The 57,671-nt window shown below is 46.6% G+C and carries 50 protein-coding genes (2 of these 50 cut by a window edge); 19 read left to right on the plus strand and 31 right to left on the minus strand.

Annotated elements, in window-relative coordinates; genetic code table 11:
- The 3 genes from N179_RS10335 to N179_RS10345 all read left to right on the plus strand — a co-directional run.
- On the plus strand, nucleotides 1-27 hold the end of the coding sequence (locus N179_RS10335; protein ID WP_047393127.1) for an ABC transporter ATP-binding protein. 867 nt of this gene lie to the left of the window's left edge; 27 of the gene's 894 nt are visible here — the last part of the coding sequence; its start codon lies beyond the left edge, outside the window; it ends in the stop codon at nucleotides 25-27.
- Complete coding sequence (locus N179_RS10340; protein ID WP_023469317.1) at nucleotides 17-1,216, plus strand: ABC transporter permease; 1,200 nt, start codon at nucleotides 17-19, stop codon at nucleotides 1,214-1,216. Before N179_RS10335 ends, N179_RS10340 begins: the two co-directional genes overlap by 11 nt.
- A gap of 66 nt (nucleotides 1,217-1,282) precedes the next feature.
- The gene (locus N179_RS10345; RefSeq protein ID WP_035396170.1) at nucleotides 1,283-1,720 is read left to right on the plus strand and encodes a hypothetical protein; all 438 of its coding nucleotides are present in this window, start codon (nucleotides 1,283-1,285) and stop codon (nucleotides 1,718-1,720) included.
- A gap of 45 nt (nucleotides 1,721-1,765) precedes the next feature.
- On the opposite strand, the gene N179_RS10350 is transcribed toward N179_RS10345, so the two are convergent.
- The 8 genes from N179_RS10350 to N179_RS10385 all read right to left on the minus strand — a co-directional run bounded on the left by N179_RS10350 (nucleotide 1,766) and on the right by N179_RS10385 (nucleotide 10,177).
- Nucleotides 1,766-2,395: a helix-turn-helix domain-containing protein gene (locus N179_RS10350; RefSeq protein WP_023469319.1), complete on the minus strand. Its 630-nt coding sequence runs from the start codon at nucleotides 2,393-2,395 to the stop codon at nucleotides 1,766-1,768.
- Between the two features lie 30 nt (nucleotides 2,396-2,425).
- A complete protein-coding gene (locus N179_RS10355; protein WP_055969051.1) occupies nucleotides 2,426-4,357 on the minus strand; it encodes an ABC transporter permease in 1,932 nt (643 codons plus the stop codon).
- On the minus strand, nucleotides 4,323-5,087 hold the full coding sequence (locus N179_RS10360) for an ABC transporter ATP-binding protein (RefSeq protein ID WP_023469321.1): 765 nt from the start codon (nucleotides 5,085-5,087) through the stop codon (nucleotides 4,323-4,325). Before N179_RS10360 ends, N179_RS10355 begins: the two co-directional genes overlap by 35 nt.
- The gene (locus N179_RS10365) at nucleotides 5,080-6,072 is read right to left on the minus strand and encodes a sensor histidine kinase (protein ID WP_023469322.1); all 993 of its coding nucleotides are present in this window, start codon (nucleotides 6,070-6,072) and stop codon (nucleotides 5,080-5,082) included. The genes N179_RS10360 and N179_RS10365 overlap by 8 nt, the downstream gene beginning before the upstream one ends.
- Complete coding sequence (locus tag N179_RS10370; protein ID WP_023469323.1) at nucleotides 6,069-6,755, minus strand: response regulator transcription factor; 687 nt, start codon at nucleotides 6,753-6,755, stop codon at nucleotides 6,069-6,071. The genes N179_RS10365 and N179_RS10370 overlap by 4 nt, the downstream gene beginning before the upstream one ends.
- A 96-nt stretch (nucleotides 6,756-6,851) precedes the next feature.
- The gene (locus N179_RS10375) at nucleotides 6,852-8,768 is read right to left on the minus strand and encodes an ABC transporter permease (RefSeq protein WP_075642835.1); all 1,917 of its coding nucleotides are present in this window, start codon (nucleotides 8,766-8,768) and stop codon (nucleotides 6,852-6,854) included.
- Nucleotides 8,755-9,516, minus strand: a complete 762-nt coding sequence (locus N179_RS10380; RefSeq protein WP_035396163.1) for an ABC transporter ATP-binding protein — start codon at nucleotides 9,514-9,516, stop codon at nucleotides 8,755-8,757. Before N179_RS10380 ends, N179_RS10375 begins: the two co-directional genes overlap by 14 nt.
- A 157-nt stretch (nucleotides 9,517-9,673) precedes the next feature.
- Entirely contained in the window at nucleotides 9,674-10,177 is a 504-nt protein-coding gene (locus N179_RS10385; protein ID WP_035396161.1) for a PTS sugar transporter subunit IIA, read from the minus strand.
- 175 nt (nucleotides 10,178-10,352) lie between these two features.
- Here N179_RS10385 and N179_RS10390 point away from each other — a divergent pair, with 175 nt between their 5' ends.
- The gene (locus N179_RS10390) at nucleotides 10,353-12,059 is read left to right on the plus strand and encodes a M3 family oligoendopeptidase (RefSeq protein ID WP_035396159.1); all 1,707 of its coding nucleotides are present in this window, start codon (nucleotides 10,353-10,355) and stop codon (nucleotides 12,057-12,059) included.
- 104 nt (nucleotides 12,060-12,163) lie between these two features.
- Here the strand turns inward: N179_RS10390 and N179_RS10395 are convergent, their stop codons facing one another.
- Nucleotides 12,164-14,950, minus strand: a complete 2,787-nt coding sequence (locus tag N179_RS10395) for a putative bifunctional diguanylate cyclase/phosphodiesterase (protein ID WP_075642836.1) — start codon at nucleotides 14,948-14,950, stop codon at nucleotides 12,164-12,166.
- Between the two features lie 136 nt (nucleotides 14,951-15,086).
- Complete coding sequence (locus N179_RS10400) at nucleotides 15,087-15,509, minus strand: CBS domain-containing protein (RefSeq protein WP_023469329.1); 423 nt, start codon at nucleotides 15,507-15,509, stop codon at nucleotides 15,087-15,089.
- Between the two features lie 173 nt (nucleotides 15,510-15,682).
- On the opposite strand from N179_RS10400, the gene N179_RS10405 reads away from it, so the two are divergent.
- The 3 genes from N179_RS10405 to N179_RS10415 all read left to right on the plus strand — a co-directional run bounded on the left by N179_RS10405 (nucleotide 15,683) and on the right by N179_RS10415 (nucleotide 21,478).
- Complete coding sequence (locus N179_RS10405; protein WP_023469330.1) at nucleotides 15,683-17,956, plus strand: methyl-accepting chemotaxis protein; 2,274 nt, start codon at nucleotides 15,683-15,685, stop codon at nucleotides 17,954-17,956.
- A 118-nt stretch (nucleotides 17,957-18,074) separates the two neighbouring features.
- Entirely contained in the window at nucleotides 18,075-19,235 is a 1,161-nt protein-coding gene (locus N179_RS10410; protein WP_023469331.1) for a helix-turn-helix domain-containing protein, read from the plus strand.
- 101 nt (nucleotides 19,236-19,336) lie between these two features.
- On the plus strand, nucleotides 19,337-21,478 hold the full coding sequence (locus N179_RS10415) for a bifunctional glycosyltransferase/CDP-glycerol:glycerophosphate glycerophosphotransferase (RefSeq protein WP_075642837.1): 2,142 nt from the start codon (nucleotides 19,337-19,339) through the stop codon (nucleotides 21,476-21,478).
- 48 nt (nucleotides 21,479-21,526) lie between these two features.
- Here N179_RS10415 and rlmD read toward each other — a convergent pair whose 3' ends face one another.
- The 9 genes from rlmD to N179_RS10460 all read right to left on the minus strand — a co-directional run bounded on the left by rlmD (nucleotide 21,527) and on the right by N179_RS10460 (nucleotide 32,326).
- Nucleotides 21,527-22,885 carry a 23S rRNA (uracil(1939)-C(5))-methyltransferase RlmD gene (gene rlmD, locus N179_RS10420; protein WP_035396153.1) on the minus strand — a complete coding sequence of 453 codons (1,359 nt, stop codon included), beginning with the start codon at nucleotides 22,883-22,885 and terminating at the stop codon, nucleotides 21,527-21,529.
- 25 nt (nucleotides 22,886-22,910) lie between these two features.
- Nucleotides 22,911-23,873 (minus strand): diacylglycerol kinase, encoded by a 963-nt coding sequence (locus tag N179_RS10425; protein WP_023469333.1) that lies wholly within the window; start codon nucleotides 23,871-23,873, stop codon nucleotides 22,911-22,913.
- Between the two features lie 147 nt (nucleotides 23,874-24,020).
- Nucleotides 24,021-25,454 (minus strand): Asp-tRNA(Asn)/Glu-tRNA(Gln) amidotransferase subunit GatB, encoded by a 1,434-nt coding sequence (gene gatB, locus N179_RS10430; RefSeq protein ID WP_035396151.1) that lies wholly within the window; start codon nucleotides 25,452-25,454, stop codon nucleotides 24,021-24,023.
- 14 nt (nucleotides 25,455-25,468) lie between these two features.
- Nucleotides 25,469-26,911, minus strand: coding sequence for an Asp-tRNA(Asn)/Glu-tRNA(Gln) amidotransferase subunit GatA (gatA, locus tag N179_RS10435; RefSeq protein ID WP_023469335.1), 1,443 nt, complete (start codon nucleotides 26,909-26,911; stop codon nucleotides 25,469-25,471).
- 15 nt (nucleotides 26,912-26,926) lie between these two features.
- Nucleotides 26,927-27,217 (minus strand): Asp-tRNA(Asn)/Glu-tRNA(Gln) amidotransferase subunit GatC, encoded by a 291-nt coding sequence (gene gatC, locus N179_RS10440; protein WP_023469336.1) that lies wholly within the window; start codon nucleotides 27,215-27,217, stop codon nucleotides 26,927-26,929.
- 199 nt (nucleotides 27,218-27,416) lie between these two features.
- Nucleotides 27,417-28,643, minus strand: a complete 1,227-nt coding sequence (locus N179_RS10445; protein ID WP_276327337.1) for an Nramp family divalent metal transporter — start codon at nucleotides 28,641-28,643, stop codon at nucleotides 27,417-27,419.
- Between the two features lie 129 nt (nucleotides 28,644-28,772).
- Nucleotides 28,773-30,284, minus strand: a complete 1,512-nt coding sequence (putP, locus tag N179_RS10450) for a sodium/proline symporter PutP (protein ID WP_075642839.1) — start codon at nucleotides 30,282-30,284, stop codon at nucleotides 28,773-28,775.
- Nucleotides 30,285-30,363: 79 nt separating this feature from the next.
- The gene (pruA, locus tag N179_RS10455; RefSeq protein WP_029342578.1) at nucleotides 30,364-31,908 is read right to left on the minus strand and encodes an L-glutamate gamma-semialdehyde dehydrogenase; all 1,545 of its coding nucleotides are present in this window, start codon (nucleotides 31,906-31,908) and stop codon (nucleotides 30,364-30,366) included.
- Between the two features lie 130 nt (nucleotides 31,909-32,038).
- Entirely contained in the window at nucleotides 32,039-32,326 is a 288-nt protein-coding gene (locus tag N179_RS10460; RefSeq protein ID WP_023469340.1) for a HesB/YadR/YfhF family protein, read from the minus strand.
- Nucleotides 32,327-32,448: 122 nt separating this feature from the next.
- On the opposite strand from N179_RS10460, the gene N179_RS10465 reads away from it, so the two are divergent.
- The 4 genes from N179_RS10465 to N179_RS10480 all read left to right on the plus strand — a co-directional run bounded on the left by N179_RS10465 (nucleotide 32,449) and on the right by N179_RS10480 (nucleotide 36,648).
- A complete protein-coding gene (locus N179_RS10465; protein ID WP_058264631.1) occupies nucleotides 32,449-33,288 on the plus strand; it encodes a hypothetical protein in 840 nt (279 codons plus the stop codon).
- A gap of 12 nt (nucleotides 33,289-33,300) precedes the next feature.
- The gene (gene bcp, locus N179_RS10470) at nucleotides 33,301-33,750 is read left to right on the plus strand and encodes a thioredoxin-dependent thiol peroxidase (RefSeq protein WP_023469342.1); all 450 of its coding nucleotides are present in this window, start codon (nucleotides 33,301-33,303) and stop codon (nucleotides 33,748-33,750) included.
- 329 nt (nucleotides 33,751-34,079) lie between these two features.
- Nucleotides 34,080-35,729: a peptide ABC transporter substrate-binding protein gene (locus N179_RS10475; protein WP_023469343.1), complete on the plus strand. Its 1,650-nt coding sequence runs from the start codon at nucleotides 34,080-34,082 to the stop codon at nucleotides 35,727-35,729.
- Nucleotides 35,730-35,997: 268 nt separating this feature from the next.
- A complete protein-coding gene (locus N179_RS10480; RefSeq protein ID WP_023469344.1) occupies nucleotides 35,998-36,648 on the plus strand; it encodes a homing endonuclease associated repeat-containing protein in 651 nt (216 codons plus the stop codon).
- Nucleotides 36,649-36,747: 99 nt separating this feature from the next.
- Here the strand turns inward: N179_RS10480 and N179_RS10485 are convergent, their stop codons facing one another.
- Nucleotides 36,748-38,445: a GGDEF domain-containing protein gene (locus N179_RS10485; RefSeq protein WP_055969073.1), complete on the minus strand. Its 1,698-nt coding sequence runs from the start codon at nucleotides 38,443-38,445 to the stop codon at nucleotides 36,748-36,750.
- A gap of 133 nt (nucleotides 38,446-38,578) precedes the next feature.
- Between N179_RS10485 and N179_RS10490 the strand changes: the two genes are divergently transcribed.
- Nucleotides 38,579-39,187: a YktB family protein gene (locus N179_RS10490; protein ID WP_058714075.1), complete on the plus strand. Its 609-nt coding sequence runs from the start codon at nucleotides 38,579-38,581 to the stop codon at nucleotides 39,185-39,187.
- A gap of 30 nt (nucleotides 39,188-39,217) precedes the next feature.
- Here the strand turns inward: N179_RS10490 and N179_RS10495 are convergent, their stop codons facing one another.
- The 6 genes from N179_RS10495 to N179_RS10520 all read right to left on the minus strand — a co-directional run bounded on the left by N179_RS10495 (nucleotide 39,218) and on the right by N179_RS10520 (nucleotide 44,226).
- On the minus strand, nucleotides 39,218-39,727 hold the full coding sequence (locus N179_RS10495) for a hypothetical protein (protein ID WP_023469347.1): 510 nt from the start codon (nucleotides 39,725-39,727) through the stop codon (nucleotides 39,218-39,220).
- Between the two features lie 162 nt (nucleotides 39,728-39,889).
- Nucleotides 39,890-40,963, minus strand: a complete 1,074-nt coding sequence (locus N179_RS10500; protein WP_023469348.1) for an ABC transporter substrate-binding protein — start codon at nucleotides 40,961-40,963, stop codon at nucleotides 39,890-39,892.
- A gap of 3 nt (nucleotides 40,964-40,966) precedes the next feature.
- Nucleotides 40,967-41,767 carry an ABC transporter permease gene (locus N179_RS10505; protein WP_029342587.1) on the minus strand — a complete coding sequence of 267 codons (801 nt, stop codon included), beginning with the start codon at nucleotides 41,765-41,767 and terminating at the stop codon, nucleotides 40,967-40,969.
- Nucleotides 41,767-42,576: an ABC transporter permease gene (locus N179_RS10510; protein ID WP_058714076.1), complete on the minus strand. Its 810-nt coding sequence runs from the start codon at nucleotides 42,574-42,576 to the stop codon at nucleotides 41,767-41,769. Before N179_RS10510 ends, N179_RS10505 begins: the two co-directional genes overlap by 1 nt.
- Nucleotides 42,573-43,667 (minus strand): ABC transporter ATP-binding protein, encoded by a 1,095-nt coding sequence (locus tag N179_RS10515; RefSeq protein WP_023469351.1) that lies wholly within the window; start codon nucleotides 43,665-43,667, stop codon nucleotides 42,573-42,575. Before N179_RS10515 ends, N179_RS10510 begins: the two co-directional genes overlap by 4 nt.
- A gap of 13 nt (nucleotides 43,668-43,680) precedes the next feature.
- A complete protein-coding gene (locus N179_RS10520; RefSeq protein WP_023469352.1) occupies nucleotides 43,681-44,226 on the minus strand; it encodes a helix-turn-helix domain-containing protein in 546 nt (181 codons plus the stop codon).
- A gap of 187 nt (nucleotides 44,227-44,413) precedes the next feature.
- On the opposite strand from N179_RS10520, the gene N179_RS10525 reads away from it, so the two are divergent.
- The 3 genes from N179_RS10525 to N179_RS10535 are packed head-to-tail and all read left to right on the plus strand — an operon-like array spanning nucleotide 44,414 to nucleotide 46,449.
- Nucleotides 44,414-45,259, plus strand: a complete 846-nt coding sequence (locus N179_RS10525; RefSeq protein WP_058714077.1) for a DegV family protein — start codon at nucleotides 44,414-44,416, stop codon at nucleotides 45,257-45,259.
- A 59-nt stretch (nucleotides 45,260-45,318) separates the two neighbouring features.
- The gene (locus N179_RS10530) at nucleotides 45,319-46,050 is read left to right on the plus strand and encodes a tryptophan-rich sensory protein (RefSeq protein ID WP_023469354.1); all 732 of its coding nucleotides are present in this window, start codon (nucleotides 45,319-45,321) and stop codon (nucleotides 46,048-46,050) included.
- 51 nt (nucleotides 46,051-46,101) lie between these two features.
- The gene (locus N179_RS10535) at nucleotides 46,102-46,449 is read left to right on the plus strand and encodes an iron-sulfur cluster biosynthesis family protein (protein ID WP_058714078.1); all 348 of its coding nucleotides are present in this window, start codon (nucleotides 46,102-46,104) and stop codon (nucleotides 46,447-46,449) included.
- A gap of 230 nt (nucleotides 46,450-46,679) precedes the next feature.
- On the opposite strand, the gene N179_RS10540 is transcribed toward N179_RS10535, so the two are convergent.
- The 3 genes from N179_RS10540 to N179_RS10550 form a co-directional block, all read right to left on the minus strand.
- The gene (locus tag N179_RS10540) at nucleotides 46,680-48,722 is read right to left on the minus strand and encodes a putative bifunctional diguanylate cyclase/phosphodiesterase (protein ID WP_023469356.1); all 2,043 of its coding nucleotides are present in this window, start codon (nucleotides 48,720-48,722) and stop codon (nucleotides 46,680-46,682) included.
- 188 nt (nucleotides 48,723-48,910) lie between these two features.
- On the minus strand, nucleotides 48,911-49,648 hold the full coding sequence (locus N179_RS10545; RefSeq protein ID WP_058714079.1) for an anti-sigma factor: 738 nt from the start codon (nucleotides 49,646-49,648) through the stop codon (nucleotides 48,911-48,913).
- The gene (locus N179_RS10550) at nucleotides 49,629-50,192 is read right to left on the minus strand and encodes an RNA polymerase sigma factor (RefSeq protein WP_023469358.1); all 564 of its coding nucleotides are present in this window, start codon (nucleotides 50,190-50,192) and stop codon (nucleotides 49,629-49,631) included. The genes N179_RS10545 and N179_RS10550 overlap by 20 nt, the downstream gene beginning before the upstream one ends.
- 227 nt (nucleotides 50,193-50,419) lie before the next feature.
- Here N179_RS10550 and N179_RS10555 point away from each other — a divergent pair, with 227 nt between their 5' ends.
- Nucleotides 50,420-50,683: a metal-sensitive transcriptional regulator gene (locus N179_RS10555; protein ID WP_058714080.1), complete on the plus strand. Its 264-nt coding sequence runs from the start codon at nucleotides 50,420-50,422 to the stop codon at nucleotides 50,681-50,683.
- 92 nt (nucleotides 50,684-50,775) lie between these two features.
- On the opposite strand, the gene N179_RS10560 is transcribed toward N179_RS10555, so the two are convergent.
- Nucleotides 50,776-52,983: a phosphodiester glycosidase family protein gene (locus N179_RS10560; protein WP_075642840.1), complete on the minus strand. Its 2,208-nt coding sequence runs from the start codon at nucleotides 52,981-52,983 to the stop codon at nucleotides 50,776-50,778.
- A 175-nt stretch (nucleotides 52,984-53,158) separates the two neighbouring features.
- On the opposite strand from N179_RS10560, the gene N179_RS10565 reads away from it, so the two are divergent.
- Together N179_RS10565 and N179_RS10570 are read left to right on the plus strand one after the other, a co-directional pair.
- Nucleotides 53,159-53,965 (plus strand): SMP-30/gluconolactonase/LRE family protein, encoded by an 807-nt coding sequence (locus tag N179_RS10565; RefSeq protein ID WP_023469361.1) that lies wholly within the window; start codon nucleotides 53,159-53,161, stop codon nucleotides 53,963-53,965.
- A 127-nt stretch (nucleotides 53,966-54,092) separates the two neighbouring features.
- Nucleotides 54,093-54,821 carry an MBL fold metallo-hydrolase gene (locus tag N179_RS10570; RefSeq protein WP_023469362.1) on the plus strand — a complete coding sequence of 243 codons (729 nt, stop codon included), beginning with the start codon at nucleotides 54,093-54,095 and terminating at the stop codon, nucleotides 54,819-54,821.
- A 74-nt stretch (nucleotides 54,822-54,895) separates the two neighbouring features.
- On the opposite strand, the gene N179_RS10575 is transcribed toward N179_RS10570, so the two are convergent.
- Nucleotides 54,896-56,506 carry an alpha-glucosidase gene (locus N179_RS10575; protein WP_075642841.1) on the minus strand — a complete coding sequence of 537 codons (1,611 nt, stop codon included), beginning with the start codon at nucleotides 56,504-56,506 and terminating at the stop codon, nucleotides 54,896-54,898.
- A 148-nt stretch (nucleotides 56,507-56,654) separates the two neighbouring features.
- On the opposite strand from N179_RS10575, the gene N179_RS10580 reads away from it, so the two are divergent.
- Nucleotides 56,655-57,671, plus strand: the 5' portion of a protein-coding gene (locus N179_RS10580; protein WP_058264623.1) for an aminotransferase class I/II-fold pyridoxal phosphate-dependent enzyme. It continues 171 nt past the right edge of the window; the window shows 1,017 of its 1,188 coding nt (coding positions 1-1,017); the start codon lies at nucleotides 56,655-56,657; the stop codon falls past the right edge of the window.

A 57,671-nucleotide genomic window follows, 5' to 3' on the forward strand; every position in this document is an offset into this window, starting at 1 on the left:
GAGGTCGGCAAACGTTATGAACCGTAAATTCCTGACTTTATATCGCTTCAATCTACTACAAAAATTACGTGCTAAAAGCTTTTTGATTTCGACGGTCCTAATGGTCCTGTTCCTCGTCGGCTTTGGCAATATCGAACGGATTCTCGACTGGTTTTCTGGTGACGATCCGAAAGTTGCTCTCGTCAGTGAATTGTCGACCGATCTTCGTCCGGCCTTGAAGAAGGCTGGTGTCACTTCAGACATCACGACGAAGGAATATACAGTCGCACAAGCACGAAAGGCAGTCGACCGCGGTACATTCGATGCCGTGGCAATCGTTCAGGATTCGTATGACGTGACACTCGTCAGTGCTAGTCCTGAGTCTGAATTACAGACACAGGTCGCAACGGTCGTCAAACAAGTCCGTGACCAAGCCGTCATCACGGATGCTGAAATCGATCCGAACGTCCTTGCTTCGCTCGCTGAACCTGTTCCTGTCAAACAGGAGTTGACGTCGACGGGTGGGAAAAGTGAGGATGAACTCTTTGCTGCCTCGGCGCTCGTCTATGTGTTGCTATTCTTGATGTACTTCACGATTGCGATTTACGGTGGGATGATCGTCACAGAAATCGCGAACGAAAAGTCATCCCGTGTCATGGAATTGCTGATTTCAGCCGCGAGTCCGATTCAACATATGCTGGCGAAGATCCTCTCGATCGCTACGGTCAGTCTCGTACAATTATCGATTCTCGTCGGTGTCGGCTACTACAGTGCTCAAAACAGCAGTTTATTCGATCAGTTATCACTCGATTCCTTGAGTGCTCGGACGATCATTTATCTGTTCGTCTTCTTCCTGCTCGGATACTTCCTGTATGCGACGCTTCTCGCGGCACTCGGTTCGCTCGTCAGTCGGGTCGAGGATGCGCAGCAAGTGACATTACCAGTCATCTTGCTGATCGTCGCAGCTTTCATGATTTCGATGTTTAGTCTGAATGCACCGACGAACCAAGCTGTCGTCGTCCTGTCGTTCGTGCCGTTCTTTACACCGATGGTCATGTTCCTGCGCGTCATGTTGACCGATGTACCGCTATGGCAAGTGTCGATTTCGCTCATCTTGATGCTGATCAGCATCTCGCTTGCCTTATTCGTCGGAACGAAATTCTACCGGGGTGGTGTTCTGTTCTATGGATCGAATCCACTCAAACAGTTGCGCCGGATCTTAAGCGGTCGCCGGTAACAGTTTACAAGACGAATCGTTTCCGCTATCGTTAGGTGAGAAAAAGCCTTTAGGAGGAACTACGTTATGCGGTCTCGTTTTTGGGCAGCGATTCTTTTCACAGCTGCTGCCATGGTCTCGTCACTTGTCATGTTCACGAAATTTCCGCAGGCGAGTGCGACATGGGAACTCGTCCTTGCTTACGGTGGGATGACGTTCGTCGCCAGTCTATTTTGCTGGTCCTTCGTCGCGGTGCGCCGTCAATCTTCTCGCTTATACGGAAGTTGGGTTGGTGTCTTCATCGCTGGATTGACGGTTTTACTTGTCTGTATCGCACGCTTCGTCTTGCGTGGTGATATGATGATGATTTTCAAATGGCAAGCGATGCTCGGTAGCTTAACCCTCAATTTCGGCTATGTCGGTTGGGTACTCGTCATCGCGAATGCAATCATTGGATTCATCATCGGTCGGACACGTATTAAGAATCCACGTTTACGTCAGATGTCACAAAACAATACACGTTAAAAAAAGTCGCTGTCTTCTGAACGTCAATCAGAAGACAGCGACTTTTTATTTGCGATGATAACGTGAACGGCTTTTCCGGTCACTATAATCCGTGTAATATGTCGAACGAGCTAACGATACACCTTCTGTCATTCGGTCGAGATATTCGTCGAGTTGCATCATGGCTGGAAGTTTATCCTCAAACAGTTCAAACGTCTCTTCTGCTTGATCCCGTTGTAACTCTCCTGCTTCCATCACAGCATCGACCAGTTCATGAAAGATGCGTTGCTCGGTTGCGCTCATCGTCTGCTCGATCCGTTTGACATCTTCGTCGTACATCAGGTCAAACAGGCGCATTCGCTCTTCAAGCTGCTCTTCGACCCATGTCCCGTCTTGTCCGAGCGTCTGCTCATAAGCAAGTTTCATCTCTTCAAGTGGCGTCTTCTGTTGCATGATGAACTTCAATGATTCTCCTGTCCAGATGTGACGAGCCAAGTAACTCGCATCGATGTTCAAAGCTTCAGCCAGTGCCTCGATGTACGCTTTTGTTGGATAGACTTCGCTGAGTTCCGTTCGACGAATGAAGTACGGCGCGACACCGAGTCGTTCTGCCAGCTGCTCGATCGTAACCCCGGCACGCTCTCGTAAAATACGAATTCGGTCACCGTAGCCTCGATATGGTGAATGGTCTAGCATACGTTTCCCTCCCTTATTCCTATGGTATCATCATACCCTTGAATTCGGTGTTGGATACATCGAACTTTCGGATGATTTCCGGAACAGATGGCGCGGGTACCGTAGCCAAATCGGTAAGACACTTAAGAAGTATCCAACGGTGACGATACTGATCCAAAACATAGCGAGATTAAGAAAAGGTTTCATTTCAAGTCCAGCCTGTGTCACGACGACTTGGAACAACAAAAAGGCATGAAAAACAGAAATCAGATAGGGAATGAGTAAGACCGCACCATACTTCATGAGCAAGTAACGACGAATGTTTCCGGATCCAAATCCGAGCGCAAACAATGTCTTCATCCGTTTTTGTTCCTGTTCCGCCGTCATCTGCATCCATACATGCAGGAAACTCGCATTGATGACGAACAACCAGATCGTCAGAAGGATGACGACGAACGTGACGAGTCGTACGATCCGGATCCCGTCGATCTCATCTTCCGTCTCATTGATCAACTGATAGGGAACCGGCTGCTTCTCATCCAGCTTGGCTGCGGATTGAATATTGCGAACGATCTTCATCCACTGCTTCCAGTCCCTCGTTCCATAATCATGGTAGGCTGGCGTATCGAAGACGACGATTTGCCGAACAGGTTGTTTAAGTGTCGGGAAGACCGCGTCGCTGACGACGAATATCGTTTCGATCTGATAGTTATAGCCGAACACTAAATCATGGGAAGACGGCGAGAGCAGCTTAAACCCTTCTCGTTTCATCGCCTGTTCCGCCTTTTTCATCGTTGGTGTATTCTCTTCGAGTTGCACCGGTCGCGCGGGTACGAAGAAACTCTGTCGACCGGTCGCCTTCCGCTCCTCAAGGTGCAATTGACGCATCATCTTGTTGTAGGCAGAAATCGGTAAAAAGATACGCTTCCCTTCTGCCTTCACTTCAATATCTTGCTGATAGCGATCCGGAAATGCGTCCGTCATCGTCTGTTTAATATCCTTCAATCGCTTCGTCGGCTGAGCGGATTCTTCATAATAGACGAGACCAAATTGATTTTGGGACGAGAGATCGAGTCCGATCAATTGAAACAAGAAGACAAGTCCGACTGCCGTCAGCGCACATGACGTCAAGATTGTCCCGAGGGCAATCAGCGTACTATTCGTTCGTAACTGATTGGCGATCTCCGAAACGATCAGTTTCCGAAGAGACAACCGACATGGACGATATAGCTGGATCAACCACGGTAAGATATAGCGGCAAATGAAAAAGGAACCGATGAAGATGACAAGCGGGAATAACATATAAAATCCATACATTCGAACGAACGCGAGGACATATCCGTAAATCAAGAGCAATAGAGCGAGGACTTGTGTCAGAATCCAAACTCTTCTTCGAAAAAGTGAACGGGAACGGACCGGTCGATCCGGACGAAAACGGTAAATCGCCAGAACGGTCGCGATCAGTAAAACAAGGAAGGCGCCACCAATCAAGGCAAGAATCGCATAAAACGACAGCTCAAACTCGATCGGTGGCAAGAACATGATTTTGACGACAGAAAGTAACAGCATCTTCGTCAAGACATTTCCAAGTATCATCCCCGCCGTGATCGCTAATCCGCCGACGATCAGAACCTCAATCAAAAAATACTTCAAGAAGTGCGATAATCCACTACCGAGCGTCCGCATCGTTCGGAGATCGTTCTTCCGGTGCTCAAGCATCGTATAGGTCGTCGAATAGATGAACAGGATACTAAAAAATAAGATGATCAGTTCTGCGATGAAGACGAACAAGATCGTCATCTCGATGACTTGGTTCAATTGGCTGAGTATCTTGGCGACGTTTTGAAACGATCCGTTCGTCAGCAAGTTCCAGTAACTCGTCACGATCGTCATCGCGATGATGATCGTCAAGGCATACCCATAGTACAACCGCTGGTAGCGCCGGATATTACGTAGGGCGTATTGCAGATAATTGATGCTCATCCCCTCCTAACAACGATAACGACTCAATGACACGTTGAAAGAAGATCCGTCGTGGCTCATCACGGAATAACTCGGTTTGCACGCTACCGTCCTTTAAAAACAAGACATGATTACAATACGAAGCGACTTGCGGATCATGCGTCACGATGACCATCGTCATCCCCGTCGCGTTCAGTTCTGCTAATACATCCATGACATGTTTTGTCGCTTGAAAATCAAGCGCTCCGGTCGGTTCGTCCGCAAGTATCAGACGCGGCGTATGAATCAAGGCGCGACCGATCGCTGTTCGCTGCCGTTGTCCACCACTTACTTCGTCCACCTGCTTATCGAGCAAATCATCAATCTGAAGGCGACGAGCCAACTGCTCCATCTCTTCACGCGCCAGTTTTGCTTTTTTCCCAGACAACATCAATGGAACGAGCATGTTCTCACCGAGCGTCAAGGAGTCGAGTAAGTTGAATTCCTGAAAGATGATCCCAAGTGTCTCGCGTCGGAAGCGTGTCATCTCTTTTCGCTTAAACGTCGCTGTATCGACGCCATCAATCAGAATCGATCCCCAACTTGGCTCGTCGAGTGTCGCAAGCAAGTTGATCAGTGTCGATTTGCCACTACCGGACGGTCCCATGACTGCGACCATCTCGCCTTCTTCAACTCGGAAGTTCACATCCGTCAACGGCTGTTCCGTCACCTTTCCGGGATAGACCTTTCCTAGTTGTTTCACCTCAATCATGTGCGCGACCTCCTACTAAACGAATCCGACATGTCGTCCCGATGCCTTCCTCACTCTCAAGTTCAATCTCGTGTCCGAGTTTCATCGAGACCTGCTGGACGAAATACAGTCCCATTCCGGTCGATTCCCCGTAACGTCGTCCATTCTCACCGGTAAAGAACGCATTAAAGACGCGTGGGACATCTCGTCTTGGAATCCCGACGCCGTCGTCTCGAATCGACAAAACGACCTGCCCATTTATCTCCTCCGCCTTCAAGACGACTTCTCTACCATGCCCTGTCGTATATTTAATCGCATTCGTCACAAGCTGTAAGACGAGGAATCGAAACCACTTCGCATCCGTATAGACGTACATATCCTCCGCGATATCGAGTTTCGGAAAAACCTGATTTTTGACGAATAGTCGTTTTTCCTGATTAATGATGCCGGTAATAAGTGGCTTTAAGGATAACTGCTCTGCCTTCAGATCCGTCTCGATCGCTTCTAGACGTGACGAATAGAGCATCTGGTCGAGTCCACTGCGCAGCCGATCGACCTCTTGTCGCAAATCAGCTTGATAGTGCTCCCCCGGATGTTCGAGAATCAGTTCGATGACGGATAACGGTGTCTTCATCTGATGAATCCACTGGTCGACATACCGATGCCGCTCTTTTTCCTTCCGTCGCTCAGCAAACAGACTGTTCCGGAACAAGGTCTGTTGCCGTTCTAAAAATTGTTCGACAGCGACGGAAATCGGTTCTTCACTATCACTGCGAATCGGTTCTGCGACCGATTGGACCGGCTGTTGCATCCGTCGCAACAACGGAAGCATGCTGAAGAAACGATAACTGAGATAAATCAAGAGACCGATACTGTTCAAGAGCACGATATAAAAGAAGGCTGCTGGGCGATAAAGATCGTAGAGCCATAAGACGGCATATAAAATCAGCATTTGTCCAGTAAAGAAGATGATACCTGGTATCGCGTGTCGTAAAAAGAGCTTCATGGTTCAAGAACCAGTTTATAACCGACGCCTCGCACCGTCTCAAGTCCAGCGACACCGATCTCGGCAAGCCGTTTGCGGACACGCGTGATATTGACGTTCAACGTATTCTCATCGACGAATGCTTCGTCATCCCAAATCCGTTCAAGTAGATCGCCCCGACTGACGATTCGTGGACTTGCCGTCAGCAACATCTCAAGGATCAGTCCCTCTTTTTTTGACAGCTCGATCGACTGTTCCCCGTACTCGACGATATAACGGTCCAAGTACAGCGTGACACCTTCTTTCGTCACCGTCCGCTCATCCGTCTCGTTTGAAAGCGTGCCATAGGCCCGGCGAATCTGACTTTTAATCTTCGCGATGACGACCGCTCCTTGGAACGGCTTGACGATGTAATCATCCGCTCCGTATTCAAGCGCCATGACTTGATCCATCTCCCCGACCCGTGCTGAGATGAACAGGATGGGTGCCCGTGTCTTCATCCGCAATTGTCGACACCAATAGAAACCGTCAAACTTCGGTAAATTGACATCTAATAGAATGACGTCCGGATTCGTCTCTTCAAAGACCGCAACGACATCTCCTCGCCCATCTTCAACGACGACTCTAAAATCATAGCGTTCAAGTAGTTCTTTCAATAATGTAGCAATCTTCATGTCATCTTCGACTAATAAAATCGTATGCATCGTTCCTATCAACTCCTTCTCCCTTTATCATAACGAACTCAAAAAGGACTGGAAACGATTATTCCGTTTCCAGTTTGGTGTACCCTATTTAGTTCATCACGTGACGATGCGGCGATACGCACGAACCGTGACGATATAGTAGATCAGATAGACGATCGTATAACAAACAATCGCAAGTAATGTCGGACGAACGATGTTGTAGTTCAACAGTTTCTGCAAGACTTGCATCGCAACTAAACTATGAACGAGTCCGAGCACATACGGTAAGGAGAAGACGAATCCGACAAGACGACGGATGATGCCCGTCTGTTCCTTCTCATCGACACCGATCTTCTGGATGATGGCAAACCGTTGTTTCGATTCTTCTGCTTCCGCGAGCATCTTGAAGTAGATGATTGAACCCGTCGCAAGCAAGAAGACGAGTCCGAGGAAGCCGGCAGCAAACGCGAGTAAGCCTGTCGTTGCTGTCGTCATCGTATAGACAGGATAATACGCTGCCATCTCCGTGTCCGCTTGTTTTCCATATAGTTGTGTCAACTGTTTCATCAATCCATCGTCATGACGTTCATCTGAGAACTGATAATTCGTCAGTGTGAAACCTTTTTCCGGCATCTTCGCGAACGTATCATCGTTTACGACGAAGGCAAGCCGCTGTTTCTCATAAAGTTGAGCGATTGGTAGATTCGTCGCAGCGGTGATGCGAAAGGACTCATGAACGTCCTTGATTTCAACACCTACCGGCGATTTGATTTTCATCTTCAACAAATCGTTTCCTTTGAATGTCTCAAGGACGATCGCTTCGCCTTGTTTTGGTTCTTTGATGACCGTTTTCCCGTTCGCTTTCGCGAGCTTGACGTAGTCCGAATAGTTGACGTAGCTGAATTGTCCCGGCTGGTCTTCATACGCATACGTCGCGTAGTAACGTGTGAACGTCAGCGGGTTCGGCAGATCGGTCATCTGATGGTCGACGTTCTTGACGTTGACCATCGTCCGGCTGTCGATCTTTTGGTCAGACTTTGCAATCAGTTGTTCCGCTTCAGATTGTTTACTCGCAATCGATAGACTGTACGGAACTTGCTCCTCGACGGTCTGATCGATGAAATAATAAATCGATGTCGCTGTACCGACTGTCGTCAATGTGACGGCAGTGATGACTGTGATTGTCGACAGCATGACGGCATTCGATTTGATTCGTGACAACAATTGCCCGTGCAGAATCAAATTTGTTCCTTTGAAGTGTCGCGCTTGATTACTTAAGACGCGCAATAAGAAGATCGTGAAGTAACTCATCGTTCCGAACGTTCCGAGAATGACGCAGAGCATCAAAAGTGGGGCAACGATCGTAAAGTGATCCATCAACGGTTGTCCGGTCAAATAGTACCCAACACCGATCAAGACGACCGAAAGCACGGCTAGGATCGGATGGACTTTCGGAAGCGATTCCGCTTGTTGTTCTGCCTTGAACAGTTCGATTAATGTAAAACGATAAATCGTCCGAGCCGAACGTAAAGCGATGATCAGAAAGATTAAAAGGAAAACACCGATCGTCTGCAGGACGGAAGCTCCGCTGATCGTAAAGGTCGCATCGACTTGCATCGCCATGACGGAAGCGAGCAACTGCACGAAGTATTTCGAAGCGACGGTACCGATCGCAATTCCGAGAATCAGACCAATCACTCCGTACCCCATCGTCTCAAGGAAAATCAGGCGAGCAATCTGCCCTCGTTCTAAACCGAGTAATGCATAAAGCCCGATTTCCTTCTTACGACGACGTAAGAAGAAGTCACTTGAATACCAGATGAAGATAGCAGAGAAAAGCGCTAGAATGACACTTGCTCCGGTAAAGACCGTTCCCAGTTTGCCGTACAATTCGTTCGCCTGAAGCATTGCTTCATTCGATCGAATCGCGAGGAACGTGTAGTAAATGAGAATCGCAAACGTGACCGCACCGAGGTACATCACGTTTTGACGGATGTTCTTCAAATTTTGAAACGCCAGTTTAGACAAGCTCACGGACGGCACCTCCGAGTTCACGCTGGACTTCCATGATCTGTTCGAAGAATTCCTTCTGCGAACCAAAGCGATGGACTTCCTTGAACAGCTCTCCGTCCTTGACGAACAAAATTCGTTCCGCATAAGACGCTGTCATCGGATCATGCGTTACCATTAAAATCGTCGCGCCTTCGTTGTTGAGCGACTGCATCGCTTCGAGTAACCCGGTCGCTGACTTCGAATCCAGCGCACCGGTCGGCTCGTCGGCTAAAATGAGCGACGGATCATGAATGATCGCACGCGCGGCAGCTGTCCGTTGTTTTTGGCCGCCCGATAGTTCAACGGGACGTTTATCGAGTAAGTCATAGATACCGAGTTGACGTGCCACACGATCGACACGTTCTAAGATCATCTTTTTATCGACGTTCGCGAGTGATAGCGGTAAGGCGATGTTTTCCCGGACCGTCATCGTATCGAGGAGATTGAAATCCTGGAAGATGAAGCCGAGTTGTTCCCGGCGGAAACGTGCTAATTGTTTTTCCTTCATCGCCGTCACGTCTGCTCCGTTGATTAAAATCGAGCCGTCCGTCGGCTGATCGATCGTCGATAATAAATTGAGTAACGTCGATTTCCCGGCACCGGATGGTCCCATGATACTGACGAACTCTCCTTCGTGGACACGGAGCGTCGTCGGACGCAGTGCTTCGTGGCGCGCTGTTTTCGTTTGATACGTTTTTGAAATCTGTTCTGCTTGTAAGATTGCTTTCATCTGTAATGCCTCCTGTGTTTGATTCGTTACACTTAGTCTAGCCCTTCCCTGCTTTTCTCAAAATGGACTTTGCTTTCACTTCTCTTACAAAACGGTAAGGCAAGGGAGGAGACGACAAAAAAGCCCCCATCCGCAAGGAATGGAGGCGTATCGTATCTTATTTATGTGTTGCTTTAAAGAGCTCTGTGTCGCCTGCGACAACAGAAGTTCCTTCCGCTGGTACAGCTGAAAGCGTGAATTGATCGTGGTTCGTCACGATGATCGGTGTGATCGTCGATGGTGCGTTCGCACGGATGTAGTCAAGGTCGAACTCGACGAGGACGTCTCCTGCTTTGACTTTGTCACCTGACTGGACGTGAGCCGTGAAACCTTCACCTTTAAGGTTAACTGTATCCAGACCAACGTGGATCAACAGTTCAAGACCATCTTCACCTTTTAGACCGATTGCGTGTTTTGTTGGGAAGATCGTTTCAACCGTTGCGTTGATCGGCGAGACGACTTTACCTTCAGTTGGTTCGATCGCGACACCGTCGCCCATCATTTTTTGAGAGAAAACTTGATCGGGTACGTTCTCGATGTTGACGATTTTACCTGTAAGTGCAGAAGCGATTTTCGCGTTTCCTGCGTCGTTACCACCAAACAATTTTTTTAAGAATCCCATGATACTATCCCTCTACTTTCTCGATCGTTTTTCTTCCGAATGGAAGTTTCGATTTTTTATAGGAGTAAGCTGTCAGACAGCTCGCTCACGTTCTCACAAAAAGCATACGTTTGTCCCTCTGGTTTTGCAAGTATTTTTGTGTGATAATAGTTAGAAATCATAAGGAGGCGCTTACATGTTACCATTTTCAGAAATTACATATGTCCGTCCTGACCTTGCCTTGCTTGAAACATCCATGAATCAAGCGATCGCTCGACTGACGGAAGCCACACAGGTAGATGAAGCAAACGCAGCCATCACTGAGATTAATACCCTCAGAAATCAATTTGAAACGGCAAGCCAGCTCGTCGAGATCCGCCACACGATCGATACACGCGATACGTTCTATGAGACGGAACAAGGATTCTTTGATGAAGCGAGTGCGATCTATCAAGGATATGTCTCAAGCTATTATCAAGCGTTGACGACGCATCCACTCCGCAGTGAACTCGAACAGACGCAAGGCAAACAGTTATTCCTGATTGCTGAAGCGAGCCTGAAGACGTTCTCGGAAGAGATCATTCCAAAACTCCAAGAAGAGAACCGTCTCTCGAGTGAATATACGAAACTGATGTCTTCTGCTCAAATCGAGTTCGATGGCAAGACGCTCAACTTATCACAGTTCGGCCCCTATCTTCAATCACCTGATCGTGATGTCCGTAAAGCAGCTTCTGAAGCACGCTACGGCTATTTAAAAGAACAAGGCGAAGCAATCGATACGATCTACGACAAACTCGTTCGCATCCGGACCGAGATCGCGAAGACACTCGGTTTCCCATCGTTCGTCGAGCTCGGATACGCACGGATGCTCCGCGTCGATTATAACCAATCGATGGTCGAACAGTACCGCGAACAAATCCGTGAGACGATCGTTCCGCTCGCGACACAACTTAAAGAACGCCAGCAACGACGGATCGGCGTCGATCAGTTGTATTACTACGATGAAGGATTTGCCTTCAAGTCTGGTAATGCGACACCGAAAGGCGAAGAGTCGTTCATCATCGAAGGCGGCAAAAAGATGTATGCAGAGATGTCACCGGAGACGAACGAGTTCTTCAACTACATGCTCGACCGGGAAGCACTCGATTTAACGGCGAAACCTGGGAAAGCCGGCGGTGGGTATTGTACCTACATCGCAGACGAAAAACTCCCGTTCATCTTCTCGAACTTCAATGGAACGGCAGGCGACATCGATGTCCTGACGCACGAAGTCGGACACGCCTTCCAAGTCTATGAGAGCCGTCACCTGACAGCTCCAGAGAGTGCTTTCCCAACGTATGAAGCGTGTGAGATTCACTCGATGTCGATGGAATTCTTCGCTTATCCTTGGATGGAAGAGTTCTTCGGTGAAGAGACAGCAAAATACAAATTCAATCACCTCGCAGGAAGCGTCACATTCCTTCCGTACGGCGTTGCGATTGACGAGTTCCAACACGTCATCTACAACCAACCGGAATTGACACCAGCTGAGCGTCGCGAAGCATGGCGGACAATCGAGAAGAAATACTTGCCGCATCGTGATTACGAAGCGAACGATTATCTCGATTCAGGTGCATGGTGGCATCAGCAAGGACACGTCTTCGGCAGTCCGTTCTACTATATCGATTACACGCTCGCTCAAGTCTGTGCCTTCCAGTTCTATGCTTGGATGGAACAAGACCGGGAAGCGGCTTGGAAGTCATATCTCGATCTCTGTCGTGCCGGCGGCTCGGAAAGCTTCCTTACGCTCGTCGAACGTGCTGGATTGAAGTCTCCGTTCGCACCAGGTACGGTCGAGGCAGCAGTCGCACCGGTCAAAGCGTATCTCGAACAAGCAGACGACCTCGTACTCGATCGCGTCTAATTATTCGTTTTCCTCAATTTATCCAATGAAAAAGGTGAGTTTCCGGACGGAAACTCACCTTTTCTATTTTAAGAGACCTCAATCTTTAGACTGTAACTAGTGATTCATTCAGATAAAAGCGTTTCATGATACTTTCCGTACCAGACGCGGAACTCGTCTGCCGGGATTGGTCTTGAATAATAAAAACCTTGTGCATACTCGCAATCCAGCTGTTGCAGATGATTCGCCTGCTCCAGTTCCTCGATGCCTTCGGCGACAACATCATATTTCAATGTATGCGCCAGTTTAATGATCGTCTCGATGAGCGGTGCGTTCGAACAGGCATCCGGACCGCTGATGAACGAGCGATCGATTTTCAGTCGCTGAATAGGCAATCGACTCAAGTAGGACAAAGACGAATAACCAGTACCAAAGTCATCGATCGCCAGACGATAACCCATTTGGTGTAACGTCTGAAGCGCCTCGAAGACACGTCCGTCCGAAAAGACACCGAAAGATTCCGTGATTTCGAGTTCCATCCGGTCTTCAATTCCAGGATGAATTTCTCGGACGCCCGTCAGGTAATCCACAATCCGACCAGAGACGAGCTCTTTTACGGATAAGTTCGCTGAGACGCGAAGCGATCCGAGCTCCGTTTCTTTCCACGCCTCTACTTGGCGAACCGTTTCAGCAACGACCCACATCCCAATCTCTTCGATGAGCATCGATCGCTCGGCAATTGGAATGAAGACTGCCGGACTGATCATGCCACGTTCTGGATGGAACCAGCGCAAGAGCGCCTCACAACCGTCCACCTGCCGTGTCGCAAGGTTGATTTGCGGTTGGTAGAACAATTGTAACTCGTTCTTTTCAATCGCATCCCGTAACTCCCCTTCCAATACGACCGATTCCAGATATTCCGCACTCATCCAAGGTTCGAACCAGACCGGTCCACCTTCTGTCTGTTGTTTCGCATGTTGCATCGCGATATCGACAGAGGATAATAACGAAGTGACAGCTACTGCATCGTCCGGATAGCGGACCATACTCATACTGATGCTGACGTTCACGAATTCTCCGTTAATTTCATAAACATGTTCGATGACTTGCTTTAATTTCTCGTAATCAACGATATCCTGTTGCGCGACTAATACAGCGAATTCATCTCCACCAATACGTGCTGCTTGTCCCGTTCCGATGAAATGATGCTTCAGTCGATTCGCGAGATCCTTTAAAATCTGATCTCCTGCCCCATGACCGTAAATATCATTGATTCGGCGGAATTGACGAATGCTGATAGTGACGAGCTCGCCTGTTTGTGGTGCTCTCAGTGCATCCTGCATCTTTTGTTCAAATCCATTTCGATTCAGTAACCCCGTCAACATATCAAAAAGCGCAAGTTGTGTAATGCGTTCTTCTCGCCGAAACTGATCTGTCTCATCATGACAAGAGAGATATAAGGCAACACCTGTTTCATCCTCTTTGTTCGGAACGTGAATGATGTTGACGAACATATTTAAAATATCTTCGTCAAATAACATTTTACAGCGAATCGTCTGACTGTTCCCTTCGATGGCTTGTTGAAGTGCTCGTCGCATTCGATTCAAATCAGCTGGATGCACCAATTCTTCAATCGTCCAACCCGAAGTGGCATGCGTTAACTGTCGAAAACGATCATTTCCATTTAAAATCGTATAGTCCGACGATAAAGCAAGAATTGGATCTGTATTTTGAGAAAAGAGAGATTCGATTTCGGCTTTCTTCTGCTTAATCTCTTTTGTATTCGCATCACTATGATCGAGTAATCCAGCTATGATTGCTGTCATCGTCCGGAAGGCTTGAACGACTGGCTTGAAGTCATTTCTTTCGTGTACATGATACCCAGATTGCCGTCGATCCTCAGCAAACGTATTCGCTTCGTTTTGTAGTAAGGAAATATCTTTTCGAAAAGCACGTAATAATAACCAATTCAATATTAATAATGCCGCAATGACAAGAATGATTGTTGCAAATAGCAGCCAAGCATTTTGAATGATCTGCGATCCTCGGTGCTGCATTTCTTGTTGTACCTGTTTTAACTTTTGATCATATATCTGGTACATGCTTGTTTCATATTGTTTAGACTGATTAGCTAGTTTCGCATAGTTTTGATCGTTTGATGTACTCAACAGTTCATCCAACGTTTCTGTGTAATTTCGCATCTGACTTCTCATGTTTGCAATTTCTTGGCGCCCTGTATCGTCTTGTAACGAAACTACCTCGTACAAGGCATTCATGAGCGATTGTTGTCGAATGGGCAAGTCGATCCGCATTTGTTGGATGCGTAATCGATCAATCGAACTAATTTCGTTGTCCCGACGTGCTTCTCGTAGAATCTGTGCCGATTTTCCAAGTTGCTCTTCCATCATGATAAGATGCGAGAACACATCGTAGTATGAACCAGTCTCTTTACTTAAGACGAGTTGATTAAAAATCACTTCACTTTTAAAATTCGTAGAGGCTGTGAAAAAGCGATGATTGGACTCGTATCCTTGACGCTCTAATTTCGTGAGTTCCTCCAACAACTCTTTACGTGCTGGGCCAATCGCTTGCTCTTCCTTTAGCTGTTCATATAAGTGGAAGAGAGAGTTTTCTGCTTGTTTTGTTACTTGTGGTTCCTCAACCTGTTTCTCTAAGGAAGCAAGATAATAAGATGTTAAATCTTGAGTCGCATGATTTGCTGGGATCACGATGTCAATCGCTTTTGCCGCCTCTTCGAAACGTTTTCCTTCTTCGAGTGTTTTGTTCAATTGGTGTAACGCAACGATAATCGCAAGTAGACCGATGACTGCAATCATCCACGAGAACGTTTTATAGTAGGATCGTCTTCGAAAAGCTTCTTCGATGAAGACTGGTGATAAACGTCGCAACACATCGTCCTCCCTAAAATGTCATTATGCTTCTATATCGTCTCTTTTTGCTGTATGTTGAAGTCGATTTAAGTCAATAAAAAGCACTTCTTCTCACATTTCGTGAAAATAAGTGCTTTCTTTACTAGTTTTATATTTTTTAGTAACTGACATTTTCGCGCGCTACTTTTTTCGCGAAATAATCGATGATATCCCGACGACGAATGATTCCGATAAAGTGCTTTCCATCATCGATGACAGGAACGAAGTTTTGGTCCGTGATGACCTCAATCATCTCTTCCATTTGCGCAGTAATCGAGACTGGTTTATAACGAACACGTTGTTTAATATCCGTTAACCGTGTTTGCAAGACGTGATCGTAGTCTGCATGCTCTAGATTAGCCTCGAGCGCCCACAAGACATCCCCTTCCGTTAATGTCCCTGCGTATTTACCTTTATTATCGACGAGCGGAACGGACGTAAATCGATGATGTTTCATCTTTTCTAATGCCTGTCTGACCGTCGATTCAGGATCTAAATATTTCACCTCATCTTTTGGTAGTAAGAAAAAAGCAATGTTCATTTCTGTTCCTCCCTAGCCACTCTGTGACACCTTCTTCATTTTATCACGAAGCCTCACTGGATTCATTTCTCAAATGATGAAAATCTCTACATAATTCCTTCATATTTATCCGTACCCTTCCGATAGTCAGAATAGACAGATTTTAAAGACTATTTAGGATAGGAGAATTCATCATGCGCCTCCCGATCACCCGTCGTTTGTTCATCGGGCTTATTTTGTTGCCTGCTCTTACTCTCGGTGTTTCCACTTGGTTTTCGTATGACCAAACAAGCCGAACTGTCGATCAACTGGTCGACTCGACATCCCAAACTGCTTTAAAGCAACTAGAACAATCGTTTTCCCGCATCATCGATGATACTAAAAAAGATACAACACTCCTTGCCGGACTCCCTTCCAACCGTGAAGACGGTACTCTACCGAACTACATAGATACAACCAAACAACCCGATGCTTCGGAGGCTCCTTCTCAAAAAGCAACAGATATCTATAATGTCCTTGAGAAATATGGCTCCTCAAAAATCGAAAATTCATTTATCCAATACGCTGATACGAAAGGCGGCTATCTTAACTGGCCAAAACAAGACGTCGCACCTGGATACGATCCTCGAAAAGAGATTTGGTATAAACAAGCGCTGGAGAATTCAAGCACTGTCGCCATGAGCGAGCCTTACTATGATAGCGCGACGAAATTATCCATCATCGGTTTCTCTAAGGCGACACTAGATGCTCAAGCGAACATCAAAGGTGTATTGTCTGTTTATAAAAGCATCAATCGTCTTGCTGAAGATATGAAACGGATTGAAATCGGACAAAAAGGATTTGTTTTCAGCTACACACAAGACGGTAAGGTCGTCACGCACCCGAACCGAAATTATTTCTTCAAAAAAATCAATCAACTACGTGAAGACGGAAAAGCATATTTCTCTGCTCCAAAGTCCATGTTAGAGCAAGAATCCGGTACGAAGATCATGGACGTCGCCGGAAAAAAATCGGTCGTCATTTGGCAAACTTCTTCGAAAACAGGATTCAAACTAGCCGTCGTACTGGATTACGCTTCCTTGTATGCGCCTAAAGAAGCCATGCTCAATCAGTCATTGATCAATTTCGTCGTTGCGATCGCCCTCGCGACATTGATCGCTTGGTTGATCGGGCGTTCGATCAATCGCCCGCTGTCGATGCTCCGTCGTGAAGCATTAGCAATCGCATCAGGTGATTTGCGAACACAGCATCGTCCTAAACGATTCATCCGGGATGAATTAACAGACCTCAGTGCAAACTTCGACGCGATGCGCGCGCGCCTGCGACAAACGATTCTAGCGATGACTACATCCGCTACGACCGTTCGCGATGCGTCAGAAGAGCTCTCAAACAATGCGACTCATGTACAAAAGGCTTCACGTCATATCGGACAGACAATGGAAGAAATCGCTGCTGCTGGTGAAACTCAAACGAAACAAGCCGAACGTTCTTCCCATGCTGTATACGGTGTCAAGGAACGTTCTACAGCAATGCAACAGGTCGCGTCCACGACACTTTCTGAAGTCGCTTCCGTCGCTTCCGCTGCGACACGAGGAAGTGACGTGACGAAACAGACGATTTCTGATCTATTGAGCCATTCGGACTCATTGGAAAAAGAAATCGAGAACACTTCTGATTTCTTAGGCAAACGTTCTGATGAGATCGGAAAGATTCTTGGAACGCTGCAAGCCATCTCGAGTCAGACGAATTTACTCGCCCTCAACGCAGCAATCGAAGCCGCACGTGTTGGTGAACAAGGACGTGGATTTGCTGTCGTCGCGAGTGAGGTAAGAAAACTGGCCGAGGAGAGCGACGAATCCGCTAAACAAATCAAACAGCTCCTCGATAATATTCAACAAGAAACACATACTGCCATGAGTGCGATGCACCATGTCATGAGTGATTTGAAGCTGTCTCTTGAGTCTGTCAAAACGACAGGCGATGACTTCGAGCGCATCGCAGGATCCGTACATCATGTCTCGAATCGAACAGAAGTATTGACTGGTGACATCGAGGCGCTGACGCTTGCTACGGAAGAAGTATCCGATGCCATGGGAACCATTCTTGCTTTAACGGAAGAGAATGCAGCAGGTCTTGAGACAAGTGCTGCAAGTATTCAAGAAACGAATGCAACACTTGAATCCGTGACGACGGCAGCGGCTCACCTCGCTCACATCGCAGGTGATCTCCATGCGCTCACATTGGAATTCCAGTTAGACGAAACCGTATCTGACGAACATTCGGTCGAAGAACAAGAAGACGTCCTTTCATCAGAACCCGACACAAGCCATTCTGCTGACGATGCCTACGCGGAAGTCGCAAGCACAGAATTGACGGAGCACGATATCGAAACGAATGATCCTGAAGTCGAGACAGGGCACGAGGAGGATCCAACACCTGAGTCCTCTCCATCTCCTACGAATCCATAAGCCTATCGATCCGGAGTCTTGAAGAAAGACTTCGGATTTTTTTATTCCCTACTCGACTATCGATTGCCGAGCACATACACTAGATACAATCGATGCATCATTCGAAAGGAGTCGCTTCATGAATCCCTTAAGCCCCTCAGACTTGACACAAATCGCGGAACATTTGTTTGGGATGACTGGTTTTTTTATTTCCTATCAAGATCAAGAGCATGTCTCAATCGAGTTACGTCCTTCCGCACCCAAGCATCCGGCTAATCTATTGATTGAAGATACGTGGCCTACTTTAAAAAATCATCGCCCTCTACTTCATACCTTAAAAGACGGAACGGCTTATCTGTTCGTAGACGTTCCTGACCAAGGCATGTACCGGATCGGTCCCGTTCTCTTACAGTCAGCACTTTTTCGGGCTCATATTCAAGATGAGACCTATCATCAATTTTATAAAGTTCTACCCCGAACGACGGAAAATCGTCTGATCGACTGTGCCCATTTGCTCTATCGCCTTCTACATGGTGAAGGATTGTCCTCTCGTGACATCGATCATGTTTCAGATATACAGGAAGAGGAAATTCCTTTAGTGTCTGAAGCCCCTTCGCACACAGGTGTGACCGCCTATCGAAAAGCTTGGCAACGCGAGCAACAAATCATCGACTGGATCTCATCCGGACAGAGCGAACGGTTGGCGACGACCTATTCTCTTCCCGCATACGGTGAGTTCGGAACACTCGCACGTCATCAACCACTCCGAGCAGAAAAGAATCTACTTCTAGGAACGGTTCTTCTAAGCGCACGTGCCGCTATTCGTGGGGGACTCGAACCAGACGAAGCCTTTTCGCTTAGTGATCGGATGATTGAGACGATCGAAGCTGCGACGAGTATTGCAGAATTGCGAAATCGTCACGTTCGGATCACGGTATCTTTTGCGGAAGCCGTCAAAGAAATACAGGCGTTGCGTCATTCGCCACACGTCTTAGCTGCCATTCGATACATTCAGCAGCATCTCTACGATCCTTTATCGGTCTCGTCCATCAGTCAGGCGATTCACGTATCCTCCAACTATTTATCCGTTTTATTTAAAGATGAAACGGGTTTACCGCTGGCTCGTTACGTCATTCGTGAACGGATTCGCGAAGCGAAAAGATTGCTACGTTCATCTGACGACTCGCTATTGACGATTTCAAACCGACTGCACTTTTCAAGTCAAAGTCATTTCAGTCAGGCCTTTAAACAAATCACGGGCGAGACGCCTACTCATTACAGACAAAAGACAGATTTTTAGGAACACTGCTACCTTTTTCAGATTTGTGATATCCTATTCAACAGAATACAATTTTGCCGAATCGAATCTTTTTCGATTCTTTCATCAAAAGGAGAGTCAACATGAATTCAATTAGTGTGATCATTCCAGTCTATCAAACCGAATCTCAAGCAAAAGCTGCGATTCAATCCGTTCTCGACCAACACGTTTCGATTCCTGTAGAAATCGTCGTTGTCTTTGATGGACCAAGTTCTTATGTCGATGATATTCGTGCACTATATCCAACGTGTACCATCATCGAACAATCACATCAAGGTGTGTATGCGGCTCGACGTAATGGAGTTCAAGCTGCTTCAGGAGACTATGTCATCTTTTTAGATAGTGATGATATTCTTGCTCCCCGTGCGCTTTACACATATATCAAGGCATACGAGAAGTCTCGTGGGGAAGTCATCATCGGTAAGATCTCCCCTGTCTATAATAAGAAGAAATGGCTGATGCCGATCGATGACGATCGTTACTTCTTTTACTCGCGCACGAAGTTTAATTCGCGTCACTTGACGACGATCCATGGATGGATGATCAAAAAAGAATTGCTCCAGACATTGCCTAGCCTCGAAACGACATGGTTTGCGGATACGCTAATCGCCCATACTGTCATTTCGCAGTTAACGAACATTACTTCCGTCAACTACATCGTGTACGGACGGAATTCAAGAAGTACACCACTGGATGGTCAATCGCTCTTCCAACTACGTGACATTACGACACTCTCAGATATCTCTCGAATTTATGGCATATTATCAGCAGAGACAAAAGATGAAGAAGTCCAAAAATTCTTAAATACGTGGTATAAACGGTTCATTTCAAAACGTGGACGTACATTACTCGAACGGAGTTCATCTAATACTCAACAAGCAGAAGTCTTCAACCATGTCGCTTACGACTTAAAGCGGATGCCATCAAAGAGTAAATATCTACAAGCTTGGTCAACGGGATCGTACGCGATGTTCAAGCTGTACATTACTGCTGTCAAAACAAAACGTTCCTTACGTACGGCGCGTCGTAAAAAAATTAAAAATGGTCTTATGCTATATCGACTATTCCAGAAGATGCCGATCAAAGACAATCTCGTCTTATTCGAAAGTTTCTTAGGGCGGAGTTACTCTGACAATCCGAAGGCACTTTACCTTCACCTAAAAGAAAAACATCCGGAACTAGAACTTGTTTGGATTTTCGCTCAAGAACCTTCTGATGAAGTGAAGGAAGCATGTCCGAATTGGGTACTTCGAAACAGCTTTACGTACTATCAATACATGGCTCGTGCGAAATACTGGATTTTCAACACGCGTCAGCCGCTCAGCTTGAAAAAACGCGAAGAAACTATCTATCTTCAAACATGGCACGGTACGCCATTAAAACGACTCGGTCTTGATATGGAAGATGTGCATATGGCTGGAACGAATGCGATTCGCTATAAAAAGAATTTCTATAACCAAGCGCAAGAATGGAACTATCTGATTTCGCCAAACGCGTACTCGAGCGAAATCTTCAAGAGCGCATTCGGGTTCCAAAATACGATGCTTGAAACGGGCTATCCTCGTAACGATCTCTTATATGCCGATAATCAAGCGGGTCTCATCAGTGAAATCAAAACACGCTTAAATATTCCGGCTGATAAAAAGATCGTCCTTTATGCACCGACATGGCGAGATGATGAGTTCATCGCGCGAGGAAAATACCGATTCGACTTGCAATTGAATTTAAATGAGATGCAAGCACGCCTCGGTGACGAGTACGTCGTCCTTTTACGGATGCACTACTTGATTGCTCAAAACATGGATATCAGTGGACACGAAGGATTCGCTTACGATGTCTCTTCATACGGTGATATCGCAGAACTCTATCTGATTAGTGACATCCTGATCACGGACTACTCATCTGTGTTCTTCGACTATGCCCACTTGCAACGTCCAATGATCTTCTTTACGTACGATCTAGAGAAGTATGCTTCAACGTTGCGCGGATTCTACTTCGATTTCGAAGAAGTCGTCCCTGGACCACTTCTGAAGGAAACAGATCAAGTCATCGATTATATCGAACAAATCGATACGAAGTCCGTCGCTTACCAAGAAAAATACGATCGCTTCCTCGAACGGTTCTGTAGCTTAGATGATGGTACGGCGAGTGAACGCGTTCTTGCTGAATTGTTCCCAAGTACAGCACAATCGACGGTCGAGGACGAATCAACAGAAACGGAATGATAAATCAAAAAGTGCCTCCTTCCTTAACTGGAAAGAGGCACTTTTAATTTAGTTACGGACGAACAAGGCAACGCTTTCGACGTGTGTCGTATGCGGGAACATATCAACAGGCGTCACTTCGACGAGTGTATACCCGAGCTCTGTCAATAGCTTCGCGTCACGCGCTTGTGTCGACGCATTACATGAGACGTAGACGATCCGCTTCGGTGCGACATCTGCAGCAGCACGTAAGAACTCTTCGTCACAGCCTTTACGGGGTGGGTCGACGACGATGACGTCCGGTTGGATACCGGCTTTAACAAGATCTGGCATGACCTTCTCAGCTGCACCATACTCGAACGTCACGTTCTCGATCCCGTTCGCTTGTGCGTTCCGACGTGCATCATCGATCGCTTGCGGTACGATTTCGATGCCGTAGACGTGCTTCGCTTGTTTAGCGAGTGATAAGGAAATCGAACCGATCCCACAGTACGCATCAACGACTGTCTCATCGCCTGTCAACTGAGCGTACTCGAGCGCTTTCGCGTAGAGTTTCTCTGTTTGCAGCGGATTGACTTGGAAGAACGAATGCGGTGAGATCTCATACGTCAATCCAGCGATTTGATCGCGGATGACGGACGGTCCGTACAAGACGACGTTCTTTTTCCCAAGGATGACGTTCGTATCATCCGGGTTGATGTTGTGCTGGATCGACGTGACGTTTGGTAACGCCTTTAAGATTCCTTCAACGATCTTATCGATGCCACGCAGTTGTTTGACCTTCGTGACGAGAACGACCATCAACTCGTTTGTGTGGTACCCATGACGTGCCATGATATGACGGATGACACCTGCTTTTTTCTTCTCGTCGTACGCTGGGACTTTCAAATCAGCGAGGACTTTACGAACCGCTTGGACGGCTTCGTCGTTTTCTTTGTTTTGGATCAAGCAGTAGTCCATATCGATGATCCGGTGACTCCGTTTTTGATAGAAGCCAGCCATCAATTTGTTCGATTGGAAGGCGACCGGTACTTGTGCTTTGTTACGGTAACCCCAAGGATCTTCCATCCCGATCGTCTCGTGAACGGGGATTTCAAGACCTGCTAGGCGCGCGAAAGCGTCACGGACACGGTTGTGCTTGAACTTGAGTTCTGCATCGTATGATAAGTGTTGCAATTGGCAACCACCACACTGGTTGTAAACCGGACAAGGCGGCTCGACACGATCGACACTCTTCGTCTTTTGACGGATGATGCGACCGAATCCGTAAGACTTCGTCGTTTTCGTGATCTTGATCTTGACCTGTTCCGTCGGCAATGCGCCCGGGATGAAGACCGTATATCCATCGATGCGCGCGACCCCTGACCCTTCATGTGTCAGGTCGACGATCTCGACGACGTGTTCATCGTTCTTTTGTACTGGAATCATGAATATCCTCCTTAAAAACCTCGCTTCACGCGAGGTTCGTTTCTGCTTCTTGTAGTTGTGTATTGATTTGTTCCATCTCTTCGATCCGGAACTTTGGTGTCATGACTTCGAAATGAGAGCGAAGATTCGTCATCTCGCCTTCGCAAATGCCGCCAAACTCACCATCGATGTTCAAACTCATCTCTGATGTATTCTTCATGCGGACGAATGAGGTCGTGACATGCTCGATGCAAGGGTCCGAGAAATGATCCCCTTTTAAGGCAAGACGCATGACACGAATCAGTTCGACGAGGTTACATTTCTTGAGAATGAAGAGATCGAACCGACCATCATTGAGTGACGCGTTCGGTGACAGCTTCTCGAACCCACCGACGGAGTTCGTATTGGATGTCAAGAACAGCATGACTTCTCCTTTGAATATACCCTTTTCATGCTCCAGTTCGACATATGTTGGTCGGATTTGTGGAAGTTTCTCCATCCCTTTGACGTAGTACGCGAGCTGTCCGAGTGCCGTCTTCAGCTTCGAAGGCACTTCGTACGACAGTTCTGTCATGATGCCACCACCAGCGATGTTGATGAAGTAATGGACGCCTGCCGATCCTTCAATCTTACCGATATCGACCGGCATCGTATGTCCCGTGCAAATGACATCCATCGCCCCTTCGATCGTCAATGGAATACGCATCGCCCGACCAAAATCATTCGTCGTTCCAACAGGTAATACACCAAGCTTCGGACGTTTGTTGTAGGCAGCCATTCCGCTGATCACTTCGTTCAACGTACCATCGCCGCCTGCTGCGACGACGAGATCAAAGTCTGCTTCGCATGCTCGTGCTGCTTCATACGTCGCATCGCCGACCGCTTTCGTCGAGTAGACAGATGTCTCATAACCCGCTGCTTCGAGTCGGTCGAGGATATACGGTAAATTTCGTTTAACCATCTCTTTCCCGGAAGTCGGGTTATAAATCACGCGCGCTCTAGGTCTCATAAGATTTTCTCCTTTTTGACTCAACCGTTCATTTGATACATAACTGTTTTATTTTACATGAACTCTCGAGACATTACAAAGCCAAAAAAGACAGCGTCCGTTTCCTCGCAGAAGTAAAGGAGGAACGGACGCTGTTCGATCAGCTACTTATTTTAATTTTTCAAGCTCTTCATAGAAGAGTTGATCCAGGAGGGCAGGGTTCGCCATTCCTTTTGTTTTCTTCATGATTTGACCGATGACGAAGCCTTTCTTCCGGTCACGTCCACCGAGTAATTCCTCGACAACGGCTGGGTTCGCTTCGAACATCTCGACGATCAGACCACGTAGCAATCCTTCGTCTGAAATTTGTGCAAGACCGTTTGCTTCGACGTATGCACGTGGCTCGACACCTTCTTCGATAACGGCCGTGAAGACTTGTTTGGCGATTTTCGAAGAAATCGTACCGCTTGCGATCAAGTCGATCATCTCTGCCAGACGAGCTGGTGTCATCTTGACTGTTTCGAACGTTTCCGTCGATTTATTCAAATGACCTTGGATCTCACCGATCGTCCAGTTGGCTGCTGCTTTTGGTTCTGCGCCTGCTGCGAGAGTCGCTTCGAAGTACTCTGCCATCTCACGTGTGACCGTTAGTTGTTTCGCATCATACGCTGAAAGACCAAGTTCTTCTTGGTAACGCACGCGACGGGCATCTGGAAGTTCCGGAATACCGGCACGGATCGCTTCTTTCCAATCGTGATCCAGCACAAGCTTGACGAGATCAGGCTCTGGGAAGTAACGGTAATCCGACGCCCCTTCTTTGACACGCATGAGGACAGTTTGTTTTTTTGTCTCATCGAAACGGAGTGTTTCTTGGCGCATTACACCACCCGCAAGCAATAGTTTGCGGTGACGATCTTCTTCGAACTCAAGACCTTTTAAGACGTTTCCGAATGAGTTCAAGTTTTTAAGTTCTGTTTTCGTACCGAACTTTTCTTGTCCGTATGGGCGAACGGAGATGTTACAGTCACAACGAAGTGATCCTTCTTCCATCTTGACGTCTGAGACGCCTGCATATTGCAAGACTTCCTTAAGACGTTCGAGGTAGGCGACTGCATCTTTCGGTGAACGCATGTCCGCTTCACTGACGATTTCGATGAGCGGTGCACCTGTCCGGTTGAAGTCGACGACTGAGTGATTCGCACCCGTGTGGTTCATCTTACCAGCATCTTCTTCCAGATGGACACGTTCGATCCGGAAGCGTTTCGTTTCGCCATCGACTTCCGCATCAATGTAGCCATCGAAGCCGATCGGTTGATCGAACTGTGAGATTTGATACGCTTTTGGCGTATCTGGATAGAAATAGTTCTTCCGGTCGAATTTCGTTTGATCGGCCACTTGGCAGTTGAGTGCCATAGCTGCACGCACAGCGAGCTCAACGGCTTTTTCGTTGATTTTCGGCAAGACGCCCGGATGTCCAAGACAAATCGGACACGTTTTCGTGTTCGTCTCCGCGCCGTATTCCCGCGCACAACCACAGAACATCTTCGTGTTCGTGCTCAGCTCGGCGTGGACTTCGATCCCGATGATCGTTTCAAAGTTCATGATACATTCGCTCCTTATAACTTCGGAAGCGCGAATCCACCTGTCGCAAGCTCAAACGCATGCGCAGCGCGGTAGATTGTCGCCTCATCGAAATGTTTTCCAATGATTTGTAAGCCGACCGGAAGACCGTCGACGAATCCAGCTGGAACCGAGATGGCTGGGACACCTGCTAAGTTGATTGGAATCGTCAAAATGTCATTCGCATACATCGTGACGGGATCATCGAGTTGTGCACCGAGTTCGAATGCTGGTGTCGGCGCTGTTGGTCCGATGATGACGTCATAGTTCGCGAGGACATCGTCGAAGTCCTTTTTGATCAACGTTCGAGCTTGTTGTGCTTTTTTATAGTAGGCATCGTAGTAACCTGAGCTGAGCGCATACGTTCCGAGCATGATCCGGCGTTTGACTTCGTCTCCGAATCCTTGTGAGCGAGAATACTTGAAGACATCTTCAAGTGCGTCCGCTTCCGCACGGACTCCATAACGAATACCGTCAAAGCGCGCGAGGTTCGATGATGCTTCGGATGAAGCGAGTAAGTAGTACGTCGCAAGCGCATATTTCGAGTTCGGAAGTGACACTTCATCAACCGTCGCACCGAGTGCTTCGAGTTTTTGGATTGCTTCACGGATGTTAGCTTTGACACCTTCACTGACACCCTCACCGAAGTATTCTTTCGGAACAGCGATCTTCAACCCTTTGATATCACCTGTCAACGCTTGTGTGTAATCCGTTGCGGCGACATTCGCAGACGTCGAATCCATCTCACAGTGTCCTGCGATCGCGCTCAAGAGATACGCGTTGTCTTCGACTGTTCGTGTCAACGGACCGATTTGGTCAAGCGACGACGCGAACGCCACAAGACCGAAGCGTGAGACGAGACCGTATGTCGGTTTCAACCCGACGACACCACAATAGGCAGCCGGTTGACGAATCGAACCACCTGTATCCGAACCAAGGCTGAACAAGACTTCGCCTGCTGCGACAGCTGCTGCTGAACCACCTGAAGAACCACCTGGAACGTGTTTCGTATTCCATGGATTGCGAACCGGTTTGTACGCTGAGTTCTCGTTTGAAGAACCCATCGCGAACTCATCCATGTTCAATTTCCCGATCGTGACCGCCCCTGCTTCATGCAGACGCTCGACGACCGTCGCGTCATGCGCTGGTACGAAGTTCTCGAGGAATTTCGAACCACATGTCGTCGTCATCCCTTTTGTGACGATGTTATCCTTGACACCGATTGGAAGACCAAACAATGGATTTGCTTCATGTTTCGCGACATCATCCATTCGTTTTGCTTGCTCGAATGCTTCTTCGTTCAATGAAAGAAACGCACCGATTTTTCCATCGACGCGGTCGATTTGATCAAAGGATTCTTGGACGAGTTCAGAAACTTTGACTTCGCCATCCTGAATGAGTGTGTGTAGTGTTTTGACACCATGTTCAAAAAGTGACATCGGGTCATTTCCTCCTTATTCGAACACCGCTGGGACGCGGACTTGTCCGTCTTCCCAATCGGGTGCGAGTCGTTCTACTTCCGTACGCGGAAGTGATGGACGTACTTCGTCCTTACGTAGGACGTTCTTTAAATCGAGGACATGAGTCGTCGGTTCGACGCCTGTCGTATCGAGTTCATTTAATTGTTCAGCGAACCCAAGAATCTTCTCGAGTTGTCCTGTGAATTGTGCTACTTCTTCATCTGTCACGGCAAGGCGTGCCAAATGCGCCACGTGGCGGACTTGCTCCTCATTAATCTTTGCCATGTCATTCCACCTCCGGAACTTTTGCGATATATTTTACACTATTTCTAATCATAGCACTTTTCGTCCAGACAAAAAAGACGATGGTGCATCGGGGGGAGGTCCGCACCATCGTCCTATAGGGGTAGCAAAGCTTCCGGGCGGAAAGCTTCTAGTTATGAAATACCCGCTTTAAATCAGACGAAACAAAAATACTGAATATTCATACTAATACATCGACGAGCAGATAGACATTGAAGACGATGACGATCGAGACGATGATCCAGGCCAACGTGTTCATGAACCGACTGTTCCGATGTTCCCCCATGTACTGTTCACTCGCTGTCGCCCGAATCAAGGGAATCAAGGCGAACGGAATCCCGAACGATAAGGCGACCTGACTAAGGACAAGTGCTCGTGTCGGATCAAAACCGGAGAACAGCAACAAAATTGCCGGCAACATCGTCACGGTCCGGCGAACGAACAGTGGCAGTTGAAGATGAAGAAAGCCGCGCATGATCGCGTCCCCTGACATCGTCCCGACGCTTGAAGAAGCGAGACCCGAGACAAGTAAAGCAATCGCAAACAGATACGGTGCGCTACCACCGAGCGTGACATGAAGTCCCTCGTAGATCGCTTCAAGCGAACCCGCTTGATACGTCGTGCCGTAAAACACACTGGCGGCGATGACGAGCATCGCTCCGTTGACCGCTCCAGCAATCAACATCGCTCCCCAAATGTCGAAACGCTGAATCCGTAACATCGAAGCTTTATTCGCAACGTGTCCCATCCGGCGTTTCGTTAAATCGGAATGGAGATAGATCGCATGCGGCATGACGGTCGCTCCGAGCATCCCGGCAGCGAGGACGATGCTCGATGTGCCTTCGAATCCCGGTAACAAACCTGCCGATAGATCACGGAATACAGGATGAACTTCAAATACTTCAATCGCAAAAGCAGCCGCGATGATCAGGACAAGAACGGCGATGACGGCTTCAAAATGCCGAAGTCCCTTTTGCTCGAAGCCGAGGATGACGAAGGACAGTACAGCTGTTAAAAGGGCCGCCATCCGTAAATCAATCGCAAACAATAAATGAAATCCGAGTGCGGCTCCGACGAACTCAGCGAGATCGGTTGCCATCGCGACAAGTTCCGCTTGTACCCAGTAGAAGAAGCGTGTGACCGGCGATAACTCTTCCCGGATCACTTCCGCTAAACTGAGATTGCTGACGATTCCAAGCTTGGCTGACAGGAACTGAATGACGACTGCCATCAAGTTCGAGGCAACGATGACCCAGAGCAGCAAATAGCCATACTGGGCGCCTGCCGTCATGTTCGTCGCGAAGTTTCCCGGATCGAGATACGCGACGGCAGCAACGAACGCCGGTCCGATATATGTCCGTTTTTTCGGTAAATCATGTGTAAGTGGTTGTGTCGCCATCTCGTTCACCTCACTTTTTGTTTTTATTATACGCTCATTTTGCGCAAGTACAACAAATATGTTTATGGTAAATAATAACGTATGAAGTAAACAAAAAAGGAGTGTCTCCTGTAATCAGGAAACACTCCTTTTGGTTAATTAGACGATTTTCCGCTCAGGTTCTGCACCTTTTAGCTGCGCTTGCACTTGATCGAATTCATCATAGATCGCTTGACTCGGTTCCTTCGTCACGAGACTACCGATGACGAGCGCAATCGTCGAAGCGATGAACGCCGGAATCATCTCATACATTTCTGAAATGTAGGATGGTAATCCGGCGATATTCTGATTGATGAGGATCCATGCGATGACGACGACGGATCCCGTAATCATTGAAGCAAGTGCTCCCGTTTTGTTCATTCGGCGCCACAGTAAGCTGAACAGCACGACTGGACCGAACGCCGAACCAAAGCCAGCCCATGCGTATCCAACGAGCGTCAGAATCGACTTCTGCGCGCCGAACGATAAGAGAATCGCGAGAAGCGCAACGACGAGAACCATCACGCGACCCATGACCATCAGTTCACGGTCTGAAGCGCTGCGTTTAAAGAAACGGTGATAGAAATCATTCGTTGCCGCACTTGAAGAGACGAGCAGCTGCGTCGAAATCGTCGACATGATCGCAGCGAGTAAGGCTGCCAGCAACAGTCCCGTAATGAATCCTGGGAAAAGATCACGTGATAATTGAATGAAGACATTCTCTGGATTTTTTAATCCAGCACTTTGTTGCGTGAAATAGGCATAACCGATCAAACCTGTCACCATCGCACCAACGATCGAGAACGTCATCCAAATCATTCCGACGCGACGCGCTGACTTCATCTCGTGTAAATTCCGGATCGCCATAAAACGAACGATGATATGCGGTTGGCCAAAGTAACCAAGTCCCCAGGCGAGGAGCGAGATGATACCAATCGTCGTCGTCCCTTTGAAGAGTTCCAATTTCGAGCCGTCCGTCGACCGGATCGTCTCGAGTGTATCGTTGATCCCGCCACTTAAAGTCAGCGCAACAGCAGGTACGATCAGCAACGCGATGACCATGATCATCCCTTGGACGACGTCCGTCCAACTGACGGCGAGGAAACCACCGAGGAAGACGTATGCAATGACGACGCCAGCTAGAATCCAAAGACCTGTCGTGTACTCGAGACCAAAGACAGCTTCGAATAAACGACCACCGGCGACAAAACCACTTGATGCGTACATTATAAAGAATATTAAGATAACTCCAGCTGAAACTGTACGCAAGACACCACTTTTATCGTGGAATCGTTTTTCAAAGTAATCGGGAATCGTGATCGCATCCCCTGCATGTGCCGTATACGCACGCAGACGCGGCGCGACGAGCAACCAATTGGCATAAGCGCCAAGCAATAAACCAACGACGATCCATCCACTGGACAGACCAGTTGCATACATCGCACCCGGTAATCCCATCAACAGCCAGCCACTCATGTCACTTGCCCCTGCAGAGAGCGCCGTGACGACGGGACCGATCGTACGTCCCCCAAGCATGTAGTCATTCATGTTCTTCGTCCGATAATACGCAATGACGCCTAGTGCGACCATCAGTCCGAGATACAGCAAAATCGCAAACCACATTCCGTTCATCCTTGCTCCCCCTTTTTTTCGTGATATAAGAAAAACGGGCATGCAGGTCGCACACCCGTTTCATCTATTAAACACCATTTCAGAACATTTCTGAAGTTGTTTTTGCTTGAAGATGTAAAGTCAAGTAATCCGGTCCGCCCGCTTTCGAATCCGTTCCAGACATGTTGAATCCACCGAATGGTTGGTAACCAACGATTGCGCCTGTGCACCCACGGTTGAAGTAGAGGTTACCGACGTGGAAGTTCGCACGTGCGTACTCTTGGTTCGTCCGGTCTTGCGTGATGACAGCGCCTGTCAACCCGTATTCCGTGTTGTTCGCGATGTCGATTGCTTCTTTGAAATCTTTCGCTTTCGTGAAGGCGACGACTGGTCCGAAGATCTCTTCTTGCATCAAACGATCCGTTGGTTGAACGTCCGCGACGACTGTCGGTGAGACGAAGAATCCTGTTGAGTCGTCTGCCGTACCACCTGCGACGATGCGTCCTTCTTCTTTTGCGACGTCGAAGTACGACGTGATTTTCTTGAATGCTGCTGCGTCGATGACTGGTCCGACGTTGTTTGAGACATCCGTCGGGTTACCGATGCTGAGTTTGTTCGTGTTCGCGACGACTTTTTCGAGCAACTCGTCATAGACAGAGTCGAGTGCGACGACACGTGAACAAGCTGAACATTTTTGACCCGAGAATCCGAATGCCGCTTTCGTGATCATGTCCGCTGCGTAATCGAGGTCGGCCGACTCATCGATGACCATCGTATCTTTTCCGCCCATTTCCGCGATGACGCGTTTGAGCCAGATTTGACCTTCGTTTAGTTTCGATGCCCGCTCGTTGATGCGAAGACCGACATCACGTGATCCCGTGAAGCTGATGAAACGTGTTTTCGGGTGATCGACGAGGTAGTCACCAACTTCTGCCCCTGAACCTGGTACGAAGTTCAAGACGCCTGCCGGAAGACCAGCCTGCTCCATCACTTCGACGAATTTCGCTGCGACGACCGGTGTCGTTGATGCGGGTTTCAAGAGGATCGGGTTCCCTGCCACGATTGCTGCGACAGCTGTTCCAGCCATGATCGCGAGTGGGAAGTTCCATGGTGAGATGATGACACCAACACCGAGTGGAATGTAATCGTAACGGTTGTATTCGCCTGGACGACTCTCGACTTTTTTGCCGTCTTTTAAGACGAGCATCTGACGTGCGTAGTACTCGAGGAAGTCGATCGCTTCTGCTGTATCGGCATCTGCTTCGTTCCAAGGCTTCCCTGCTTCTTTGACGAGGTAGGCAGAGAACTCATGCTTCCGCTTACGGATGATGTTCGCCGCTTTGAATAGGACGTCCGCACGTACAGACGGATTGACGAATTTCCATGTTTCGAAGGCTGTGACCGCTGCTTGCATCGCTTCTTCTGCATGTTCCTGTGTCGCTTTCGAGACACGTCCGACGATCTCTTCTTTGTTAGCCGGATTGACGGAGACGATTTTATCTTCCGTCGTCACATGTTTTCCACCGATAACGAGCGGATAATCTTTGCCGAGTTCTTGCGTGACGAGTGCAAGTGCCTCTTCGAACGCTTTCTTGTTTGCTTCTTGTGAGAAGTCCGTGAATGGTTCGTGTTTGTACGGAATCATCTCTATTCCCCCTTTAATCTCTACTTTAAATCGCTTACATTCTCCATTGTACAGAAGCATGAGTCCGCTTACAATTATTCTAGTCAAAAAAATAGAGGAGCGACCGATTTGGTCTCTCCTCAGTTCTCGATTATTCCTTTGCTTGTGAAAAGACGATTTCTTCGTGTTCAATTGAAACTTTGACGTCTTGCCCTTGGAATAACCAGTCATCTTGATCCGAAACGACGAAGTGGATGCCGTCGACGACCTCTTCGACCGCTGCCCGTTCGACTTCTTCCATATGAACACCGACCGAGAAACCTTGTGTTAAATCCGTTGAGCCACCATATTTTGCGAAGAAGCGAATCGTATCGCCTGATTTTGCTTCCATCTCATCTTTGAAGTATTGTAATGCCTCATCTGTAATATGAATTTTCATATCTATCACTCCCCTTTCGTTTAGTGTACCGATATCCTACTCAAAAAAGCGAATTTCCTGTATGGTAGAGACAAGATTAGCTATGAAAGCACCATGAAACATTCATCTTAGGAGGAATTCGAATGAAACGATCGCTCGTAGTGCTGCTTGCGACCAGTCTCGTACTCGTCGGTTGCGGAAACGATTCCCCGTCTTCTACAGATACCAAATCCCCGAAGACGACGGAAACGAAACAACAGAAGGCTGAACAGGCCGTTCTTGACGTCTATCAAACATACGAAAAAACGCTCGGTCAATCCGGACGAGCAGATGCGAAGGATCTCGCATCGATTGAATATACGGCTGACGCAAAACAACTTGAACCGCTTGCCGTTGGTGCGAAGAACTTGAATGTCGTTCCCGGTAAGGTCGTCAAGTCGTTCCAAAAGGGCGACGTCGCCTATATCATCCACGAATTCAAGGATGCGAAAGGATCGATTCTCCCAAACCGGGGATCGAAACTGTTATTGAAGAAAGACGATGAGTGGAAAATCGTCCTGACACCGACGACATTCGATCCGTCCGTCTTCTCGACGCTTGGCGATATGTTCACTGGATTTAACGCTGATGAATATGGTGTCAATGCGAAGGCGGCTGATGAGATCGGAAAAACCGATGAAAAAGAGCAGGATGCCGTCTTCTCTCGTGTCAATGCGCAAACCGATTATATGGCGCTTGAGATGAACAGTAACATCCTGATGATTTACGGTGAGGCGCTCAAGAACGAAGGAAATCCTGAAACGCTCGTTGATTACTATCAAGACTACGCAGACTGGTATGAAGAAGAACAGCCACTCCTCATGAAGACAGCGAAAGCCGGTACGGATTATGAGAAGTACTTGATTGCCCTCGATCCATTAAAAGAGAGTCTTCAAAAGAAGCTTGAGAAATATGCGGATCAATTAAACATGGAATTAGGATAAGGAGGAATTTTCATGCAAGCACCAACATTCACCCTTCCGAACGCACAAGGAGAACCGATTTCCCTCGAGGATTATCGTGGAAAAAAAGTCGTACTCTATTTCTATCCGAAGGATTCAACGCCTGGTTGTACGACCGAGGCATGTGATTTCCGTGATGCGACGCAAGCGTTCGAAGAAAATAACACCGTCATTCTCGGTGTTTCTGCTGATAGTCAGAAACGGCATCAAAACTTTATCGCAAAATACGAATTACCGTTCCAATTGTTATCAGATATCGAGCATGAAGTGTGTGAGCAATATGGCGTCTGGCAACTGAAAAAGAACTACGGTAAGGAATATTTTGGAATTGTTCGTTCAACTTTCCTAATTGATGAGTCTGGTGAAATCGTCAAGGAATGGCGCAGTGTGAAAGTAAAAGATCACGTCGCAGAAGCACTTCAGTACGTCCAAGAGCAGAAATGAGTTCAAGAACCAGTTGTTTTATACAACTGGTTCTTTTTGTATTAAACCCTTTTAAAAACTCCTAATTTTATCCTTCAACAAAAATAATTTAATAAAAAAACCATTGGTATTACACACAAATTTAATGATTTTGAAATAATCTGAAAATATTCTATTGATTTTTCTGAATATTGTATTTATTATTGATAACAAGTTGATCCGGTGCTTTCCACAGCTTAAGAATAAAAGGCGATGACCCCTCTTATTTTTAGTCGGACACCGGATCGCTATCTTATCGGTTCTTATCGTTTCACCAGATATATCTATTTCTTTTGGGAGGGATTTACTTTATGAAGAAGAAAAAGGCACTTGCACTCGTTGGAGCACTGACAATCGCTGGATCAAGTCTTGCGGCATGTTCGACGACAGATGAAGGTAAAAAAGAAAGCGGTTCGACATCTGGAGAGAAATCTTCAGACAAACAAATCTTAAATTTAACGAGTGCTTCAGATATTCCAGCACTTAGCCCAACCGTCGCAACAGACTCTGTTTCCTTCACAGTGTTAAACAACGTCCAAGAAGGTCTATTCCGTCTTGATGACAAACAAGAAGCTACACCTGGTGTTGCTGAAAGTGTTGATGTTTCGGAAGATGGACTTACATACACGTTCAAGCTTCGTGATTCGAAATGGTCGGATGGCAGTGATGTCACAGCAAAAGACTTCGAGTATGCATGGAAACGTGTTCTTGATCCGAAAAGTGGTTCGCAATATGCGTATATCATGTATCTCATCGATGGCGCAGAAGCGTATAACACAGGAAAAGGAAAAGCTGACGATGTTGCAGTCAAAGCTGTTGACGACAAAACGCTCGAAGTTAAGCTGACACAACCGGCTGAATACTTCAAATCATTAACTGGTTTCGGTTCATTCATGCCACTGAAACAAGAGTTCGTCGAAAAACAAGGGAAAAACTTCGCAACGAAACCAGATACATTCCTTTACAACGGACCATTCGTCCTATCAGACTGGAAAACAGAAGTCGGTTGGAGCTACAAGAAAAACGATCAGTACTGGGATAAAGATAACGTTAAACTCGAAGAGATCAACTACAAAGTCGTTAAGGAAACATCGACTGCAGTTAACCTTTACGAAAAAGGTGATATCGACCAAGTTGGTCTGACAAGCGAATTCGTAGATCAGTACAAAGATAACGAAGACTTTGATACACGCCTTGATGCATCGATGTACTATATCCAAATGAACTTCAAGAATGAACTCTTGAAAAATAAAGACATCCGTAAAGCAATCGACTCTGGATACGATAAAGAGCAGATGGCAAAAGTTCTCTTAAACAACGGTTCAATCCCAGCTTATTACTATGTCCCGAAAGAATTCGCAAAAGGTCCAGACGGTAAAGACTTCCGTGATGGTAACGAAGGCTTCGGTTCATACGATGCTTCTTCTGCAAAAGCATCGTTCGAAAAAGGATTGAAAGATATCGGTAAAAAATCAGTCAAACTCGAGCTTCTTTCATACGATGATGATAACTCGAAGAAAATCTCTGAATACCTTAAAGGCGAGTGGGAGAAAAACCTTCCAGGTCTTGAAGTCACGATCAAACAACAGCCGTTCAAGAACAAACTTGAGCTAGAATCAAAAGGTGAGTTCGAACTATCATTCGCAGGATGGGGACCTGACTACCAGGATCCGATGACATTCCTCGATATGTGGGTAACAGGTGGACCATACAACCGTGGTAAGTACTCAAGCGATAAATATGATTCACTCATCAAATCAGCTCAAAAAGAAGTAGATGCTGAGAAACGTTGGCAGGCACTGAAAGACGCTGAGAAAACTCTCCTTGAGGACGATCAAGCGATCTCAGTTATGTATCAGCGCGGAGCTTCCTTCTTACGTAAGCCGTATGTCAAAGGAATCGTCAACCATAAAGTAGGTGCCGATACTTCATACAAATGGGCATCAATCGAAGGAAAATAAGTTACACCAAAAGACCAGATTCGCTGACGAGCGTGTCTGGTCTTTTTTTCCACCTGTGTCATTTGTCCTATTTTTCTGAATAGCATTAAAATTTCGTGTCATTCTGTTTTCATTTTTATATCTTCGTTTTATACTATCAAAGAATCCGATTCACTATATTTACAATAATTCATTAAAATTATTCATAATTAATGGAAATGAACCGATATATTTACCACAGAGGACTTTTGCCTCAATACTCTACTTCACTAGGAAGGAGGACTCACTCATGAAGCAACGCGTACTTACAAATCAAAAGAGTTATACGGAAGAACAACTCGAGATGATCGAAGCGATTCGCGCAGTCGGTGAACTCATCCAGGATCGTCCAAGGCGTACAGTCTACCGTCGTTATGCGCTCGTCAATGACTGGCCACAGCCAGAGAATATCGTTCGTCAATTCGGGTCTTGGCCTGAAGCTTTATCTGCAGCAGGTTACGAATGGAATGTAGATCAGCAACCCGAAGAACTCGAGCGGGCGCCGAAGTATACAAAAGATGAGATCTTAAAATCGTTTCATCGCTATGCGCAGGATGTCGGATCGACAATCACCTTGAAAAAGTATCAAATGTGGCGAAAATCCGTTCACCACGCGCCGAGTCACTATCACATCGTTAAGATGTTCGGATCATGGCATGATGCCTGTACGGCAGCAGGTCTTGAAGCCAGCGTGACCTATTCTAAAGCAGAGCTCGCTGCATCGCTTCGTCAAGCCATCGAAGAAGTCGGATTTTCTCTTTCATTTGAAGCTTATCGAGAATGGGCGAAACGGAACAATAAACCCTCGACGAAAGCTCTATTACACCGATACGGCTCTTGGTCGGCTGCGATTCATGCGATTGAAAATGAGATCCGTCTCAACAAACAACAAGCTCAATGAACTCATCCATTCTTCAGTCCTTTCCGATCTTCGAGACGGAAAGGCTTTTTTTCACCAAAAAAAAGATGACGTTTCCGTCCATCTTTTTTTTGGTGTGATTCAAATGACTTTCTCTTTCCATTCATGATACGCTGCGACACGATCGCGTCCTTGGAACTTCGCACCGACATACATCGCACGATCCGCGTTTCGGATCAAACTGGCTAGATCGCCCAGTTCCTTCAGCGTATCTATCCCTATGCTCGCTGTAATCTCAAGAGTATGACCCTCGACTACTATCGGATTAGCATGCAACGTCTCACGAATTCGTTCTGCCACGATGCGGGCGGACTCTAGATCCGTATTCGGAAGCAAGATGACGAATTCTTCCCCACCATACCGAGCCACGAGATCCGTGATTCGCGTCGCTTGCATCAGCAACTTAGCTACTTCAAATAGGACGACATCGCCGATTTCATGACCGTACGTATCATTGATTTGCTTAAAGTGATCGAGATCGATCATCAATGCGGAGAAAGGATACAGATCGCGTTGTTTGATTCGACGATCCCCCCACTCTTGTAACGCGCGATAATTGGGTAATTTCGTCATCGCATCCGTCCGGCTATCAATCAGCAATCGCTCTCGTTCATGTGCGCGCTCTACAGCCCATGACAGGACACGCAACGCGCGATACAACTCGTACCCAAAGTCTTTCGTAAACTCTCCACTGGCTTCAGAAGCAAGTAAGAGTGAGCAATTGATCGTCTCCGTTGCTTCAGGCTGTATGAATAAGACGGATTGAATTTCCTCTGGTAAACAATCATACAATCGAATATCCCACTCCTGTTGCATACCATAGAGTAAAACTTCCTCTTTTTCAATGATTTCCTCTATGACCTTCCCTTCTACATGGTCCGCCTTTAATTTACGCCCATCCTTTAAGGAATAATAGACACTTTGTTGTCCCTCTTCGAAATCGAATTTAATCCATGCAATATCCGGTTTGACGAATTGATTGAGCTGCCGCAGGTATCGTTCGATGATAAATTGCGCGTCACCGTCTTTCCACGCCGCTTCTTTTAAACGTTCAATTTGTTCCCAATGCTCGATCCGGTCCGATGCTTGGACCGAACTACCGAGAGAACGCTTGATGATGAAAAGTGCAAACGCTGCCATTACAAGCCCGCTATTCCCGTTACCTTGCACGACAAGTGTACTGAAAATACCATAGAGTAGTTCTGCCGTGATGACGACTGCTTCGAAGCGTAACAGCTGAAACATGACATCACTTGGAATATTTTCACCCAAAAGAAATCGTGAAAGTTGGTATTGCAGCAATAAGACAATCCATAAAATAACGACCATCGCAAGCAACGGGATGATGTTGTCAGTTAATTGAAAGGCATCACCATGCGTTCCACCTAAGAGATTATAAGCCAGACCTGCTGGTACGATTAAGAAAAGTTCTAGCGCCACATTGAACGGATAGTTATGTAGCATCCGTCGTCTTCCGACTGGTGTATGAATCGTACGTAATTGATAAATCAACATGGTGACCTGTCCTACACAAATAGCAGAAAGCATGCCATACGTTAAAAATGTGAACAATACAAAACCAAAATGAAACGTGAAGCTCATATGTCGTCGGCGAACCGGATCGACGACAAAAATAGTGGATAATGCGGCAATCAATAAAAACGTGAACAAGTCGACGCTGAGGCTATAATCCTTAGACTTCGCAAAAAGATCGATGCCAATCACGATTAAGAAAAATACGACCCAGCTTCGAAGGAGATATTGTTGAAAACGGCGCACTCGAACTTCCCCTTCCTGTTTAATCTATTTTTTAAAATTGTAATAAATTGTTAATTCTATTATTCAATTTTTTGAGCAAAATGTCGAACTTGAATCGTTTCATTTGATACACTCATTAAAGAGGTGATCTTTCATGACAAATACGTTTACTCAATATGCTTTTGACACGTTTCACATTGATGGTCTTGATTCACGAATGCATGCCATTCGCGAGCGCATCCAACCGATTTTTCGCGATATCGGACAAGAAATCACGCCCGACTTGACCGTCGCGATCGAAGAGGACATGCACGTCCATATCGCACAACATGCTAGACGCAAAGTAAATCCGCCACAGGATACATGGATGGCTTTTTCACCAGATAAACGCGGCTATAAAAAGCATCCTCACTTCCAAGTCGGACTGTTTGATGACCATCTGTTCATTTGGCTCGCCTATATCTATGAGTTGCCGAACAAACAACACTATGCCTCAAAATTACTAAATCATACGGATTTACTAACCACACTCCCTGAAGACTTCGTCATTTCATATGATCATATGAAAAAAGATGCTGTTCCCGTACACGAGACCGACATCCATTCAGGGTTAGAACGCTTCCATGATGTCAAAAAAGCAGAATTCCTCGTCGGTCGTCACATTTCAGCACAACAAGTGAGCGAATTGACACGCGAGGAGTTATTAGATGTGATTCGAAATACCTATTCGCATCTCGTACCACTCTATAAAACGATTAAATAAAAAGGATGGCCGAATCGGTCATCCTTTTCATTAGTTATATTTTACTAGAATTGACATGACTTGTGTACGGTCAGAGTTTAAATTTAGATAAATGTTGACCTGTTTTGAGGAAACGGTCATGACATTGAACGTTTTATCGAGTTTTGCTGTCGGATAGGCTTGTTTGACTTCCTTGACTGTAACCGTCCGTTTGACTTGTTTCGGATCATAAACGATGGCACTGACTTTCGCTTTTGCATCCTTCACACCATACGTTGAACAGTAGTGAAGGGCACGATCTGCTGAAGCAAGACCATTTCCACTTTGACACCAGTTCGAGCTCTTTTCGCCTTTGTACGCTTTATGTACTTGCGCAAGTGTCGTTTTTTCAAGAACAACTTTTCCATCGAGGGAATGTGCTTGTTTTGCTTGCGTCTGAATTTCTTGAAGCCATTTTACATCAGTTTGTTTTGTTGCTTCGACCGATTGATTATATGAAGTGCCTGACACGATGCTGACAGTGAGTGCGGCAGTTAAGATGATTCCTAAGACTTGTTTCATGCTAATGTCCTCCTCGGCGCCTATATAAAGCGTTGATAATAAACTGATTCCCCTATTTCAAAAAATTATTCAGTTTTTATAGTTTTTTTATGGAAGTTTATTTTTATTTTTTATACATGCAAACAAAAAGAACCTAGTGTCGGCGGGACACTAGGTTCTTCCTCATTTCTTATGCATCTTAAACTCTAGGAACAACTCATTGTAATGTGCGAGCATCTTCTTCCCGAGGTTCTCATAAACTTCAAGTGTATCGGTGACTTGTTTATCAGGATAGAATCGCTCATCGGTCCGAACCGATTTGTCGAGCAGTTTTAAGCCTTCTTTGTTTGGTGTCGAATAACCGACGTAATCCGCATTTTTCGCTGAAACATCTGGACGCAGCATGAAGTTGATGAACTCATGTGCCCCCTCGACGTTTTTCGCGGTCTTCGGAATGACGACATTATCGAACCAGACGTTTGATCCTTCTTTTGGAATGACGTAGTCAAGATTTTCATTCTCGCTCATAATCTCGTTTGCATCACCTGACCAGACGACACCGAGCCCCGCTTCTTCATTCGCGAGCAATAACTTAATCTCGTCTCCGACGATTGCCTTGACGTTTGGTGTCAGGCGCATCAAGTTCGCTTTTGCTTCCTGTAGTTTCGACTCATCCGTTTCATTTAACGAATAACCGAGACTATTCAAGCTCATCCCCATCACTTCACGGGCACCGTCAGCGAGTAGAATCTGATTCTTTAGCTTCGGATCCCAGAGATCCTTCCAGCTCGTCGGTTTCTTCCCATCAATCAAGTCTTTATTGTAGACGATACCGACCGTTCCCCAGAAATACGGAATCGAGTACTTGTTGTTCGGATCGAACGATAAATCTAAAAAGCGCGAATCGATGTTTTTGAGATTCGGGATTTTTTGATGATCGATCGGAACGACGAGCTTCTCATCGATCATCTTCGCAATCGCATAGTCGGACGGAACAGCGATATCGTACGTCGTTCCTCCCTGTTCGATCTTCGTCAGCATTGCTTCGTTTGAATCGAACGTCTGATAGACGACTTTGATGCCGCTCTCCTTCTCAAACTGTTTGATCAGTGCTGGGTCGATGTAATCGCCCCAGTTGTAGATGTTCAGGACATTTTTCCCTGAATACCCTTGTGTCTCATTTAACTGATTCAAGGTGAATAAAATGACACCCGAGATCAGGAAAATCGCGGCAAATAATTGAATCAATTTTTTCAACGGTCATTTCACCTCCGGTCGCGAAAGCTTCGTAGCAGCTCGTTGGTTCAAGAAGTAGTAGCCGATGACGAGTAAGAACGTAAACAAGAAGATGACGGTCGACAAGGCGTTGATCTTCATCGAAATCCCTTGACGGGCAAGTGAGTAGATCTCAACGGACAACGTCGTAAAGCCGTTTCCTGTCACGAAGAACGTCACCGCAAAATCATCCAGTGAGTACGTCAATGCCGTAAAGAAGCCAGCGAAGATCCCTGGTGTGATATACGGCAAGATGACTTTCGTCAAGACATCCCAACGGCTTGCGCCTAAGTCGCGCGCTGCATCAACGAGCGTTGGACTCATCTCCTGCAACTTCGGCAGGACGAGAATGACGACGATCGGTACCGAAAACGCGATGTGGGACAGTAGGACTGACGTAAAGCCGAGTTGGATGCCAAGTAGCGTGAAGAAGATCAAGAACGATGCCCCAATGATAACATCCGGACTGACGATCAAGATGCTGTTGAGCGTCAACAACGACGTCTCGACCCGTTTCTTACGGACGGCTTGAATCCCAATCGCTCCGAATACGCCAAGAATCGTCGAGATTGCGGCTGATAACAAGGCGATGACGAGTGTATTCAAGACGATGATCAACAAACGTGAATCTTGGAAGACTTCCTTGTACCAATCCCACGTGAACGAATCGAAGTTCGTCATGTTGTCAGCACTGTTGAACGAATAGAATGCCAAGTAGAATATCGGAGCATACAAAATGATGAAGACTCCGATCAGATAAAGATTTGCTAGTTTCAGACGTTTCATCAAGTCGTCGCTCCTTTCTTCCGTTTCGTACTCGTCAAGGCAAGGATGATCGCCATCGCGATGATGAGGAAGACAGCGATCGTCGCTCCCATGCCCCAGTTCTGTGTCACGAGGAACTGCTGTTCAATCGCTGTACCGAGCGTGATGACGCGGTTCCCTGCAATCAGACGCGTAATCATGAACAGCGATAACGCCGGAATGAAGACGAGCTGACAGCCTGACTTCACACCATCGAGCGTCAGCGGGAAGACGACACGCCGAAACGTCGTGAAGTTCGACGCCCCAAGATCACGTGCAGCAAAGACGAGTGACGGACTCAGTTTTTCAATCGCATTGAAGATCGGCAGGATCATGAACGGAATGAAGATGTAGACCGATACGAAGACGAAACTAAAATCGGTAAAGAGAATCTGTTGTCGTCCAATTCCAATCGCTTCAAGCGTTTGGTTCGCAAGACCATACGTACTGAACAACCCGATGAAGGCATAAGCTTTCAACAACAAGTTGATCCACGTCGGTAAGATGATCAAAAGTAGCCATAGCTGTTTATGCTTCGTTTTCGTCAACAAGTAAGCGGTCGGATAACCGATCAAGAGCGAAAACACCGTAATCAAAAAGGCATACCAGAACGAGCTGAGTGTCATCGTCAAATAGGTCGACGTAAAGAAGTTCCGGTAGTTCTCAAATGAGAAGTTACCGTCCAAATCAAGGAATGAATAGTAGACGACGAGTACGATCGGTGCGATGACGAACAAGGCAATCCAGAATAGATACGGGATGAGATACCAGTTACGTGATTTTTGCATCATAACACCCCGTCGTAGGATTCCAGACGCTTATCGAATTCTTCTTCCGTCTCGTTCAGTCGCATGACGTGAATCGCTTCCGGATCAAATGTCAGTCCGATCTGCTCACCAACCGTCGCTTTTTTCGTACTGTGGACGAGCCATTCGTTACCGACTTCATCCATACAAGCGATCTCGTAATGCACGCCACGGAAAAGTTGCGAATCGACGGTGACTTGTAGTTTCCCTTGGGTCACGTTTGTGATTTCGAGATCCTCCGGACGGATGACGATCTCGACCGGTTCGTTTAGTTCAAGACCACGGTCGACACATTCGAATTCCTTTTCGGCGAACCAGACCCGGTAGTCTTCCACCATGCGCCCTGGAATGATGTTCGACTCACCGATGAAGTCCGCGACGAAGCGGTTGATCGGTTCATCATAGATATCCGTTGGTGTGCCCGATTGTTGAATGACACCGTGATTGAGGACGAAGATTTCATCTGACATCGCCAGTGCCTCTTCTTGGTCGTGCGTGACGAAGATGAACGTGATGCCAAGACGACGTTGCAAGTCGCGGAGCTCATACTGCATCTCTGTCCGTAATTTCAAGTCGAGCGCTGACAGTGGCTCATCGAGCAAGATGACTTCCGGCTCATTGACGATTGCCCGAGCAATCGCGACACGTTGCCGCTGTCCACCTGACATCTCGGTGATTTCTCGTTTCTCATAACCGGACAAGTTGACGAACTTCAACGCGTCCGTCACACGTTTAGCGATTTCTGCTTCTTTCACCTTCTTGATGCGAAGACCGAAGGCGATATTCTCGAAGACGTTCAAGTGCGGGAATAGTGCATAGTCTTGGAAGACCGTATTGACTTGACGTTTGTTCGCCGGTACATCGTTGATCCGTTTTCCGTTGAAGATGATGTCCCCTTCTGTTGCTTCCGAAAAGCCAGCAATCAGTCGTAAGATCGTCGTTTTCCCACAACCCGATGGTCCGAGTAACGTATAGAACTTCCCGCGTTCGATTTCGAAGCTGACTTGGTCGAGGACGGTCTGATCGTCGTATCGTTTCGTAACGTCCTTGAATTGAATGATCGTAGTATCTGCCAATCTAGTTCCTCCTTTATAAGTATGAGTCAGTCGCAGTCACGAGGACCTTCGTCTCTTGTGTTGACTCATTGCGTAGTTGATGGATTTCTGAAGCCTTATAGTAAAGTGTCTCTCCTTGTTTTGCTACAAAAGACTGACGTCCGAGCGTCAGCGTGACGTTTCCTGCGAGCACATAGACGAACGTCTCGGCACCTGATGGTTCATACGTCTTGAATGCTCCCCCTGGCGCGAGTGTGAGCAGGACCGGTTCCATCTCTTTTTCATTCGATTCCGGAATGAGCCACGTGACATGATACCCCTGTTCCTCATCGGCATATGTCGTGACATCCTCTTCCCCATAGACAACTTTTTGATTGAGTGTATCCTCATCAAAGAAATCCTTCGGTGAGATGCCAAGGACTTCGAGGAGATGAAACAGCGTCTCGATCGACGGTGAACTGATTTCCCGTTCGAGTTGCGAGATGTACCCTTTACTCAGGTCTGTTCTTTCCCCTAGTTCCTCTTGCGTCAATCCCTTTTGAAGACGGAGGTTCTTGATTTTTTGACCGATTGAGTACAATCGACGTCCTCCTCTCATCGGCTTAGTTTAGTATAAGATGACTAAAAGTTTACTAATCACGTACCGATTATAGCGTATTTCATTATTTAATCAACTAAAACGTTCGATATTTTTTAATGTTCATTTGACAGCGAGAACGCTTACACCTACAATTAATATCAGGTACTAATTTAAGGAGGAACTTGTTATGCGGATCGCTTGGATCACTGATAGTACAACGATTTTACCGGATACGATCGCTCAGCGCGATGATCTTTCGGTCGTCCCTTTACTTGTCATGAAGGATGGAGAAAGTTTCGTCGATGGTGTCGACGTTGATGCAGAGACCGTCTATAGCTGGATTGACTCAAAACACAAGGTAACGACGAGCCAACCTTCGATCGGGAGTTTCACTGAGCATTATGAGCGGTTGAAAGAGGATTACGACGTCGGCTTCGCTGTTCACTTATCGAGTGAACTGAGCGGCACGTACAGCGCTTCCGTTCAAGGGGCAGAGATTGCTGGCTTTCGTCTGATTGCGATTGATTCCCGTTGTGGCATTTACCCGGCTGGTCAACTCCTAGCAGAAGCGATTGAACTCGTCGAAGCGGGACACTCGATCGAATCCGTCGAACAGATCATTCTCGAGCGTCGTTTCGATCATCACATTGAATTCACGGTCGCAAACCTCGATCAATTACAAGCAGGTGGACGGATCTCTTCAACGAAGGCATTCGTTGGTAACTTGTTGCAACTTCGTCCGTTGTTCCACTTCGAGGAAGGAAAGATCGTTCCTTATCAAACCGTCCGGACGTTCAAAAAAGCGCATTCGAAGATTTTTGATCACCTTGTCGCAATCATTGAACGGGGACAGATCACGGATATTTCACTATTCCACGCGACAGCGTATGACCTGGCACTCGAGTGGAAACAACGCCTCGAATCGCAATACGATGTGCGTGTCCGGATCGATGACTTGACACCGGTTCTCGGTTCGCATACAGGAAATCCAGCGATCGGGATGTCCTTTTTGAACCCGACGCGCCGACCGTGATGACTAATGAATTTGATTTTTGGGTAAACCTTCTTTAGAGAATAAAGGAGGTTTTTTGTTTGAAAAATAATAAATGGATTTGGCTCAACTGGGTCGGCTTCATTTTCACGATTGCCGTGAACGCCCTTGATGGTGGAAAGACAGGACGAATCTCTGATTCGATCATCACATTGTTCAAACCGGCTGGGTATGCGTTCTCGATTTGGGGATTAATTTATACGATTCTACTCATCTGGTTGATTTTACAATCGATTCCGAAGTTCAAGGAACACGAACTGGCGAAGAAAATCGGACCGTGGTTCTTGATCAGCTGTCTGTTTAATGCTGGCTGGATCGTTTCCTTCACGTTTGAACTGTTCGTTGTCTCCGTTGTCGTCATCGTTGGTCTCTTGTTGTCCTTGATCGTCATCTACTCAAAAATTGATCGTGAGACGAAAGGATTACGCTTTAAGCTACCGTTCTCACTTTACCTCGGCTGGGTATCGGTCGCGACGATTGCCGACATCTTCCTGACGATCAACGCAGAAGGTGTAACATCTTGGCTTGGAATTGGAGATGCGGGCTGGACGATGATCATACTCGTCGTCGGAGTCATCATCGCTCTTCTCTTCATGTTTGCGAACCGTGATCCGATTTATCCGCTTGTCTTCGTCTGGGCGTATATCGCGATCAACTTCGAGTCCGATAATGGTCTCGTCGATACGACAGTTCTCGGTAGCGTCGTCTTATTATTAGCCGGTTATATCTTCCTTCTCGTTCGGATGCGCCGCCAAGTCAGCGTGAGCAAGTGACGTTCCTTTCTCGTTCAAACGGCGTATACTAAAAGAAAGGAGTGAATGACCATGAACATCACATTTACACCGTCTGCTCAGGAGCGAATCCGCCAATTACGCGGTGAAGTATCCGGTCAACTGCATCTCTATTACGATACAGAGGGTTGTGGTTGCGGAAACTCTGGTATTTTCAGTATTCGCATCGTCGATGAAGCGACATCCGAAGACATGACGATTGATTCAAACGTCGGTCCCGTTCTCGTCAAGCGGTGGTCGAGTCATTTCCTCGATCAAGAAATGACACTCGATTACAACGCGGAGAAAAAAGCGCTCATCCTAAAAAGTGATGGCCAATACTTCAATACGAATGTGCTCGTGACGGATCAAACAGGCTGCGTCCTGACGGTTCGCTCATAAGCGCAAATGAAAAAGGCAACTTCCGTCGTGGAAGTTGCCTTTGTTTGTGTTCGAACAGACAGGTGCTGCGTCGAAAGCTAGATGGTCTGAGTATGATTGAATGTACTAGATGTCTGTCTGCGTCGTGCACGAGCTGGTAATATCCCAGCGCTTTGCGTCCCCCCAGACGTCGCATGCATCATCCTCGCATGCTTATCTAGTATACGAACGAAATTCATGTTTGGATTGCCTTATCCGACATTAAGAACCGTTTCTTCGATCGCTTGCTGATTCAAATCCTTCACATGCATCGGTCTACTATAGTAGTAGCCTTGTCCATAATCACAACCGAGGCGTTTCAAGAAGAGATGCTGTTCGAGCGTTTCGACACCTTCTGCGACGACTTCGATCCCAAGACTCTTCGCAAGCTGGATGATCATTTCCGTAATCGCTGTTCCCCGTTCGTCATGTGGGACTTCATCGATGAACGACTTGTCGATCTTTAAGATATCGATCGGCAAATGCTTCAAGTGCGTTAGCGACGATAGACCCGTTCCAAAATCATCGAGAGCGATTGTCAGACTAAGCTGTTTCAATTCACCAAGCATCGTCATCGCCCGGTCCAGATTCTCCATAACGGACGTTTCCGTTATTTCGAGTTGTAGTTGCAATTCACTTCCGTTCTTCAAGGAATGATGAACGATTTCTTTAATCATCATATTATGCGACTCCGATCGGAAATGCATCGCGGATAAGTTCACCGAGACTTGGCGAATGAAATAATCTTCTTTCTTCCAAATCTCCATCTGTGCAACGGTCTCCTTCAACACCCACTCGGTCAAACGATGAATTAAACTATACTTTTCAGCAAGTGGAATGAATTCCGCCGGTGAGATGAAACCGAACTTCGGATGATTCCAGCGAATTAGAACTTCCGCCTGATCCACCTTGCCTGTCGCGAGTGCGATCTTCGGTTGGTAGACGAGAGCGAACTCCTTGAAATCCGTCATCGCCCGGCGTAAGGAACCGACGATCAATTGCTCTCTTTTGTCGGAATGCAGGGAATCATCGTACACGATGAATCGATCTCTTCCTTCGTTTTTGCCGACCCGGAGAGCACTTTCCATTTGACCAATTCGCATTTCTAACGTTTCTCCCATATCCGGTAAGATGACACCCATCGTTGCTGTCAAATGGATTGGTTGATCATCTAAGTGAATCGGTTGTCGAATATCTTCTAAAATTTGTTCGAAAGTACGAAGTAATGCATCAGTAGGTACTTTTTTGATAAGAAAAAACTGCGTTCCATTATAACGAATACATGCTTCATCTTCCGATAAGGACGCACGCATCCGATCTGCAAACTCACGAATGACGGCATCTCCTTTATCAAAACCAAACGTATCATTGACCCATTTGTACCCGTCCAGGTCAAGTATAGCCATCGCCATCTCGTCTTTAGACTTTCCGTAATGCGCATCTACTTTTATCATATGGTGATCTAACCATCTACGGTTATGCAAACCGGTCAAATGATCAGTATATGCCATCATCTGTAAGGCACGTCGTTCTAAATGAATATAGAGTCCAGCGATTAAGATCAAAATCAAAAATACCGGAATGGCTACATCGTTTAAAATATTCGATGTAATAGGACCATCACCAATACGTCCTGCTTGATCAATCGGGATACAAAAAGATGTTCCTAACATACCTACATAATGCATGGAAGAGATAGCAAAGCCCATTACAATCGCAATGGGAATAAGAATTCTTTTCTTATCAACATGTCGTAGACGATGTAAGAGTAACAAGGCAACATATGCTACAGTGATCGCAATTAGGATGGATAGAGCGAACAACCCTGTTTCATAACGAATCGCGCCACCAAAATCCATTGCCATCATCCCAAGATAATGCATCATCGCAATACCTACGCCCATCAAAGAACCTGCTAAAATGACTTTGTTTCGTGTAATCGCTGATGAGTAGAGTAGATAAAAGGCGATGAAGGCAGCTAAAATAGCTGGAATGACGGATAAGAACATTAAAATCCAGTCATAACGAACCGTGACGGGTAAAGCGAAAGCACCCATACCAACGAAATGCATCCCCCAAATCGATAGTCCCATCGTCAAAGAAGATAAGAATAACGCTCGTTTTTTCAAAGAAGTCGCCTTAGCCAAACGTCGATTTAATTCAAGCGATCCATACGATCCAATGATCGCGACGAGTACCGACAGTACAACTAAGCCCACTTCATAGTGCTTTGTTAAAATAATCCATTCATTCATTGTATGTGGCCTCTCCTTATAGAACTGACTTTCTTCTTAGTATCGACGGTTATGAAGTATATTTTCAGTCGAAACTTGCATTTCATGCGATTTAATTGATATTTTCTACTTTTTAGTCTTTTTTTCTTAATGTAAAACGCACAAAAAAAACGAATTCGTCGTAGACGAATCCGTTCGTATTTTTTAAGTTAAAGTGCAACTGAGGCCACGATTTCTCCCGTAGGTTTCGCTAAATCCGGCTCGGGTTCGACAGTGATTGCTACAGCATCGACGTCACCATTACCTTTGAGTTGAAATACCGCTGCTGCTTCGCCGTCTTTTTCAATAATACCGTTCGCAGTCGGTGTCTCACCTTTGATGGTCCATAATTGATACAATTCTCCTTTTTTCAATGGAGGCAGATCTTTCAATTGAACGAGCATATACGACTTATCGTTTTGTGTAAATACCATGCTTGATCCCTTGATCGACTCGTTGCTTTCAAAGTTTCCCATTCCTTTAATTTCATCTATCGCCAGTGTTTCCGGTGTATCTGTACTTTCTTCCTGTGACAAAAAGTAGGCATTCGCACCAAGTGAAAGAATAAGGGCGGCAGCAATGCTCATCAACCAGCCAAGTGGGACACTCTTTTTCTTCGTTTGTTGCTGACGTGCTTGTTTAATGTCTACTGGAGTAGTCATCGGTTCTTCTTTAGGAGACTCCGTCTCTGTTGAACCAAGAACTTCTCCAAGAATACGTGCTTTCATTCCTACAGGAACAGGACGCTCCGGAAGCGATTCAGCGATGGGAAGCATGAGTTCTTCCATTTCTAAAAGTGCTTCGCGACATTCTTCGCACGTCGCAAGATGCGCTTCGAACGCGTCGCGATCTGCTGAAGAGAGTGTTCCATTGAAGTAATTGATCAAGTCATGACAACGTTCTTCCATCTCGTTCCCTCCCATCTAATCGTTTTCTTAATGCTTGAATCGCACTTCTGATACGTGTTTTGACTGTTCCGAGTGGTAAGTCAAGTTGATCTGCGATTTGTTGTTGAGTTAGTCCCTGAAAATAGACTAGTTCGATCAAATCCTGTTGTTCTGATTTTAGTTCACTTACGGCGCCCCGCACTTCCGCTGCAGTTTCGCGTTGCATGACGGTCCGCTCAACAGGTTCATCATATCCGCCATCTCGTTCTTCAACTTCAATCGTCGGTTGTCGTTTTTCACGACGTAAACAATCAAGAGCCGCATTACGCGTGATCGTCAAAATCCAAGATGAAAACTTTCCTTTTTGTGTATCAAAATCAACACGACCATTCCAAATTTTCATCCATACTTCTTGAATGACTTCTTCAGACAATCGATCATTATTCGTAAAGCGATAGGCGAATGAAAATAACAATCGCTCGTACTTCTCATACAAAGTCTCGAGTGCCTGTTCATCACCGCTACGCATCAGATGATAAAGCGATTCATCGGATTGAGTATGCATCCTTTTCCTCCTCCTGATATCAGCTTCATCATATAGTATACGAGAGCTAACACCAAATCGTTTTAGTTTTCATCAATTTTCTAAGTAAATTCCTCACCACATCCATATTCCCTGATTTCAAGAAAAGTATATCTTAAAATTCGATAGAATTGACAGTAATACCGTTATGGGCATAGCATAAAGGTATTACTCAGACGTTAGTTCTACTATGAAACGGAGGAACATATATGGATTATGATCGCAAAATGAAAAATCGCGTCAGCCGAATCGAAGGGCAATTACGTGGTATCCTTCGTATGATGGAAGAAGGGCAAGACTGTCGAGATGTCATTACTCAACTTTCCGCTGCTCGCTCCGCGATTGATCGTACGATTGGTGTCGTCGTAAGCTCCAATTTAATTGAGTGCGTAAGAGACGCCGAACAAAATGGTGACGGTCAGACAGAAGAGCTTGTGAAGGAAGCTGTAAATCTTCTTGTCAAAAGTCGCTAATTACTATAAACCACCCGTCAGAGTAATTTTTATCTGATAAAAAAACAGGGTCAAGATTTCATTGAAATCCGATTCCCTGTTTTTTTTTAGGTTTAGTATAAAACTTTGAGTTGATCCAAGTACACCTTACTCTTAATGGTTGTTCCTTTTTTCAATGTATCCGTTTCAACAAAATACAACGATTCGATTTTAAGAGGTGTTGGCCACGTCGGATCGAGTGTCGCTTGTACCGTTTTAAATCCTTTCCAATCTACCTTCTTGACGAAATCCACGACATGTCGATTTCCTGCAGCATCTTTGACTTCTGAGCGAAGCCAAGGCGCGCGTCCATCTCCATACACATCCATCGTCAATGCACGGGCAGGAGAAGGAATGATCCATGATGCTTTTTTAATGTACATGGCTCCGTTTTGTTTCTTCCACCCTGAATAATCATATGTCATTTCAAGCGATTGTTTGCCACTGGATTTCTGTAAGGAACTGAGACGGACAGTATAACTCGAAACATAAGGAGATTTCGCTTCGTAGACTCCCTGTTCGAAGGAATCGATGACTTCCTCTTTTTTCATAGCAGAGACGGTGACCGGTAGTCGAACCGTCTTCCCTCCAGATGAGACAGTTAGTTCTGTCTTCCCGATTTTCTTTGCAAGAATATTCCCTTTTGTAATCGATGCGGTCGCTCCGTTTGCAACCTGGTAATTGAGTTGCGAAGCAGGGATTACGACACGTCGTCCGTTTAGCCATCCTTCTGATGAAATCGCGAGGCGTTGTCCTACTTTCAACAAGATCGGACGCCCTCCATTGACTGTAAGACCGGTCAAGCGATTCGTGACTGGAATCGATACGGTTCGTTTAGCACGATCAACTTGCATCGTACCTGTCCATTTTCCAGGAGTCAGCGGTGCCGTGACTTGTAAGCCTTTGACACCTGTCCCTTTCCAAATAATCGATTTCTTCGTTGCATCTACAGGCTGTCCATTTGCATCCGTCAGCTTTAATCCAAATCCACCTTTTTCACCTACATATAATTCTTTAGGGGCAGTCAATAAAATCGTCGTCGCTACATTCGATGGAACATAATGAGTGGCTAATATTAAACCGTTCGTAATAGAGCGACTTCTTCCATCTGCCGGTACATTCGCTGTTTTAGGTAAAAACTCTCCAGCGCGTCTGACCATTATCTCTGTCGATCCCCCACCATCAAATGCGAGGGCCGACGTTACACCTAAACGCTTCATTTGCTCCACTGCCTCAAGCATCGTAATCCCTTTTGAATCAAGACGAGCTTGGTCCACCGTAATGATTTGAACTGTCCCGTTTGACGTTGTACCGATAAGTGTCCGCGCCTTACGAGCGAGCATCAAAAAGCGGTCATGGTTCAATGCTAGGCTGTCTAAACTATATCCAACTCCATTTTGAATCAACCAGTTATATCCAGATACAGCTTCTTGAATATCGTTACGCATTTGAAGATTCGATAATTGAACTAGATTTAATTGTGTTGATAACAGACCATTTGATTTTTCTTCTGCTGCTTTCACAAGTGCGAGTAGTGCCGCTTTTTGTTTTCCGAGACCAACGAGGACAACTCCAGCATCGGGTAAGCGAATTTCTTTACGGAATGTCGTATCTACCGATTCAACGGTCCATTGATAGTTCTTCCCGAGCGTAAACGCCGATGTCGCTGTTCCTTTTAAATAGACGATAGCAATTTCTTTTTTCATCGCTTCTGACGGCTCAATTAGCTTCAGCATTTTTGAAGCATGATGAGCTGAACTAAAGATACCGATTCGATTCGCTAAGTTCTCGTTACGGTTAACTGAGTGGATCGTTACCCGCTTCGTATCAGTCGTCGCAGATCCGATGATACCGAACGACCCGATCTCTGGTTTCCCTTGTCCGTTGATCATGAATGATGGGAATTTTGTCGCAGAATCTTTTACACTATGACTAACCAGTACTTGATTTTGCTGAATTTGAAGTCCAATCGGTAACCCCGAAGCTACTCGATACATATCGGCATTGATCGCTGTTACGACACGCCCCCCGCTCGCTGTCACGCGACTAACTTGAGAAGGTAAAGATTCTGTTGCTAATACACGATCTCGTCCTTTCGTCGTCATCCAGTAGTTACCGGTATCGGGCTGAACCGTTATATGTCGAAATAACTGTGGTGTACCCGAAAGTGTTTCTGATTTTGTCGTATAGGTCACACCTTTTGAAATCGTTTCTGCCTGAGTGGTAGAGACAGATTGAAAAAGACAAAAAGTTGTTAATAAAATACAAATTTTCTTGAACATAACACACCTCCGTTATATATTATGCCTTTTTTAGTAAATAAATGACATAATTAATTTAGGAGAGGTTTATTTTTATTCATAACAGGTATAGAAAGTAGTTAACTGATTCCTTTTAAGCCACATATGTTGCAATCAACATATGAATCTATTCATACATGATGTAGGAGGCCTTTTCATGAGTGTATCTGTATTTATTGATGTCGCGTGTAAGACAGGTGAATCTCCTGTCTACGATGCGAAAACAAAACGCTTTTATTTTGTCGACATTCCGAATCAACTTCTTTTTTCATATGACCTTGCCACAGAAGCACTCAAGCCGTACACGTTACCAAGCGCCATCACATCAATTGCCTTGACGGACGCTCCAGACTTATTACGTGTCACGGCTGAACACGGATTTGGGACGTTTGATCTCAAGGAAGGTCATCTGTCTCTTGAGCATCAACTGTCACTGCCCGATTCTGACCGAATGAATGACGGAAAGCTCGATCCGACTGGACAATATGTCGCTGGTAGCATTAATGAAGAAGACGGTAAGACTGCTGGATTGTTCCGTCTGCGTCATGACGGTTCCATCGATGTCTTGCACGAAGACTTGACGAACTCGAATGGACTCGTCTGGTCAGAAGATGGCAAGACGCTCTATCACATCGATACACCGACAAAAAAAGTCTATGCCTTTGACTACGCTCCGGACGCACCACTTTCCAATAAACGTGTCGCCGTTGACCTTGAAGAAGAAGAAGGGTTCCCGGATGGTATGACGAAGGACGCGGAAGGTCATGCTTGGATCGCGCATTATGCTGGATCATGCATCACCCGTTGGAATCTTGCGACTGGTGAAAAACTCGATCATGTCGACTTCCCTGTTTCGAATCCGACGTGCCCGATTTTCTATGAAGATCGATTGCTCGTCACGACGGCTGCCGACGGAGATGATGCACCACATGCCGGTGCCGTCTTCGCTGTGACATTTGAATGATTCATAGAAGAGGGATCATCTTTTTACAGGTGATGCCTCTTTTTCCACATAATGCGTCTAGACGCATCTAAAAAAACAGACGATACTAAAGAAGAAGACTATTCATTTTTTTGAAGGAGTGAAGCCGATGCGTGTCACGACAATCGAACGTTTACACCAACTGCAGACGACCCCATCCTTTTTCCCGGTCAACTGCTACCTGTTTGAAGAAGCAGACAGTTTGACATTGATTGATGCCGGCCTCGGGATCAACGCAAAGGCGCTCTATCACTATATTCGAAAGCAAGAGAAACCGCTTGGTGCAATCATCCTGACTCATGCGCATGCCGATCATGTCGGTTCGCTTGATTTCCTTGCGAACGCCTTTCCTCTCGCTCAAGTCTGTATCAGTTATCGCGATGCTGCATTGCTCAGTGGGGACGAGACGCTACGCGAAGGCGAAACGACACCTTTAAAAGGTGGTATTCCGAAAAACATCAAAACACGTCCGGATCGCTTGCTCGAGAGTGGTCAACAAGTCGGAAGTCTCAGTGTCATCGCCTCACCCGGTCATACACCTGGTTCGATCTCACTTTGGCATGAAGGAAGCCGGACGTTGATCGCCGGAGATGCTTTTCAGACGCAAGGAGGACTCGCCGTCTCCGGTGACGTCCGCTGGCAATTCCCGTTCCCTGCACTCGCAACATGGGATCCGGACGTCGCCCTTCGCTCGGCTGATCAACTGACGGAACTGTCTCCGGATATACTCGCTGTCGGACATGGTCCGCTCTTTCTCGGACCGAGTTACGAGATGCGCCAAGCCGTCGATCGATTCTCTCACGTCTTACAGACGAAAAAAACATCACCTTTCAAGTAATGTACGCATATGAAAAAACATCCGCGAACGTGTTCCTGACATGTCCGCGGATGTTTTTCTTTTCAACAGACGACTCACGTCTGTTCTGTAACAGTATAACGATAGACGCGTGCTTCGTAAGGACGCAAGATATCCGGGCTATCCGGATAGTTTGATATGAGCAACTTTTCCTGTGGTAAGACGAGGGCGGTCTGCATCGGTTCATCATGTACGTTGAGGACGATCCGCCAGACTTCTCCCTCTAATTCCCGCTCATAGATATAGAGATACGGATCATGAAGCGCTAAGTCTCGGTATGTACCATAGACCATAATCGGATGATCCTTTCGCATCTGAATCAGCGACTTGTAAAAAGCAAGCACGGACGATGGATCTGCTTCTGCTTGCGCGACATTGATGTCCGTATAATTCGGATTGACCGCTAACCATGGTTTACCACTCGTAAAGCCAGCTGCATGTGTATCGTCCCACTGCATCGGTGTACGGGAATTATCGCGTGCGAGTAACTGCATCGATGAGAGCACGACCTCTGGGTCCTCTCCGCCAGCGACGCGCTCCGCGTATCGATTTCGAAAGGCGACGTCCTGATAAAGCGACGGATCCGAGAAGCGAATCCCCGTCATCCCGATCTCTTCTCCTTGATACACGTATGGAATGCCCGGTAACGTATGCAACATCAAACCGAGTAGTTTCGCACTCTCAACCCGGTATCGTTCACTGCCGAAGCGCGTCACTTGTCGTGTATGATCATGGTTGTTGAGGAACTGTGAATTGACACCTAATGGGTATAAGACGTCGTACCAGCGTTTTTGAATCTCCTTGAATCGTAAGAGATCCATCGCTTCCATGTCGTCCGCGATTTCGAAGTGAAACAGTGTCCGGAGTTCTTTTCGTTCGTCACTGACATATAACAGTCCATCTTCTGGACCGACGAACGGAATCTCACCAACTGTAAACAAGTCTTTACCAGCGAGAACATTCGCATGCATCTCCTGCAAGAAGTCATGCACACCTGGCTGATTCCCAAGGTACGAGAGATCAAACGGATTGGCGACATCCTCGAACGACCGTTTTTTGATCAAGTTGATGACATCCATCCGGAAGCCGTCGATCCCTTGAGCAATCCACCAGTTCATCATATCGTAGATTGCTTGCCTCACAGCTGGGTGCTCCCAGTTCAAGTCCGGTTGTTCTTTGGCGAAGGAATGAAAATAATACTGCCCGCGCTCTTCACTCCACGTCCACGGACTTGGCGCAAAGTACGAGCGCCAGTTGTTCGGAAGCGTCTCTTTCGTGCCGTCTTTCCAGATGTACCAGTCATCCTTATCGTTGATCCGCTCACATGACTGACGGAACCAGTCATGCTGGTCACTCGTATGGTTCACGACTAAATCGAGAATGATCTTTAATCCACGGGCATGAGCAGCCGTGATCAACTCCTGGAGATCTCCCATCGTTCCCGCTTTTTTCATGATCTCGTAATAATCGGCAATATCATAGCCGTTATCGACGTCCGGGGAACGATAACATGGATTCAGCCACACGACATCGACACCAAGTGAAGCGATGTAATCAAGCTTCTCGATGACACCTCTTAAATCACCGATCCCATCCCCGTTCGAATCTTTAAAGCTACGCCAGTAGACTTGATAGACGACTGCCTCTTTCCAGTTAGCTCGCTTCATCTTCCCACTCCTCTCCCTACTCTTTATTCCCGCTCCACTTATCTGTACCTGTTTATCCGACAATTTTTTTAAATTTCGAAAAAGTTCTTTTCTTTTGACTGAATATTCGTTATCCTTGACGACAATACCACGAAGGAGGCATTCATCCATGAAACATTTCGCTCCATCCATCGCCATTGATCGGCTTCCTGCTCCCGTCTTCGCTGAACTTGCGAACCGAATCGGTGCTGTAAAAGCTGCCGGACATGATGTCATCACACTTGGTCAAGGAACACCCGACCAAACGACGCCTGTACATATTCTCGATGCCTTAAAACAAGCTATCGACGAGCCAACGAACCTTCAATATCCACCATTTCGTGGACATGATTTTCTAAAACAAGCTGTCGCAAACTTTTACGCGACTGAATTCGGTGTCACGATCGATCCGGCAACGGAAGTCGCGATTCTCCTCGGCAGTAAAGCCGGAATCGTCGCCTTACCGCAGACGATCGTCAACCCTGGAGAAGGTGTCATCGTCCCGGATCCAGGATACCCGGATTACCTGTCTGGTGCAGCACTTGCTGGCGCTTACCCGATTACGCTTCCGTTGCTCGAGAAAAATGATTTCTTGCCGGATTATGACTTACTTGATACGACGGACGTTGAGCGTGCCCGGATGTTGTTCCTCAACTACCCGAGTAATCCGACGGGTGCGACCGCGACGGCAGAAGCCTTCGAACAGACAGTCGCTTTCGCCGATGCCCATGATATCTGTGTCGTTCATGACTTAGCATACGGCGGTATCAGTTTCGATGGTCCGACGCGAAGCTTCCTGCAGACGGAAGGGGCGAAAGACGTCGGAATCGAGCTATTCTCACTCTCGAAACGCTTCAACATGTCCGGCTTCCGGATTGCCTTTGCGATTGGTAATCCGTCCGTCATCTCAAGCATCGAAACGTACCAAGAACATCTCTACGTCAGTGCCTTCACACCGATTCAGCATGCGGCGACCGTCGCCCTCACGAGTGACCAGACTTGTGTCCGCGAGTTAAGTCGCTTGTATGAAACACGACGCGATGCGTTGTTCGCAAAACTCGATGCGATCGGTTGGAGTGGACCACGACCGGGCGGTTCCTTCTTCGTCTGGCTTCCTGTTCCGGAAGGTTATACGTCCCAAAGCTTC

It is taken from the genome of Exiguobacterium indicum HHS 31, assembly GCF_001939065.1.
Taxonomy (GTDB): domain Bacteria; phylum Bacillota; class Bacilli; order Exiguobacteriales; family Exiguobacteriaceae; genus Exiguobacterium_A; species Exiguobacterium_A indicum.

What these genes read in the sequence shown, in the direction of transcription:
- N179_RS10360 (WP_023469321.1), bottom strand. Translation starts at nt 5,087, where the DNA reads ATGATTGAGGTGAAACAACTAGGAAAGGTCTATCCCGGAAAGGTGACG.
- N179_RS10410 (WP_023469331.1), top strand. Translation starts at nt 18,075, where the DNA reads ATGAATCCCTTAAGCCCCTCAGACTTGACACAAATCGCGGAACATTTG.
- N179_RS10480 (WP_023469344.1), top strand. Translation starts at nt 35,998, where the DNA reads ATGAAGCAACGCGTACTTACAAATCAAAAGAGTTATACGGAAGAACAA.
- N179_RS10525 (WP_058714077.1), top strand. Translation starts at nt 44,414, where the DNA reads ATGCGGATCGCTTGGATCACTGATAGTACAACGATTTTACCGGATACG.
- N179_RS10415 (WP_075642837.1), top strand. Translation starts at nt 19,337, where the DNA reads ATGAATTCAATTAGTGTGATCATTCCAGTCTATCAAACCGAATCTCAA.
- N179_RS10385 (WP_035396161.1), bottom strand. Translation starts at nt 10,177, where the DNA reads ATGGGATTCTTAAAAAAATTGTTTGGTGGTAACGACGCAGGAAACGCG.
- rlmD (WP_035396153.1), bottom strand. Translation starts at nt 22,885, where the DNA reads ATGATTCCAGTACAAAAGAACGATGAACACGTCGTCGAGATCGTCGAC.
- N179_RS10535 (WP_058714078.1), top strand. Translation starts at nt 46,102, where the DNA reads ATGAACATCACATTTACACCGTCTGCTCAGGAGCGAATCCGCCAATTA.
- N179_RS10355 (WP_055969051.1), bottom strand. Translation starts at nt 4,357, where the DNA reads ATGAGCATCAATTATCTGCAATACGCCCTACGTAATATCCGGCGCTAC.
- N179_RS10555 (WP_058714080.1), top strand. Translation starts at nt 50,420, where the DNA reads ATGGATTATGATCGCAAAATGAAAAATCGCGTCAGCCGAATCGAAGGG.
- N179_RS10560 (WP_075642840.1), bottom strand. Translation starts at nt 52,983, where the DNA reads ATGTTCAAGAAAATTTGTATTTTATTAACAACTTTTTGTCTTTTTCAA.
- N179_RS10390 (WP_035396159.1), top strand. Translation starts at nt 10,353, where the DNA reads ATGTTACCATTTTCAGAAATTACATATGTCCGTCCTGACCTTGCCTTG.
- N179_RS10365 (WP_023469322.1), bottom strand. Translation starts at nt 6,072, where the DNA reads ATGAAGCTCTTTTTACGACACGCGATACCAGGTATCATCTTCTTTACT.
- N179_RS10570 (WP_023469362.1), top strand. Translation starts at nt 54,093, where the DNA reads ATGCGTGTCACGACAATCGAACGTTTACACCAACTGCAGACGACCCCA.
- N179_RS10405 (WP_023469330.1), top strand. Translation starts at nt 15,683, where the DNA reads ATGCGCCTCCCGATCACCCGTCGTTTGTTCATCGGGCTTATTTTGTTG.
- pruA (WP_029342578.1), bottom strand. Translation starts at nt 31,908, where the DNA reads ATGATTCCGTACAAACACGAACCATTCACGGACTTCTCACAAGAAGCA.
- N179_RS10510 (WP_058714076.1), bottom strand. Translation starts at nt 42,576, where the DNA reads ATGATGCAAAAATCACGTAACTGGTATCTCATCCCGTATCTATTCTGG.
- N179_RS10400 (WP_023469329.1), bottom strand. Translation starts at nt 15,509, where the DNA reads ATGAACATTGCTTTTTTCTTACTACCAAAAGATGAGGTGAAATATTTA.
- N179_RS10465 (WP_058264631.1), top strand. Translation starts at nt 32,449, where the DNA reads ATGAAACGATCGCTCGTAGTGCTGCTTGCGACCAGTCTCGTACTCGTC.
- gatB (WP_035396151.1), bottom strand. Translation starts at nt 25,454, where the DNA reads ATGAACTTTGAAACGATCATCGGGATCGAAGTCCACGCCGAGCTGAGC.
- N179_RS10490 (WP_058714075.1), top strand. Translation starts at nt 38,579, where the DNA reads ATGACAAATACGTTTACTCAATATGCTTTTGACACGTTTCACATTGAT.
- N179_RS10545 (WP_058714079.1), bottom strand. Translation starts at nt 49,648, where the DNA reads ATGGAAGAACGTTGTCATGACTTGATCAATTACTTCAATGGAACACTC.
- N179_RS10550 (WP_023469358.1), bottom strand. Translation starts at nt 50,192, where the DNA reads ATGCATACTCAATCCGATGAATCGCTTTATCATCTGATGCGTAGCGGT.
- N179_RS10460 (WP_023469340.1), bottom strand. Translation starts at nt 32,326, where the DNA reads ATGAAAATTCATATTACAGATGAGGCATTACAATACTTCAAAGATGAG.
- N179_RS10425 (WP_023469333.1), bottom strand. Translation starts at nt 23,873, where the DNA reads ATGAGACCTAGAGCGCGCGTGATTTATAACCCGACTTCCGGGAAAGAG.
- N179_RS10340 (WP_023469317.1), top strand. Translation starts at nt 17, where the DNA reads ATGAACCGTAAATTCCTGACTTTATATCGCTTCAATCTACTACAAAAA.
- bcp (WP_023469342.1), top strand. Translation starts at nt 33,301, where the DNA reads ATGCAAGCACCAACATTCACCCTTCCGAACGCACAAGGAGAACCGATT.
- putP (WP_075642839.1), bottom strand. Translation starts at nt 30,284, where the DNA reads ATGAACGGAATGTGGTTTGCGATTTTGCTGTATCTCGGACTGATGGTC.
- N179_RS10495 (WP_023469347.1), bottom strand. Translation starts at nt 39,727, where the DNA reads ATGAAACAAGTCTTAGGAATCATCTTAACTGCCGCACTCACTGTCAGC.
- N179_RS10350 (WP_023469319.1), bottom strand. Translation starts at nt 2,395, where the DNA reads ATGCTAGACCATTCACCATATCGAGGCTACGGTGACCGAATTCGTATT.
- N179_RS10370 (WP_023469323.1), bottom strand. Translation starts at nt 6,755, where the DNA reads ATGCATACGATTTTATTAGTCGAAGATGACATGAAGATTGCTACATTA.
- N179_RS10475 (WP_023469343.1), top strand. Translation starts at nt 34,080, where the DNA reads ATGAAGAAGAAAAAGGCACTTGCACTCGTTGGAGCACTGACAATCGCT.
- N179_RS10575 (WP_075642841.1), bottom strand. Translation starts at nt 56,506, where the DNA reads ATGAAGCGAGCTAACTGGAAAGAGGCAGTCGTCTATCAAGTCTACTGG.
- N179_RS10380 (WP_035396163.1), bottom strand. Translation starts at nt 9,516, where the DNA reads ATGAAAGCAATCTTACAAGCAGAACAGATTTCAAAAACGTATCAAACG.
- gatA (WP_023469335.1), bottom strand. Translation starts at nt 26,911, where the DNA reads ATGTCACTTTTTGAACATGGTGTCAAAACACTACACACACTCATTCAG.
- N179_RS10565 (WP_023469361.1), top strand. Translation starts at nt 53,159, where the DNA reads ATGAGTGTATCTGTATTTATTGATGTCGCGTGTAAGACAGGTGAATCT.
- N179_RS10540 (WP_023469356.1), bottom strand. Translation starts at nt 48,722, where the DNA reads ATGAATGAATGGATTATTTTAACAAAGCACTATGAAGTGGGCTTAGTT.
- gatC (WP_023469336.1), bottom strand. Translation starts at nt 27,217, where the DNA reads ATGGCAAAGATTAATGAGGAGCAAGTCCGCCACGTGGCGCATTTGGCA.
- N179_RS10345 (WP_035396170.1), top strand. Translation starts at nt 1,283, where the DNA reads ATGCGGTCTCGTTTTTGGGCAGCGATTCTTTTCACAGCTGCTGCCATG.
- N179_RS10505 (WP_029342587.1), bottom strand. Translation starts at nt 41,767, where the DNA reads ATGAAACGTCTGAAACTAGCAAATCTTTATCTGATCGGAGTCTTCATC.